The sequence below is a fragment of the Pseudomonas sp. LAIL14HWK12:I10 genome (assembly GCF_900184205.1).
GTDB lineage: Bacteria > Pseudomonadota > Gammaproteobacteria > Pseudomonadales > Pseudomonadaceae > Aquipseudomonas > Aquipseudomonas kermanshahensis.
In genome coordinates this window covers 658,021-712,367 of sequence record NZ_FXWU01000002.1, presented here as the reverse complement: position 1 = coordinate 712,367, position 54,347 = coordinate 658,021, and the positions used below count along the sequence as shown (strand labels likewise).

General features: G+C 62.0%; 35 protein-coding genes and 4 pseudogenes (1 of these 39 running past the window's edge). 24 read left to right on the top strand and 15 right to left on the bottom strand.

The window, feature by feature from the left end:
- Window positions 1–612: transposase (locus tag QOS90_RS07110; protein ID WP_283600544.1), on the top strand; the 612-nt coding region annotated here is incomplete at its 5' end.
- A 294-nt stretch (window positions 613–906) separates the two neighbouring features.
- Here the strand turns inward: QOS90_RS07110 and QOS90_RS07105 are convergent.
- The 6 genes from QOS90_RS07105 to gnd all read right to left on the bottom strand — a co-directional run bounded on the left by QOS90_RS07105 (window position 907) and on the right by gnd (window position 6,770).
- On the bottom strand, window positions 907–1,302 hold the full coding sequence (locus QOS90_RS07105) for a DUF4440 domain-containing protein (protein ID WP_027592762.1): 396 nt from the start codon (window positions 1,300–1,302) through the stop codon (window positions 907–909).
- Between the two features lie 2 nt (window positions 1,303–1,304).
- Complete coding sequence (locus QOS90_RS07100; RefSeq protein ID WP_027592763.1) at window positions 1,305–1,925, bottom strand: TetR/AcrR family transcriptional regulator; 621 nt, start codon at window positions 1,923–1,925, stop codon at window positions 1,305–1,307.
- A complete protein-coding gene (locus QOS90_RS07095; protein ID WP_027592764.1) occupies window positions 1,925–2,281 on the bottom strand; it encodes a VOC family protein in 357 nt (118 codons plus the stop codon). Before QOS90_RS07095 ends, QOS90_RS07100 begins: the two co-directional genes overlap by 1 nt.
- Window positions 2,282–2,340: 59 nt before the next feature.
- Window positions 2,341–4,137, bottom strand: coding sequence for a glycoside hydrolase family 15 protein (locus QOS90_RS07090; protein WP_085272617.1), 1,797 nt, complete (start codon window positions 4,135–4,137; stop codon window positions 2,341–2,343).
- 147 nt (window positions 4,138–4,284) lie between these two features.
- Window positions 4,285–5,790: a glucose-6-phosphate dehydrogenase gene (zwf, locus tag QOS90_RS07085; RefSeq protein WP_027592766.1), complete on the bottom strand. Its 1,506-nt coding sequence runs from the start codon at window positions 5,788–5,790 to the stop codon at window positions 4,285–4,287.
- Entirely contained in the window at window positions 5,787–6,770 is a 984-nt protein-coding gene (gene gnd, locus QOS90_RS07080; RefSeq protein WP_085272616.1) for a phosphogluconate dehydrogenase (NAD(+)-dependent, decarboxylating), read from the bottom strand. The genes zwf and gnd overlap by 4 nt, the downstream gene beginning before the upstream one ends.
- A gap of 201 nt (window positions 6,771–6,971) precedes the next feature.
- Between gnd and QOS90_RS07075 the strand changes: the two genes are divergently transcribed.
- From QOS90_RS07075 to QOS90_RS07030, 10 genes are all read left to right on the top strand, one after another.
- Window positions 6,972–7,139, top strand: coding sequence for a DUF6026 family protein (locus QOS90_RS07075; protein ID WP_177323874.1), 168 nt, complete (start codon window positions 6,972–6,974; stop codon window positions 7,137–7,139).
- Between the two features lie 94 nt (window positions 7,140–7,233).
- Complete coding sequence (locus tag QOS90_RS07070; protein ID WP_081717453.1) at window positions 7,234–7,707, top strand: SgcJ/EcaC family oxidoreductase; 474 nt, start codon at window positions 7,234–7,236, stop codon at window positions 7,705–7,707.
- Between the two features lie 511 nt (window positions 7,708–8,218).
- The gene (gene glgA, locus QOS90_RS07065; protein WP_027592769.1) at window positions 8,219–9,778 is read left to right on the top strand and encodes a glycogen synthase GlgA; all 1,560 of its coding nucleotides are present in this window, start codon (window positions 8,219–8,221) and stop codon (window positions 9,776–9,778) included.
- A gap of 14 nt (window positions 9,779–9,792) precedes the next feature.
- Complete coding sequence (treZ, locus tag QOS90_RS07060; protein ID WP_085272615.1) at window positions 9,793–11,535, top strand: malto-oligosyltrehalose trehalohydrolase; 1,743 nt, start codon at window positions 9,793–9,795, stop codon at window positions 11,533–11,535.
- Window positions 11,532–13,601: a 4-alpha-glucanotransferase gene (gene malQ, locus QOS90_RS07055; RefSeq protein ID WP_085272614.1), complete on the top strand. Its 2,070-nt coding sequence runs from the start codon at window positions 11,532–11,534 to the stop codon at window positions 13,599–13,601. The genes treZ and malQ overlap by 4 nt, the downstream gene beginning before the upstream one ends.
- Window positions 13,598–16,372, top strand: a complete 2,775-nt coding sequence (locus QOS90_RS07050) for a malto-oligosyltrehalose synthase (RefSeq protein WP_085272613.1) — start codon at window positions 13,598–13,600, stop codon at window positions 16,370–16,372. The genes malQ and QOS90_RS07050 overlap by 4 nt, the downstream gene beginning before the upstream one ends.
- A 14-nt stretch (window positions 16,373–16,386) precedes the next feature.
- Window positions 16,387–16,653, top strand: coding sequence for a DUF2934 domain-containing protein (locus QOS90_RS07045; RefSeq protein ID WP_027592773.1), 267 nt, complete (start codon window positions 16,387–16,389; stop codon window positions 16,651–16,653).
- 159 nt (window positions 16,654–16,812) lie between these two features.
- Window positions 16,813–18,966: a glycogen debranching protein GlgX gene (gene glgX, locus QOS90_RS07040; protein WP_085272612.1), complete on the top strand. Its 2,154-nt coding sequence runs from the start codon at window positions 16,813–16,815 to the stop codon at window positions 18,964–18,966.
- A 64-nt stretch (window positions 18,967–19,030) separates the two neighbouring features.
- The gene (locus tag QOS90_RS07035; protein ID WP_085272611.1) at window positions 19,031–19,825 is read left to right on the top strand and encodes an endonuclease/exonuclease/phosphatase family protein; all 795 of its coding nucleotides are present in this window, start codon (window positions 19,031–19,033) and stop codon (window positions 19,823–19,825) included.
- Between the two features lie 317 nt (window positions 19,826–20,142).
- A complete protein-coding gene (locus QOS90_RS07030; RefSeq protein ID WP_085272610.1) occupies window positions 20,143–21,219 on the top strand; it encodes an autotransporter domain-containing protein in 1,077 nt (358 codons plus the stop codon).
- 128 nt (window positions 21,220–21,347) lie between these two features.
- On the opposite strand, the gene glgB is transcribed toward QOS90_RS07030, so the two are convergent.
- The 3 genes from glgB to QOS90_RS07015 form a co-directional block, all read right to left on the bottom strand.
- Window positions 21,348–23,558: a 1,4-alpha-glucan branching protein GlgB gene (gene glgB / locus QOS90_RS07025; RefSeq protein WP_085272609.1), complete on the bottom strand. Its 2,211-nt coding sequence runs from the start codon at window positions 23,556–23,558 to the stop codon at window positions 21,348–21,350.
- Entirely contained in the window at window positions 23,559–26,876 is a 3,318-nt protein-coding gene (gene treS, locus QOS90_RS07020) for a maltose alpha-D-glucosyltransferase (RefSeq protein ID WP_085272608.1), read from the bottom strand. It lies immediately after the preceding gene.
- A 212-nt stretch (window positions 26,877–27,088) separates the two neighbouring features.
- Entirely contained in the window at window positions 27,089–29,107 is a 2,019-nt protein-coding gene (locus QOS90_RS07015) for an alpha-1,4-glucan--maltose-1-phosphate maltosyltransferase (protein ID WP_085272607.1), read from the bottom strand.
- A gap of 141 nt (window positions 29,108–29,248) precedes the next feature.
- On the opposite strand from QOS90_RS07015, the gene QOS90_RS07010 reads away from it, so the two are divergent.
- From QOS90_RS07010 to QOS90_RS06995, 4 genes are all read left to right on the top strand, one after another.
- The gene (locus QOS90_RS07010; RefSeq protein ID WP_003251307.1) at window positions 29,249–29,410 is read left to right on the top strand and encodes a hypothetical protein; all 162 of its coding nucleotides are present in this window, start codon (window positions 29,249–29,251) and stop codon (window positions 29,408–29,410) included.
- Window positions 29,411–29,507: 97 nt separating this feature from the next.
- Window positions 29,508–29,717 (top strand): hypothetical protein, encoded by a 210-nt coding sequence (locus QOS90_RS07005; RefSeq protein WP_256214928.1) that lies wholly within the window; start codon window positions 29,508–29,510, stop codon window positions 29,715–29,717.
- Window positions 29,718–29,860: 143 nt separating this feature from the next.
- The gene (locus QOS90_RS07000; protein WP_085272606.1) at window positions 29,861–38,638 is read left to right on the top strand and encodes a Tc toxin subunit A-related protein; all 8,778 of its coding nucleotides are present in this window, start codon (window positions 29,861–29,863) and stop codon (window positions 38,636–38,638) included.
- A gap of 70 nt (window positions 38,639–38,708) precedes the next feature.
- Window positions 38,709–38,939 (top strand): hypothetical protein, encoded by a 231-nt coding sequence (locus tag QOS90_RS06995; RefSeq protein ID WP_027592782.1) that lies wholly within the window; start codon window positions 38,709–38,711, stop codon window positions 38,937–38,939.
- A gap of 123 nt (window positions 38,940–39,062) precedes the next feature.
- On the opposite strand, the gene QOS90_RS06990 is transcribed toward QOS90_RS06995, so the two are convergent.
- On the bottom strand, window positions 39,063–40,739 hold the full coding sequence (locus QOS90_RS06990) for an AMP-binding protein (RefSeq protein ID WP_085272605.1): 1,677 nt from the start codon (window positions 40,737–40,739) through the stop codon (window positions 39,063–39,065).
- Between the two features lie 325 nt (window positions 40,740–41,064).
- On the opposite strand from QOS90_RS06990, the gene QOS90_RS06985 reads away from it, so the two are divergent.
- From QOS90_RS06985 to QOS90_RS06970, 4 genes are read left to right on the top strand one after another with little or no spacing between them, the layout of a single operon-like run.
- A complete protein-coding gene (locus QOS90_RS06985) occupies window positions 41,065–42,228 on the top strand; it encodes an isovaleryl-CoA dehydrogenase (protein ID WP_027592784.1) in 1,164 nt (387 codons plus the stop codon).
- A gap of 19 nt (window positions 42,229–42,247) precedes the next feature.
- Complete coding sequence (locus QOS90_RS06980; RefSeq protein WP_027592785.1) at window positions 42,248–43,855, top strand: carboxyl transferase domain-containing protein; 1,608 nt, start codon at window positions 42,248–42,250, stop codon at window positions 43,853–43,855.
- Between the two features lie 3 nt (window positions 43,856–43,858).
- Entirely contained in the window at window positions 43,859–44,674 is an 816-nt protein-coding gene (locus QOS90_RS06975; protein WP_027592786.1) for a gamma-carboxygeranoyl-CoA hydratase, read from the top strand.
- Window positions 44,671–46,623, top strand: coding sequence for an acetyl/propionyl/methylcrotonyl-CoA carboxylase subunit alpha (locus QOS90_RS06970; protein WP_027592787.1), 1,953 nt, complete (start codon window positions 44,671–44,673; stop codon window positions 46,621–46,623). Before QOS90_RS06975 ends, QOS90_RS06970 begins: the two co-directional genes overlap by 4 nt.
- A 192-nt stretch (window positions 46,624–46,815) precedes the next feature.
- Here the strand turns inward: QOS90_RS06970 and QOS90_RS06965 are convergent, their stop codons facing one another.
- Complete coding sequence (locus QOS90_RS06965) at window positions 46,816–47,514, bottom strand: LexA family transcriptional regulator (RefSeq protein WP_033693983.1); 699 nt, start codon at window positions 47,512–47,514, stop codon at window positions 46,816–46,818.
- Between the two features lie 88 nt (window positions 47,515–47,602).
- On the opposite strand from QOS90_RS06965, the gene QOS90_RS06960 reads away from it, so the two are divergent.
- Both QOS90_RS06960 and QOS90_RS06955 read left to right on the top strand, forming a co-directional pair.
- Window positions 47,603–47,914: a DUF6124 family protein gene (locus tag QOS90_RS06960; protein WP_027592789.1), complete on the top strand. Its 312-nt coding sequence runs from the start codon at window positions 47,603–47,605 to the stop codon at window positions 47,912–47,914.
- A gap of 435 nt (window positions 47,915–48,349) precedes the next feature.
- A complete protein-coding gene (locus QOS90_RS06955) occupies window positions 48,350–48,865 on the top strand; it encodes a DUF4880 domain-containing protein (protein WP_027592790.1) in 516 nt (171 codons plus the stop codon).
- A gap of 241 nt (window positions 48,866–49,106) precedes the next feature.
- Here QOS90_RS06955 and QOS90_RS06945 read toward each other — a convergent pair.
- Window positions 49,107–50,318 (bottom strand): annotated as a pseudogene (locus tag QOS90_RS06945) (type VI secretion IcmF C-terminal domain-containing protein); the annotation flags it as partial.
- A 70-nt stretch (window positions 50,319–50,388) separates the two neighbouring features.
- Here QOS90_RS06945 and tssG point away from each other — a divergent pair.
- A pseudogene (tssG, locus tag QOS90_RS06940) lies at window positions 50,389–51,126 on the top strand (type VI secretion system baseplate subunit TssG); the annotation flags it as partial.
- A 441-nt stretch (window positions 51,127–51,567) separates the two neighbouring features.
- Here tssG and QOS90_RS06935 read toward each other — a convergent pair.
- Window positions 51,568–52,032 (bottom strand): annotated as a pseudogene (locus tag QOS90_RS06935) (transposase family protein); the annotation flags it as partial.
- Between the two features lie 414 nt (window positions 52,033–52,446).
- On the opposite strand from QOS90_RS06935, the gene QOS90_RS27570 reads away from it, so the two are divergent.
- Window positions 52,447–52,908: an autoinducer binding domain-containing protein gene (locus QOS90_RS27570; RefSeq protein ID WP_085272602.1), complete on the top strand. Its 462-nt coding sequence runs from the start codon at window positions 52,447–52,449 to the stop codon at window positions 52,906–52,908.
- A gap of 710 nt (window positions 52,909–53,618) precedes the next feature.
- Here QOS90_RS27570 and QOS90_RS06925 read toward each other — a convergent pair.
- The gene (locus tag QOS90_RS06925; protein WP_256577360.1) at window positions 53,619–53,798 is read right to left on the bottom strand and encodes a DUF3438 family protein; all 180 of its coding nucleotides are present in this window, start codon (window positions 53,796–53,798) and stop codon (window positions 53,619–53,621) included.
- Here QOS90_RS06925 and QOS90_RS06920 point away from each other — a divergent pair.
- Window positions 53,778–54,176: a DUF3438 family protein gene (locus QOS90_RS06920; RefSeq protein ID WP_256577359.1), complete on the top strand. Its 399-nt coding sequence runs from the start codon at window positions 53,778–53,780 to the stop codon at window positions 54,174–54,176. The two genes, QOS90_RS06925 and QOS90_RS06920, sit on opposite strands and share 21 nt — an antisense overlap.
- Here QOS90_RS06920 and QOS90_RS06915 read toward each other — a convergent pair.
- A pseudogene (locus tag QOS90_RS06915) lies at window positions 54,087–54,347 on the bottom strand (Arm DNA-binding domain-containing protein) (its annotated part continues 108 nt past the right edge of the window); the annotation flags it as partial. The gene QOS90_RS06920 and the pseudogene QOS90_RS06915 sit on opposite strands and share 90 nt — an antisense overlap.

The window sequence follows — 54,347 nt, the reverse complement described above, 5'->3', positions numbered from 1 at the left end:
CTTCGTCCTTGGAGCCCGCCTCCAGCCGTCTACGGCAAGCTGCAGAGCCTCCTCCGCCGCAGAGCCGCACTGGTGTCTGCTCGCACCGCTATGACTCAGAGCTGGGCTAATGAAACCCTCTTAAAGGCGGCCTTCGAAGCTTTCGTAACATCAATAGATCGATTGGATCTGCTGATGCAAAAGAAGATGAAAGAAGTGCTCCGAGAGGCCGGACTGCATGAGCAAGTTGCTCGTTGTCAGGCAGTAGAGGGGATAGGTTTCCTTACAGCCACGGCATTGGTAATGGCTTTTGTCAGAGGCGAATTCAAAAACAGTGATGCATACATTGCGTTTCTTGGAATGGATCTGCGAGTGAGTGACTCTGGGCAGAAAACAGGACGACGCCGACTGACAAAACGGGGTTGCTCAGAAATCCGTCGCTTACTGCACAACGCAGCGATGGCCGCTAGCAAGTCTACGGCCTGGAAAGGCATCTATGAACAACACCGCAACAGCGGCAAGGCAACGACCCAGGCCCTCGTGATCCTGGCAAGAAAGCTTGCTCGCGTAGCATTCGCCCTGATGAAAAATCAGGACGAATATGTCACCAAAGCGAGCAAACCGGCTTGCTGAAAACCATAGAATCTCCCACAGGATACTTGCCAGCCTGAGAAGGCACGCAAAACCTGTGGGAGCAACTGTCTTGTAATGCTTGTTCCGGCCGCATCGCTGGCAAGCCAGCTCCCACAGGTGCGGCGCTAGCCTTGGAGGCTACACAGTTCAGGTGAGAGCAACTGTCTTGTGGTGCTTGTTCTGGCCTCATCGCTGGCAAGCCAGCTCCCACAGGTGCGGCGCTAGCTTTGGAGGCTACACAGTTCGGGTGGGAGCTGGCTTGCCTGCGATGGGCTGCACAGCAGCCCCCGACAATCAAACCACCGCCGTCTCATGCAGGTACACCCACACCACCCGCTGCTCGCCACACTCAACAATCGCCAACGAATACCGCGCAGTCTCCTGCCCCTGCAACCGGTGGGTCTCCTTGTAGCGCACCGCCACACTTGCCCCCGCCTGCCAGACTACCTGCACGTCACTGACATCGATTTCTAGCCCTGGCCGAGCGCCGCCCCCCCGCTCGAACAACTGCCCCACCTGCTGGCGATCAACAATCGCGCCCGCCGTGGTGACCATACTGAAGTTGTCGGCAAACACCGCCATCAACTCGCTGCGAAGCGCCTCGGTCTGCGCAGCGGGCCGGGTGAATACGGCATGGATCAAATCATGTACATCGTGGATGCTGCGTACAGCCCGTTCACTCAAGCTCATAGTCAAGGTTCCAACCCAATGCCGCGCAGGATGACACTGGTCACCGTCTGCACCGCGTTTTCAAACGCCCTGTCCGACAACGCCTCGCCGCCATTGAGCAACGCCACCTGATAACCGAAGTCCGCATAGTGCTGGGTCGATGCCCAGATCATGTACAGCAGTGCAGACGGCTCCACCGGCAGGATGCGCCCTTCTTCCACCCAACGGCGGATCTTGGCCTCCTTCAGCTTTGCCCACGGCACGAGGCTTTCATCCAGGCTCACGCCCAGCACAGGCGCCCCGTGCAGCATTTCTTCAGCCCAGATCTTGGAACCCAGCGAGCGCGAGCGCGAGTGGCCCATCTTGGCCCGGATGTAACTGGTGAGCACCACCCGCGGGTCATCGAAATTTTCGAAGCACAACGCGTCCTGTTTCCACACGTCCAGCAGGTCCTGCAGCACCGCGCGGAACAGTTCGTCCTTGGTGCTGAAGTAGTAATGCAGGTTAGAGCGCGGCAGCTCAGCTTGCTCGGCGATATCACCCATAGAGGTAGCGCCGTAGCCTTTTTCGGCGAACACCTTTTCCGCCGCCTGAAGAATTTTCTCGATATTGCGCCGACGGATCTCGATCTTGTGGTTGGCCATTAAGGTTGGGCCGTCCACACCGCCAGTTCATAGCCGTCCGGGTCCACGAAATGGAACCGGCGCCCCCCCGGGAACGCAAACGTCGCCCGGCTGATCACCGCCCCCGCCGCCACGATCCGCTGCTGCGTTGCCTGCAGATCGTCCGCATACAGGATGACCAGCGGGCCACCCAGGCGCACCGGCTCACCCGTGGTAAAGCCCCCGGTCAGGCGACCATCGCTGAACTCCGTGTAACTGGGCCCGTAATCGGTGAAACGCCAGCCGAACACGCTGCCGTAAAAAGCCTTGCTCCGTGCGATATCGCCGACGTTGAATTCGATGTTGTCGATCTGCCGATCGTGGCCACGAACGCTCATGCGTGCTCCTTGCCGATGGGGATGCTCCAGTCTACTGCAGTCGTTGCACATCCGCCGACCTATCCACACCGCGCCCGGTCCCGCGCCGGGCACTGCGCACGGTGCAGGTTCAGTGCCGTGTTGATGATGCCGATATGGCTGAACGCCTGTGGGAAGTTGCCCAGCATTCGCTTGCCGGCCGGGTCGTACTGCTCCGCCAGCAAACCCAGGTCGTTGCACAGGCCGCTCAGCCGTTCGTACAAGGCTTGCGCCTGCGTTTGCCGGCCCAGCAGGACATAGACGTCGGCGAGCCAGAACGAACACACCAGGAAGGTGCCCTCGCCCGGGGTCAGGCCATCGCTGCAGCTGTCGGTGTCATAGCGCAACAGCAAGCCATTTTTCAGCAGACGCTGCTCGATTTCCTGCAGGGTACGCAGAAAACGAGGGTCATCCGCTGGCAAAAAACCGGTCAACGCGATGTGCAGCAGGCTGGCGTCCAACTCGCTGGCGCCATAGGCCTGCACGAAATATGTGCCGCTGGGGTCCAGCCCGTTCTCACACACTTCCCGATGGATCTCATCCGCCACCTGGCGGTAATGCCGCCCGCGCGCGCGGTCTTCTTCGGTGGTGTCGGCCAACCCTGCGGCGCGGTCGAATGCCACCCAGGCCATCACCTTGGAGTGCACGAAATGCTGCCTGCCGCCGCGCACTTCCCAGATACCTTCATCGGGCTCGCGCCAGATGCGCTCGACATACGGCAGGATCAACCGGGCAATCGCGGCGCTGCGTGGGTGGCGGGGCAAACCGCCTTTGATTGCCTGGCTCATGGCATCGGCCAGTTCGCCGTAGATATCCAGCTGCCGCTGCCCCGACGCCGCGTTGCCCACCCGCACCGGCTGCGAGTGCTCGTAACCGGCCAACCACGGCAAGGTGTATTCCTGCAGGTCGCGCTCGCCGGCCAGGCCATACATGATCTGCATCTGCTCGGGGTTGCCGGCGACCGAACGCAGCAGCCATTCACGCCAGGCCTGGGCTTCGTCGAAGTAGCCAAGGTTCATGAACGCCAACAAGGTCATGGTGGCGTCGCGCAGCCAGCAGAAGCGGTAGTCCCAGTTGCGTTCACCGCCGATACGTTCGGGCAGCGACGTGGTAACCGCGGCAACGATCCCGCCGGTGGGCGCGTAGGTCATCGCCTTGAGCGTGAGCAGCGAACGACGCACCCGGGCGGTATAGGGGCCGACCTCCGGGCAGCGGGCGGCAAAGGCCTGCCATTGGTCGATGGTTTGCCCCAGCGCGGTGTCGACATCGCAATCGGGCTGAACAGGCAGGTGCGAGGGCTGGTGGCGCAGGCTGAAGACCTGGCGTTCACCGGCACGCACGCGAAAACGTGCAACGGTGTGGTGGTCGCGGGCATGCGGGGGCACGGTGCTGCTGAGGATCAACCGGTCTGGGCCGGCGACGGCGCTGAGGGTCAAGGGGTCGAGCCGTTCCACCCACGGCACGCTGCGGCCGTAGTCGAAACGCATCACCAGGTCCATTTCGAAGTTGGTTTCGCCAGCAAGCCCCTCGACGATGCGGATGACCGAGTTGACCTCGCCCAAAGGCATCAAGTCCAGCACGCGGGCCCGGCCTGAGGCGGTGACCCATGTGGTTTCCAGCACCAGGGTGTCGTCCAGGTATTGCCGGCTGGTGTGTTCGACCGGGTCGCAGGGGGCCAGGCGCCAACGGCCGTTTTCATCGTTGCCCAACAGCGCTGCGAATACCGCCGGGGCGTCGAAGCGCGGCAGGCACAGCCAGTCGAGCGAGCCATCCCGGCTGACCAGGGCGGCACTGCGGCAATTGCCGAGCAGAGCGTAGTCTTCGATAGCTGCGGGCATTGGATCTCCTTCAATTGAGCCGGGGCTGTTGCCTGTACTGGCCTCTTCGCGGGCAAGCCCGCTCCTACAGGTTCTGCACAGTGCTCAAGACTGTGGGAGCGGGCTTGCCCGCGAAGAGGCCGGCACAGGCAACACCGCTTGATCAGGTCACCCCAGGCGGTGCCATTCTCGCTTGTCCCGGGTCAGCAGCTCATTGCCTGCCTCGGGCCCATCCTCACCCGCCGGGTATTCATGCACCTCCCCTTCCTTGGCCCAGGCATCGAGAAACGGCTGTACCGCGCGCCACCCGTTCTCGATGTTGTCGGCGCGCTGGAACAAGGTCTGATCGCCGGTCAGGCAGTCGTAGATCAGCGTCTCGTAGCCCGTCGCCGGGGTCATCTTGAAGAAGTCTTTGTAGGCAAAACCCAGCTCGACATTCTCCATCACCAGCTCCGGCCCTGGGCGCTTGGCCTGCAAGTCGAACCACATGCCCTCATTGGGCTGGATCTGGATTTTCAGGTAGTTGGGCTTGGGCCGCTCCAGCTCCGATTCGCGAAACTGTGCATACGGCGCAGGCTTGAAGCAGATGGCGATCTCGGTGTCGCGTACGCTCATGCGCTTGCCGGTACGCAGGTAGAACGGCACGCCGGCCCAGCGCCAGTTGTCGATCATCACCTTCAACGCTACGTAGGTTTCGGTCTGGCTGTTTTCCGCTACGTTGGCCTCCTGGCGGTAACCGGCCAAGCGCTTGCGCCCCTGCTTGCCAGCGCTGTACTGACCGCGCACGGAGTTCTTCAGCGCCATCTTCGTCGACCACGGGCGAATGGCACCGATCACCTTGGCCTTTTCACCACGCACCGCATCGGCGCCAAAGGCGGCCGGTGGCTCCATGGCGACCATCGCCAACAGCTGGAACAAGTGGTTGGGGACCATGTCGCGCAGGGCCCCGGTGTTGTCATAGAACGCACCCCGGGTCTCGACGCCAACGGTCTCGGCGGCGGTGATTTGCACATGATCGATGTAGTGGTTGTTCCAGAACGACTCGAACAGGCCGTTGGAGAAGCGGCTGACCAGGATGTTCTGCACCGTCTCTTTACCCAGGTAATGGTCGATGCGGTAGATCTGCCGCTCGCCCATCACCTTCAGCAAACAGGCATTGAGTGCCTCGGCGCTAGCAAGGTCGGTCCCGAAAGGCTTCTCCACCACGACCCGACGGAAGCCCCCGCCGGACTCATCGAGCAAGCCGGCCTGGCCCAGGCGTTGGGCCACTTCGGGGAAGAAGCGTGGCGATGTCGCCAAGTAGAAAATCGCGTTGCCATGCCGGGTCGCGTCGATGCGCTTGGCGATGGCCTGGTAAGTGGCCGGGTCCAGAAAGTCGCCGGTCTGGTAGTCGAGCTGTTTGGCCAGGCGCGCCCAGAGCTTTTCGTCCAGGCACTTGGCGCCTCCCTCACTGCCCTTGTCCCGCTCCAGCATGAACGCGTGCAGGCGGTCGGCGAACGCTTCGGCAGTGGCCGCATTGTGGTCGACGCCGACAATGCGCAGGTTGCGGTCCAGCAACCCGTCGCGGCTAAGGTTGTACAGCGCCGGCATCAGCAGGCGCTTGACCAGGTCGCCATTGGCGCCAAACAGGAACAAGGTACAAGGCGGTGCAGCAGGGATCGTCTGTTTAGTCATTCGCCTTTATTCTCGACATGGCCACCGAAGCCCAGGCGCATGGCCGAGAGGATCTTGTCACCGTAAGTACCCTGCTGCTGGCGCGAGCGGAAGCGGGCGAACAGCGCGCTGGACAGCACTGGCACTGGCACGGCTTGCTCAACGGCGGCGTCGATGGTCCAGCGGCCTTCGCCACTGTCCGACACCGAACCACTGAACTGCGCCAACTGCGGGTCAGCCACCAAGGCGTCGGCGGTGAGGTCGAGCAGCCACGAGGTCACCACACTGCCACGACGCCAGACTTCAGCGATTTCGGCCACGTTGAGGTCGAAACGTTGTTCTTCCGGCAGCTCGTTGCCGCCTTTGCTGCGCAGCAAATCGAAGCCTTCGGCGTAGGCCTGCATCAGGCCGTATTCGATGCCGTTGTGGACCATTTTCACGTAGTGACCGGCGCCGGGCGGGCCGGCGTGAATGTAGCCATGCTCGGCGCGCTGGTGCTCGCCTTCGCGGCCATGGGTGCGTGGGATGTCGCCAACGCCGGGTGCCAACGCCTTGAACAGCGGCTCCAGGCGTTCAAACACGTCCTTTTCGCCACCGATCATCATGCAGTAGCCACGGTCCAGCCCCCACACACCACCTGAGGTACCGACGTCCAGGTAATGCAGGCCACGTTTGGCCAGTTCGCCCGCACGGCGCATGTCGTCTTTATAGAAGGTGTTGCCCCCGTCGATGATCGCATCGCCCGGTTCCAGCAGCTCGGCCAGTTGGGCGATGGTCTGCTCGGTAGGCTCCCCGGCCGGCAGCATCACCCACACCGCGCGCGGTGCCTTGAGTTTCTGTACCAGTGCACCGAGGTCGTGCGCACCTTGGGCTCCCTCGCCCTCCAGCCCCACAACGGCGTCACGGTTGCGGTCGTGCACCACGGTGCGGTGGCCGGCGCGCATCAGGCGCCTTGCAATATTGCCGCCCATGCGGCCCAGCCCGACGATTCCCAGTTGCATGAGCCGATGCTCCCCTTGCGAAATAGATGACGACTACAGTTCAGCGTTTCAGATTAGTCCAGCGTACCGCCGAAGGGTTCAGCGACGAACGGCAAGACCACGATAAACAAAAAAGTTCCCACGGGCGGTGAAAGAATTCAGAATGCGCCCCGCATGAAGCGACTACGCTTGAAAATGTCTCCACCAATTGCGAGGTGTGCAATGGGTACTTTGATGCCAGCGACTCCCATCCAGACACTCTACGTCTCAGTGCGCCGTGATGAACTGGCCCGCCTGAAGCAAGAACGCGATCAGCTGCAACAACGTGTCGCGCAACTCAGCCAAATGCTGGAACAAGCCAATATTGGCGAAAAATCCGTCAGCCGCTGACGAACTTTCTACTCGTTGACGGGGGCACGCCCTCCTTACCGTAGCATCCGCCGCAGGCCCGCTCCGGAGCCTGCATCCGCCGATGGATACGCGTATGTCCCCCGTTGCCTATTTGCTCCCTGCCGCCCTGCTCATCGCCTGCCTGCCGGCGCAGGCGAGCACGCCACAAACAAACCCGCCACAACAATGCCAGACGCTGACTGAGGCCGAGTCCCGCGCCTTGTTCGAGCAATGGAATGCCAGCCTGCAGACTGGCGATGCGGCGGCCGTCGCCAAACTGTACAGCGACGATGCGGTATTGCTGCCCACGGTGTCGAAGGTGCCTCGGCTGACCCCCGACGAGCGAATCGACTACTTTCAGCACTTTCTTGCTGATCGGCCAAGTGGCACGCTGGACACGCTTCACCTGACCCCTGGCTGCAACAAGATGACCCTGGCAGGGCTGTATACCTTCGACTTTGCCGCCAACGGCAAGCAGGTACCCGCGCGCTACACCTTCACCTACCGCTGGGACGGGCAGGCCTGGCTGATCAGCCACCACCATTCCTCACTGTTGCCACAAAGCTGAGGTCGCCTTAGCAAGACACCTGCAAATTGCGTGTTTTACCCGCCCCATAAGAGGGCGAGAAAACACGCGCGCGCCCCATGACGACGCGCCGCCCTTCCCGCCTGCCCCACCCTCGATCACCCCTGTTCACATCCAGTCACATTCGCCAACGTTTGCGTCTAAATCAGCCATAACGAAAGTGACCAGTGGGTCACCTTTTTTACTTCTTCTCTCCTACACTCAGCTTTCGGCCCGCCATTTGCTCAGAGGAAGAGTGACGTAGAAAAGTCGAACTTTCACAAACGGCGGTGGGTCAGCAATTAAGTAGGGCACGTGCAAAGGGGGCTTCCCCAGCCAGGGCCCGCCAACCCCAATCAGTCCAATCGCCGTCGGCCGGAATGCTGATCGCGTTGAGCCTGTGCGCACGACTCAGGGGCATGGATAGCACTACACAGTTTTGTATTAGAGAGAACCAACACGAGATAACACCACGGGTGCCAGCACCCGGCCAAGCATAGGGACGGAGAGAAGTATGATCAGTGCCGCTGTCGAGCCTCACGTAGATTCATTCAACCCGGACAACCGCGAGCCGCTTACCCCGGATTTCGCCACGACAGGCAAGGCACCCGGCGCCCAGCGCCAGCACAACCCGAACAAACGCAAGATTCTGTTCGTCACCTCGGAGATCGCCGACCTGGTCAAGACCGGCGGCCTGGGCGATGTCTCCGCCGCCCTGCCCCGCGCCTTGGCGCATTTGCATGATGTACGGGTACTGATCCCCGGCTACCGCCAGGTGATGGAAAGCGACAACCCGATTCACATTGTCGGCGAACTGGGCGGCCATGCGGCGCTGCCGCCGTGCAAGATCGGGCGTATGGACCTGGCTGACGGTCTGGTCATCTATGTGTTGATCTGCCCTGAGTTGTACCAGCGTGATGGCACTCCCTATGGTGCCAACAATGGTCGCGACTGGCCCGATAACCACATCCGCTTCGCCCGCCTGGGCCTGGCTGCCGCCGAAATTGCCGCAGGCGAAGGCATGATCCACTGGAAGCCCGAAGTGGTGCACGCCCACGACTGGCCTGCCGGCCTGGCCCCGGCCTACATGCATTGGCGCGGGCTGAACACGCCGACGTTGTTCACCATTCACAACCTGGCCTACCAGGGCGTCTATAGCCGTGGCTGCAGCCCGGAACTGGCGATCCCCGAGCATGCCATGCAGCAAGAAGGCATGGAGTTCTACGGCAAGTTGTCGTTCCTCAAGGCGGGCCTGGCCTACTCCAGCCACATCACCACGGTCAGCGCCACCTATGCCCGGGAAATCACCACGCCGGAGTTTGGCTGCGGCCTGGATGGTTTCCTCTCGGCCAAGGCCCAGCAAGGCCTGCTAGGTGGCATCCCCAACGGCATCGACGAAAGCTGGGATTCGGCCACCGACAAACACCTGCAACACAACTTCAGCATCAACGACTGGGCCGGCAAGGCGCGTAACGCCGAAGCGGTGCGCCAGTTGTTCGAGCTGGAACCTTCCGAAGGGCCGTTGTTTGCCGTGGTCTCGCGCCTGGTCTACCAGAAAGGCCTGGACCTGACCCTGGGCGTGGCCGACTACATCGTCGAGCAAGGCGGGCAGATCGCGATCATCGGCCGTGGCGAGCCGGAAGAAGAACAGGCCATGCGCGAACTGGCGCTGCGTCACCCAGGCCGCATCGGCGTGCGCATCGGCTTCAACGAAACCGATGCCCGGCGCATGTTCGCCGGCAGTGACTTCCTGCTGATGCCCTCGCGCTATGAGCCATGCGGCCTCAGCCAGATGTACGCACAGCGCTTCGGGTCGCTGCCGGTGGCGCGTAATACCGGTGGCCTGGCCGACACCATCGAGTGCGGTGTCACCGGCTTCCTGTTCAACGAATCGACCGTCGAGAGCTACCGCGAGGCGCTCAGCCGCGCCTTCTATGTCTACGGCAAGAAAGACCTGCTCAACGCCATGCGCTGCCTGTCGATGACCCAGCCGTTCAACTGGTGCCAGGCGGTGGAACCCTACGCCCGCCTTTACGAGGACTTGGTCAAGCAGGCACAGGTCAGCCATTACTGAGCGGAGAACCGAAGATGCACAGGCATGGCGCACACTTGCTGGACGCCACGTCGGCGCGCTTCGCCCTCTGGGCGCCGGATGCGCGCAGCGTGAGCGTGGAACTGGAGCAGCAGCCTGCTGTAGCACTGCTGCCCGACAATGATGGCTGGTACACGGGGGTTGCCCCGTGTCAGGCCGGTGATCGGTATCGTTACCGGGTGGACGGCACATTGCTGGTCGCCGACCCCGCGTCGCGCTACCAGCCTGAAGGGGTGAAAGGGCCCAGTGAGGTGGTGGATGTTGCCAGCTATGCCTGGCAACACCCTTGGCAGGGCCGGCCGTGGCATGAGGCGGTCATCCAGGAATTGCACGTCGGCGTGCTGGACGGCTACACCGGGGTTGCCCGGCAGTTGCCGCGCCTGGCCGAAATCGGCATCAGCGCCATCGAGCTGATGCCGTTGGGGCAGTTCCCAGGCGAACGCAATTGGGGTTACGACGGCGTGCTGCCGTTCGCGCCACAAAACACTTACGGCACCCCGCAGCAACTGTGCGCGCTGGTCGACCAGGCGCACGGCGAAGGGTTGATGGTGTTGGTGGACGTGGTCTACAACCACTTTGGCCCGGATGGTAATTACCTGCACCAGTACGCCAGCCCGTTCTTTCGCGAAGACCGGCAAACGCCCTGGGGCGCGGCGATCGACTTCCGCCGCGCAGAAGTGCGCGAGTTTTTCATCCAGAACGCCTTGATGTGGCTGTGCGACTACCGCTGCGACGGCCTGCGCCTGGATGCGGTGCATGCCATCGACCAGCCGGACTTTCTGGTCGAGCTGGCGCAACGGGTGCGTGCTGCCGTGGCGCCCGGCCGGCATATCTGGCTGGTGCTGGAGAACGAGCACAACCAGGCCTTTTTGCTGGAGCAGGGTTTCGATGCCCAGTGGAACGACGATGGCCACAACGCCCTGCACGTGCTGCTGACCGGCGAAACCGAAGGCTACTACGCCGACTATAAACACCGCCCCATCGACCAGTTGGCCCGCTGCCTGTCGGAAGGCTTCGTGTTCCAGGGCCAGGCCAACCGCCATGGCACACCGCGTGGCGAGCCAAGCGGGCATCTCGAGCCCAGTTCATTCGTGCTGTTCTTGCAAAACCACGACCAAATCGGCAATCGCGCACTGGGTGAGCGCCTGACCCGCCTCTGCCCGCCGCAGGCTTTGCGGGCAGCCACCGGCCTGTTGCTGCTGGCGCCGATGATCCCGTTGTTGTTCATGGGCGAGGAGGATGGCAGTTGCAGCCCGTTCCTGTTCTTTACCGACTTCCATGACGAATTGGCCGATGCGGTGCGCGAAGGCCGGCGGGGCGAGTTTGCCCACTTCGCCGCGTTCGCCGACCCCGAGCAGCGTGAACGCATCCCCGACCCCAATGCCGCACAGACCTTTGCCTCGTCACGGCCGCAAAACAAGGACGTCATTGCCGGTTGGCATGGCCTCTATCATCAGTTGCTCGACTTGCGCCGCCGCCACGTCATCCCGCACTTGCCGGGCAGCCGCGCGCTGGGCGCTGACGTGCACGGCGACAAAGCGCTGACCGCACGTTGGCAGTTAGGCGACGGCAACACCTTGCGCATTGACCTCAACCTATCCGCAAGCCCCCAAGCCGTCGCGCTGCCGCCCGCCGAAAGCCGGCTGTTCGACAGCAGTGACACCCGCCACCCCGATACGTCCCTGGCCGCGTACAGCTGCGTGGTCAGCCTGCTTCCCACTGGCCAGGAGCGCCCATGAGCGAAACCGCCCTGCACCGTTTGGCGGCCCGCGTCGGGCTTAGCCGCGACTGGATCGATGCCAATGCCCGGCCGCAGCAAGTCAGCGATGACGTACTGCGCAATGTCCTCGAAGGCCTCGGCCACCCCGCCGCTGACGAAAACGCCATCCAAGCCAGCCTGCGCGCCGTAGAGGCCGCCGAAGACAGCGAACACCTGCCGCCCTTGTTGACCGTCGAGCTTGGCCAACCCCTGGCGCTGGGCCGCTACTTCAGCGCCAACAGCACCGTGCGTTGCACCTTGGAAGACAACAGCCAGCGCACCCTCACCCTGGACAACCAGGGGCGCCTGCCTGCCGAGCTGCCCCTCGGCTACCACGCACTGGAAATCGACGGCCGCACCTGCACCGTGGCCGTGGCGCCTTCACGCTGCTACAGCCTGGCCGACAGCGTGGCGCAACCGCCCCCACGCTGTTGGGGCCTGGCCGTGCAACTGTACAGCCTGCGGCGCACTGGCGATGGTGGCTATGGCGACTGCCTGGCACTGGAACAACTGGCGCGCACCGCCGCCGAGCGCGGCGCCGATGCCTTGGCGATCAGCCCGATTCACGCGCTGTCGGCCATCGACCAGGAGCACTACAGCCCCTACTCGCCCTCCAGCCGCCTGTTGCTCAATACCCTCTATGCCAGCCCGGCCGCGCTGTTCGGCGAGCGCGCCGTGCGCATGGCGATCGAAGCCTGCGGCTTGGAACAGGTGCTCGAAGACCTCGAGCAGCAGCCGCTGGTCGACTGGCCCCGCGCCGCTGCTGCTCGCCTGCGCCTGCTCGAAGCCCTGTACCAGGACTTCAGCCAGGGCGACCACCCGCTGCGCAAGGACTTCGACAGCTACCGCACGGCCGCTGGCCAAGCCCTGGAACACCATTGCCGCTTCGAAGTGTTGCAAGCGCAAGCGGTGGAGCATGGCCTGGGTGCTGACTGGCGCAATTGGCCCCGCGCCTGGCACGACCCCTACCACCCCGAAGTCGAGGCCTTTGCCAACGCCTACCCGGCCAAGGTCGAGTTCCACGCCTTTTGCCAGTGGCTGACCGAACGTAGCCTGCAACGCGCCCAGGAGGCCGCACGTGGCAATGGCATGACCATTGGCCTGATCGCCGACCTGGCGGTAGGTGCCGACGGCGCCGGCAGCCAGGCCTGGAGCCGCCAGGACGAGTTGCTGGCCAACCTCAAGGTCGGCGCGCCGCCCGACATTCTCAACCGTTCGGGGCAGGACTGGGGCATTTGCGCGTTCTCGCCCGAAGGCCTTAAACGCAACGGCTACCGCGCGTTCATCGAGATGCTGCGGGCCAACCTCGCCCACGCCGGCGGCCTGCGCATCGACCACGTCATGGGCCTGCGCCGGCTGTGGTTGATCCCGCGTGGCGCCAAACCCAGCGAAGGCGCTTACCTGAACTACCCGCTCGACGACCTGCTGCGCCTGTTGGCGCTGGAATCGGTTCGGCACCAGGCGGTCATCCTCGGCGAAGACCTCGGCACCGTGCCCGATGGCCTGCGCGAACAGCTGGCCGACAAGGCCGTGCTGGGCATGCGCGTGCTGCCTTTCGAACAGACCCAACCTGGCCACTTCAAGCCCATTCTCGACTGGCCCGACAGCGCCCTGGCCACCACCGGCACCCATGACCTGGCGCCGCTGGCCGGCTGGCTGGAAAACCACGACATCGACTGGTTCCATCGCCTGCACTTGATCGATGCCGCCACCGAACTGCAGTGGCGTCACGACCGCCAAAAAGAACACAACGGCCTGCGCCGTACCCTGGAGACCAACTACGGCCCGCTACCCGATAACGACGCGGTGATCGACGCCGCCATCCGCTACGTCGGCCACACCCGCGCCCCGCTGGTGCTGGTGCCCCTCGAAGACCTGCTGGGCTGCGACGAGCAACCCAACCTGCCTGGCACCACTGCAGGCCACCCCAACTGGCGCCGGCGCTTTGCCCTGCCGGTGCGCGAACTGCTCGACGACGAAGACGCCGCACGGCGCCTGGAACTGCTGGCCCAGGCCCGCGAACAAGCCTGGGAGCGTGACCGATGAAACCCCTGACCGCGACCTTACGCCTGCAATTTCACAGCGACTTCACCCTCGACCACGCGGTGCCGCTGGTGTCGTACTTCGCCCAGTTGGGCATCAGCCACCTGTATGCCTCGCCGATCCTCAAAGCCCGCGCCGGCTCACGCCATGGCTACGACGTGGTCGACCCGACCCAGGTCCACCCGGAGCTCGGCGGCGAGGCGGCGCTGCAGCGCCTGGTCGCTGCCCTGCGCCAGCACGGCATGGGGCTGATCCTCGACACCGTGTCCAACCACATGGCCGTGGGCGGTGCCGACAACCCCTGGTGGCAAAGCCTGCTGGCCTGGGGCCGGCGCAGCCCATATGCGGAGTTTTTCGACATTCAGTGGCACTCCAGCGACCCGCTGCTGGCCGGCCAGTTACTGCTGCCCTTCCTCGGCAGCGACTACGGCGCAGCCTTGAAGCAAGGCGAGATCCCGCTGACCTTCGACAAGCAGCACGGCGTGCTGGAAGTTGCCCATTACGACCATCGTTTCCCGATCTGCCCAATCGACTATGGCTGGATCCTTGCGCAAAGCCCTGAGCCCGCCTTGCAGGCGTTGGCCGCGCATTTCACCGCGCTGAGCGACAGTGCCCAACCGCTGAACGATGCCCTGCCCTTGCAGGCTGAGCTGGCACGCCTGGTAAACGACGGCGCCGACCTCGAATCGGCCCTGATCGCGTTCGATAGCCGCAGCGAAGCAGGCCTCAAACGCCTGCACCTGCTGCTTGAACGCCAGACCTATCGCCTGGCCAGCTGGCGCACCGCCGCCGACGACATCAACTGGCGGCGCTTCTTTGACATCAACGAGCTGGGCGGCCTGCGGGTCGAGCGCGCAGCAGTGTTCGAGGCCACCCACGCCAAGCTGTTCGAGCTGATCGAGCGCGGCCTGGTGGATGGCCTGCGCATCGACCATATCGACGGCCTAGCCGACCCCCGCGGCTATTGCCGCAAACTGCGCCGCCGGGTCGACAGCCTGTTAGCGCGGCGGCCGCTGAACGCGGCGCTGGAACACTTCCCTCTCTACGTGGAAAAAATCCTCGGCGCCGACGAGCACCTGCACCAGGACTGGCTTACCGACGGCACCACCGGCTACGAGTTCATGAACCAGGTCTCGCTGTTGCAACACGACCCGGCCGGCGAGGCGCCGTTAACCGAATTGTGGGCCAACGTCAGCGAGCGCCCAGACTTCCCCGAGGAAGTGCGCCTGGCACGCCACCTGGTGCTCAATGCCAGCCTGGCCGGTGACTGCGAATCGGTGGCCCAGGCCTTGCTGCAGGTGGCCCGCGACGACCTGATGACCCGCGACCTGACCCTAGGCGCAATCCGCCGGGCGTTGCAGGCGCTGGTCGCGCACTACCCGGTGTACCGCACCTACTTCAACGCCTGCGGCCGCCCTGCAGAAGATGAAGCCTTCTTCCAGCAAGCCTTGGCCAATGCCCGCCAAGACCTCAGCGAAGCGGACTGGCCGCTGCTCGAACAGCTCGAACAATGGCTCGGTGGCCAGCCCTGGCGCCGCCTGCCACCGGGCCGGCCACGCAAGCACTTGCGCCATGCCTGTGTGCGCTTCCAGCAACTGACCGCGCCCAGCGCCGCCAAGGCCGTGGAAGACACCGCGTTCTACCGCAGCGCCCGGTTGCTGTCGCGCAACGATGTGGGCTTCGAGGCCGAGCGTTTCAGCGCAGGCAGCGAAGTGTTCCATAACGAAGCCCAGCGGCGCCTGCGCGACTTCCCCGACAGCCTGTTGGCCACCGCCACCCACGACCACAAGCGCGGCGAAGACACTCGCGCCCGCCTGGCCGTGCTCAGCGAACGCGGCCCGTGGCTGGCCAGCCGGGTGGAGCATTGGCGCGAGTTGGCGGCGCCGCTGCGGGCGCAACTGGATGACGGCCTGGCCCCCAGCCCTGGCGATGAGCTGATGCTGCTGCAGACGTTGCTGGGCAGTTGGCCGCTAAACCTGGACCCGCACGATGACGGCGCCCTGCGCCAGTACGCCGAGCGCCTGCGGCAATGGCAACAGAAGGCCCTGCGTGAAGCCAAGTTGCGCAGCAGCTGGAATGCCCCGAACGAGGCCTACGAGGCCGCCTGCGCCAGCTACATCGACGGCCTGCTGCTGGATGACGAGAACCAGCAGTTGCGCAAGTCCGTGGCCGATGCCGCCCAGCTCATCGCCTGCCCTGGCGCACTCAATGGGTTGGTCCAGACGCTGTTGCGCATGACCGTGCCCGGCGTGCCCGACCTGTACCAGGGTAACGAATACTGGGACTTCAGCCTGGTCGACCCGGACAACCGCCGCCCCGTCGATTACGCGCTCAGGCGCCGCACCCTGGACGACGCCACTACCCCCGCCGAGTTGCTAGCGCACTGGCGCGACGGCCGCATCAAGCAGGCCTTGATCGCGCGGGTGCTGGACTGCCGCCAGGCGCATGCCGAGCTGTTCCGGCGTGGCGCCTACCTGCCGCTGAACGTGCAGGGTCGGCATGCCGACAAGGTGCTGGCCTTTGCCCGCCTGGGTGACGACGAACGCGCCATTGTCATTGCGCCACGCCTGGCCAGCAGCCTGCTCGGCGGCGCCCCTACACCGTTGATCCCGGCCCATAACTGGGACGATACCCGGCTGATACTGCCGTTTGCCTTGTCGCCTGCCAACTCGACGGGACTTTTCTCCAGTGCTGCGGTCAGCCCTACAAAGGAGCTGCTGTTGAGCGCCGTACTGTCGGAATTTCCGGTCAATGTGTTGATACAACAATCTTGAGCATCAGGAGCGTCATGATGAGTGTCGATGAGAAACGTATCCGTGAATTTGCCTACCAGATCTGGGAATCGGAAGGTAAGCCTGTGGGTGAGGAGGAACGCCACTGGGAGATGGCGCGCAAGCTTGCCGAAGCTGAAGCACTTGCCCCCAAGGCAGCACCGCGCAAGAAAGCCGCGGCCAAGCCGAAGGCCCCCGCCGAGCCCAAGGTGGCCGCGTTGCCTGGGGTAAAACCAGCCGCTGCGAAAAAGCCCAGATCGGTGAAAAAGCCCTCTGCCGGTTAAACCTGCACCGGCCTCTTCGCGGGTAAACCCGCTCCCACAGGACCATAACAGCCTGATGTGTAGTGGTGGTCCTGTGGGAGCGGGCTTGCCCGCGAAGAGGCCAGCACAGAACCATACAGAACCAAAGCCCCCTTCCACCACGGTCACTCGAGGACTGCCATGAGCCCCCGTACCCCGAAGAAAACCCGCTCGGTCGCCCCCTCGCGCATTCGCGAAGGCATGCCCTTCCCCCTTGGCGCCACCTGGGACGGGCTTGGGGTCAACTTCGCCCTGTTCTCGGCCAACGCCACCAAGGTCGAGCTGTGCCTGTTCGACTCCACCGGCGAGCAGGAAATCGAACGCATCGAGCTGCCGGAATACACCGACGAGATCTACCACGGCTACCTGCCCGACGCGCACCCGGGGCTGGTCTACGGCTACCGCGTCTACGGCCCTTACGAGCCCGAGAACGGCCACCGTTTCAACCCCAACAAGCTGCTGATCGACCCGTACGCCAAACAACTGGTCGGCAGCCTGAAATGGTCCGAGGCGCTGTTCGGCTACACCATCGGCCACCCCGACGGCGACCTGTCGTTCGATGAACGCGACAGCGCGCCCTTCGTGCCCAAATGCAAAGTCATCGACCCGGCCTTCACCTGGGGCCGCGATCAGCGCGTGCAGGTGCCGTGGGAGCGCACCATCCTCTACGAAGCCCACACCCGCGGCATCAGCATGCGCCACCCGGCGGTGCCGGAAGAACTGCGCGGCACCTTCGCTGGCCTGGCCAACGACGAGCTGCTCAAGCACATCAAAGAGCTGGGCGTTTCCAGTATCGAGCTGCTGCCGATCCATGCCTTCGTCAACGACCAGCACCTGCTGGACAAAGGCCTGAACAATTACTGGGGCTACAACAGCATCGCCTTCTTCGCACCACACCCCCGTTACCTCGCTAGCGGCAAGATCGCCGAGTTCAAGGAGATGGTCGCGCACCTGCATGACGCCGGGTTGGAGGTGATCCTGGATGTGGTCTACAACCACACCGCCGAGGGCAACGAGCGTGGCCCGACGCTGTCCATGCGCGGCATCGACAACGCCTCCTACTACCGGCTGATGCCCGACGACAAGCGTTACTACATCAACGACTCCGGCACCGGCAATACCCTCGACCTGAGCCACCCGTGCGTGCTGCAGCTGGTCACCGACTCGCTGCGCTACTGGGCCGGCGAGATGCATGTGGATGGCTTCCGCTTCGACCTGGCCACCATCCTCGGCCGCTACCACGACGGCTATAGCGAACGCCACGGCTTCCTCGTCGCGTGCCGCCAGGACCCGATGCTGAGCCAGGTCAAACTGATTGCCGAACCTTGGGACTGCGGCCCTGGCGGCTATCAGGTGGGTAACTTCGCGCCGGGCTGGGCAGAGTGGAACGACCGCTTCCGCGACACCGTGCGGGCATTCTGGAAAGGTGACGAAGGCCAGTTGGCCGACTTCGCCTCGCGCATGACCGCGTCAGGGGACATGTTCAACAACCGTGGTCGGCGCCCCTATGCCTCGGTCAATTTCGTCACCGCCCACGATGGCTTCACCTTGCGCGACCTGGTGTCGTACAACGGCAAGCACAACGAGGACAACGACGAGAATAACCAGGACGGCACCGACAACAACCTGTCCTGGAACTGCGGCGCCGAAGGGCCTACCGAAGACCCTGAAATCAACGCCCTGCGCATGCGCCAGATGCGCAACTTCTTTGCCACCCTGCTGTTCGCCCAGGGCACGCCGATGATTGTCGCTGGCGACGAGTTCAGCCGCACCCAGCATGGCAACAACAACGCCTATTGCCAGGACAGCGAGATCGGCTGGGTCAACTGGGACCTGGACGAAGACGGCACCGCGCTGCTGGCCTTCGTCAAGCGCCTGACCCGGCTGCGCCTGGCCTACCCGGTGCTGCGCCGCTCACGCTTTTTGGTCGGCGATTACAACGAGGCGATCGGGGTCAAGGATGTCACCTGGCTGGCGCCGGATGGCAGCGAGATGAGCGTCGAGCAGTGGGAAGACCCCCATGGCCGCTGCCTGGGCATGCTGATCGACGGGCGTGCACAGGTCAGCGGCATCGCCCGGCCCGGCGCCGAGGCGACGGTGCTGCTGATCGTCAATGCCCACCACGATACCGTGCCGTTCCAGCTGCCGGCGGTGCCCGAAGGGGACTACTGGAGCTGCCTGGTCGACACGGATCGGCCAGAGCTGCGCAAGGGGCAGCACTTGCAGTTCGAGAGTACCTTCGAGGTGAAGGGGCGCTCGATGCTGTTGATGGTGTTGCAGCACGAGGAAGAGTGAACCCACCTACCCCAGGCAGGTCCTAGCATTAAACCGCCCCGATGATGACCTTGTGGGAGCCCCTGTGAAGCTCGAAGCCAGCAGCCCCGGTTTCGCCACTGTTGACCAGGCCCCAGCCGTGCACCGGCTGAGGGTGCTGACGGTCAACACCCACAAGGGCTTCACGGCCTTCAACCGGCGCTTCATCCTGCCGGAACTGCGCGAAGCGGTGCGCAGTACCCAGGCCGATATCGTGTTCTTGCAGGAGGTGCTCGGCAGCCACGATCGCCACGCCGCGCGCTACCCCGGCTGGCCGCAGACGTCCCAGTACGAATTTCTCGCTGACAGCATGTGGAGCGACTTCGCCTACGGCCGCAACGCCGTATACCCCGACGGCCACCACGGCAACGCCCTGCTGTCGAAATACCCGATCATCGAGCACCGCAACCTCGACGTGTCGATCACCGGCCCCGAGCGCCGCGGCTTGCTGCATTGCGTGCTCGATGTGCCTGGCCCGCATCAGGTGCATGCCATCTGCGTGCACTTGTCGCTGCTGGAGAGCCATCGCCAACAGCAACTGCAGTTGCTGCGCAGGCTGCTCGAGTCTCTGCCCGAAGGTGCACCCGTTATCATCGCTGGCGACTTCAACGACTGGAAGCTGCGCGGCAATCGCACCCTAGGCCTGCGCAACGACCTGCACGAAGCGTTCGAACGCCACCACGGCCACCTCGCACGTACCTACCCGGCGCGTATGCCGCTGCTGCGCCTGGACCGCATCTACCTGCGCAACGCGCAAAGCCATGCGCCGCAGATTCTGGGGCACAAACCTTGGACGCACCTCTCCGACCATCTGCCGCTGTCGGTCGAGGTCAAGCTGTAGCAATCATTCTTCATAGCCAGGCAGCGGCAAATAGCGAACCTTGCTATACCCGACTATTTAACTCAACAAATCAGCCACTTGAACCAAATCATGTGCAATGAACACAACCTTCACGCTTTCTTGACGCAAGCCGCTCCCTCTCCTTAGCTGAACATTATCTAGTTGTAAAGATCTCGCGCCGGGCCTCTAGCTCGCGCCTTCGTGCGCGTTTGCGAAAGCAGGCGTGCTGGTTTGGGTCGCCCACTGTTTTTGCCGTACAGCTCGTGACAACAGGCCAGGTCCTTGGGCTGTACCACAAAAATAAACGGAGATCCGCCATGAAAAGAACCTCGAATCCCTTGCGCTTCGACAGCATTTTCTACGCGGTTTCCACGTCGCTGCTTCTGGCAACCCCAGTGGAAACTTTCGCATTCGAACTGCAGGACGACCCAACCTCCCCCAGCTTCCTGCAGCAACCGGCGATGCCGCAGCTATCGCTCGACCCGGTCAGCGCCAGCGGCGTGAGCCTCGGCACATTGAACGCGTTTTCGGAGAAAATGACCGAACGCCACGGGCAGGCGGCACCGGACCTGGTCGCCAGCCAGTGGTCGCAGTTTTTCCCGGGTGCCACGCGCACCGGTGCACAACCGCCTGACCAGCTCGAAGCCCCCAGCCAGCAACTGCTGGTTGGCCCAGACCTGTTCCTGCGCGAGACCGGCGCAGGCAATGTGCACCGCGCGGGGATTTTTGTCGGCCACAACAACCTGCAAAGCAGCTTCAACGGTATTCGCCCGCTGCTGGGCGACAAGCAACGCAATGCGGTGAACCTGAGTGGCGAGAGCCTGGGGGTGTACTGGAGCATGACCCATGAACGGGGTTGGCACCTGGATGCCGTGGCCATGGGTTCGCGCATCGACATCAATGGCCGTGGCGAAAGCGGCCAGCGCCTGGACGACAGCGGCCATGCCATGACCTTCTCCCTGGAAGGCGGCTTCCCGATCGGCTTGGGCGGCGGTTGGGTGATCGAGCCACAGGCGCAGTTGATCAACCAACAGTTTTTCCCCGGCAGCCGCGTGCAGGAAGAGACGCTGCAGGCGTTCGACAGCCAGCCCAGCTGGAGCGGCCGGGTCGGTGCCAAATTGTCCGGGCGCTACGAAGTGCGCGGCATGCCCATTGAACCCTATGTACGCACCAACGTCTGGTATGACTTCAGCAATGCTGAAGAGGTGAAGCTGGACCAGGTCGACAAGATCTCCAGCTCGCGGTACTCGACCACTGTGGAATTAGGGTTGGGCCTGGTGGCCCGGGTGACGCCGAATGTGGCGCTGTTCGTGAGTGCGGATTACAGCAGCGATGTGGATGACAATGACCTCAATGGGCTGATCGGCAGCCTTGGGGTGCGGATGCGGTGGTGAAGGCTTAATGCGGCGGTGCCCTCTTCGCGGGTAAACCCGCTCCCACAGGTATATCACTGGTCCTGAGGGCAGTGAAGTACCTGTGGGAGCGGGTTTACCCGCGAAGAGGCCGTATCAGGCAAACCCTATCAGGCAGGCTTGAGGATCAACACGCCCAGCGGCGGCAAGTTGAGCGCCAGCGACAACGGCTGCCCATGGCTGGTGACGGCTTCGCTTACCACCGCCCCCAGGTTACCCACGTTGGACCCGGCATACAGTTCGGCATCGCTGTTGAGCAGCTCTTCCCAACGCTCGCCAAACGGCACGCCAATGCGATACCCCTCGCGCGGCACCGGGGTGAAGTTGGCCACCACCAGCAACGGCTCGCCATTGCTGCTCCAGCGCAGCCAGGCATACACGCTGTTTTGCGCGTCATCACCGATCAGCCACTGGAAGCCCTGGGGCTGGCAGTCCTGCTCATGCAGCGCAGGCACCTCGCGGTACAGGCGGTTAAGGTCGCCGACCAGGCGCTGCACGCCCTTGTGCTCAGGGTACTGCAGCAGGTACCAGTCCAGCTCGCTGTCGTGGTTCCACTCGCGCCACTGGCCAAATTCACAGCCCATGAACAACAGCTTCTTGCCCGGGTGCGCCCACATGAACGTGAGGTAGGCACGCAGGTTGGCGAACTTCTGCCAGCGGTCGCCTGGCATCTTGTCGATCAGCGAGTGCTTGCCGTGCACCACCTCATCGTGGGAAATCGGCAGGATGAAGTGCTCGGAATAGGCATAGATCAGCCCGAAACTCATCTCGTTGTGATGATAAGTGCGGTGAATCGGGTCGTTCTGGATGTAGTGCAAAGTGTCGTGCATCCAGCCCATGTTCCACTTGTAGGCAAAGCCCAGGCCGCCCTGCTGGATCGGCTGGCTGACGCCGGGCCAGGCGGTGGACTCCTCAGCGATGATCAACGCGCCTGGGGCTTCGTGCGCCGCGACGCCATTGAGGTGGCGGATGAAATCGATGGCCTCCAGGTTCTCGCGCCCACCATGGCGGTTAGGCACCCATTCGCCGGCCTTGCGCGAGTAGTCGCGGTACAGCATCGACGCCACCGCATCGACACGCAGGCCGTCGATGTGGAACTGCTTGAGCCAGAGCAATGCCGAGGCCAGCATGAAGCCACGCACCTCGTTGCGCCCAAGGTTGTAGATCAGCGTGTTCCAGTCCTGGTGGTAGCCCTCCAGGGGGTTTTCGTATTCGTACAGGGCCGTGCCGTCGAAGCGTGCCAGGCCGTGCTCGTCGGTTGGGAAATGCGCCGGTACCCAATCGAGGATCACGCCGATACCGCCTTGGTGGCAGGCATCGATGAAGGCGGCGAAGTCTTCGGCACTGCCGTAGCGTGAGGTGGGCGCGAACATCGACAGGGGCTGATAGCCCCAGGAGCCGCCGAACGGGTGCTCCATGATCGGCATCAGTTCGATGTGGGTAAAGCCCAGCGCCTGTACATAGGGCACCAGGCGTTCGGCCAGCTCGCGCCAGTTGTAGTAACGCGCCACCTCGCCGAGGTCATCCAGCTCGCACTGCCACGAGCCGACATGCAATTCGTAGATCGACAGGGGCGCGTTGTAGGCGTGACGTTGTGCACGCTGCGCCATCCAGTCGTGGTCTTGCCAGGGGTGGCTGAGCGCACCGGCGACCTTCGACGCGGTGCTCGGCGGCAGCTCGGTGGCGCGGGCCAGCGGGTCGGCTTTCAGGGGCAGCACGCCCTCTTTGCCCAACACCTCGAACTTGTAGGTTTCACCCACGCCAAGCCGCGGCACGAACAGCTCCCACACCCCGGCGCTGTGGCGCAGGCGCATGGGGTGGCGGCGGCCATCCCAATTGTTGAAGTCACCCACCACCGACACCCGCCGCGCATTCGGCGCCCACACCGAGAAGCACACGCCGTCGATGCCATCGGCCTGCATCGGCTGGGCACCAAAGCGCCCGGACAGGTCGCGGTGGTTGCCTTCGGCGAACAGGTAAAGGTCCATGTCACCCAACTGCGGGCCAAAGCTGTACGGGTCTTCGGTCACCTGCTCACCACCGGCCCAGCCGATTTGCAACAGGTAGGGCTGTGCTTCATCAAGGTGCGCGGTAAACAGGCCAGGCAAGCTGGCCTGCACCATTTCGGCGAGCACGCGGCCGTCGTGGCGCGACAGCACGCGCGCATTCAGGGCATTAGGCAGGAAGGCGCGGACCCACTGCCCGCCGGCGCCGTCGCCATGGGGGCCAAGTACCGCAAATGGATCGGCGTGCTCGGCGCGGGCCAGGGCGTCGAGGTCCCGTTGCCGAAGACCGCCGGTATCACGCGTGTTTGCATTCATCTATGACTCTCCCCAGGTACTGATCAGTCCATGCAAGCCATGCAAAGGCACGGCCAGCCAATTCGGTCGATTTTCAGCTTCGTATGTAATTTCGTACGCGGCCTTTTCCAGGCAGAACAATTCCAGCGCGGCGCGCTCGCCTTCGGCCTGTTGCCAGGCGTGGGGCATGGCAGCGGTAGCCAAGCCATAAGCCTCGACAAACGCATGGCGGGATTGGTGCAGGTAGTGCCTGGCAACCCGTTGCCGAGCCTTGCGCGCCGGGTCGGAAAGGTCCACCGCAGAGGCGTTGCGCAGAATCATCGCAGCAGCATAGTCGAAGGATCGCAGCACGCCGCTGACATCTTTGTAGGGGCTGTGACGCGCCCGGCGTTCTTCCAGTGGGCGCGCCGGTTCGCCCTCGAAATCGATCAGGTAAGCATCGCCCTGCACCACCAGTACCTGGCCCAGGTGCAGGTCGCCATGCACGCGCATCAACAGGCCGCCTTGGGCCTGGCGTGCGAGGTTGTCGATGTGCTGGGTCAGGCCGTCGCGCTGTTGCTGCAGGTCGTCGACCAACGCCTGGCTGTCGCTGTCCAGGCTGTCGCGGTGCTGGGCCAGCAGGTCGAGGGCGTGGGTCAGCTCGGCAGTGATCTGGGTGCTCCAGCGCTCGCTGTCCTGGGCATCGCTTGTGCGCGGCTGAAAGGCCGCATCTTCGGTTGGCGCTGCCAACAACACGTGCATCTCGCCCAGACGCTGGCCCAACAAGGCAGCAAAGCCATCGAGTTCGGCCAAAGCATCGGTGTGGGCTTCGCTGGCAGAACTGGTCGGTTCCATCTCGTCGCGGATGGCCCGTTCCAGGGTGTTCTGGGTCCAGGCCCAGGCATCGCCCTGATTGCTCAGGTAGCCCTGGGCGATCATCAACAGGTGCGGGGTGGCGTGCTCGTCCACACGGCAGACCCACCCCAGCAACGGCGAAATATTGGTAAAGCCCGCCGCAGTCAGGTAGGCGCTCATCTCAAGTTCTGGATGAATGCCTGGGTTGACCCGGCGAATCAGCTTGAGCACCACCCGATCGGCAACCACCACCGAGCTGTTGGACTGCTCGGCGCTAAGGTAGCGCACAGGGCTCTCTTCGGTGAGCCCCAGCTTGGCAAGCTGTTCAGTGCACTCGAAACGCAGCTCGCCCAGGCCATTGCCGCAGGGCAGCCGGTGGCGTTCCTGGCAGGCCCGCAGTACAGCGCGGATGAATGGTTCAAGGACGAAGGCGTCGGTGATCAAACCAACCTGTCGGCCACGGCGCACGCGCGACAATGCCAACTGCTGAGGCAAGGCACTGTTGATCTGCTCTTCGGGCAACAGGCCGAACGGCAGTTGGTAGTGGTTGGCGACGCCATCGCTGAGCACTTCCAGTTCGCCGAGCAATACCGGCGTGGTGGCCGTGCCAAAACGCACGCCATAACGCAGGCGAACCTGGTCGATCGGCCCTTCCTTGCCGGCGAACCAGCGCCGTTTCGGCAGGTATTGCGGCAGGATCGAGCCTTCTAACATCTCGCTGGAAGGCGCCTCGAGCAGCTCTTCCAGGCGCTTGCGCAGCACCAGTGTGGTCAATTCGGGTAACCCCTCGGTGGCCTGGATATGCCAGCTGGGCATGCGGTCGTGCGACGCCAGCAGGAACCAGTAAAAAGCATAGGGCGGCAATGTCAGCAAAAACGGCAGCTGGCCGATCGGGGGAAAGGCGCTGCCGCCCAGCATCTCCACCGGTACTTTATCGGCGTATTGCGACAGCTCGAGTTCTGCGGCCTGGGCGGCGCGGGACACGTTGGCCACGCAAAGAATCACTTCGCTGTTGCCCTCTTGGTCGGTGTACTCGCGGATGTACGCGAGGATGCGCCGGTTGCTCGGCGTGAGCATGCGGATGCTGCCACGGCCAAACGCCTTCTGCTGGTTGCGCACCGCCAGCAGGCGGCGGTTCCAGTTGAGCAGCGAATGCGGGTCGTGGGACTGGGCCTCGACGTTGACCGTCTGGTAGCCGTACAGCGGGTCCATGATCGGTGGCAGCACCAGACGCTGCGGGTCGGCGCGAGAGAACCCGCCGTTGCGGTCCGGCGACCATTGCATGGGGGTGCGCACGCCGTCGCGGTCGCCCAGGTAGATGTTATCGCCCATGCCCAGTTCATCACCGTAGTACAAGGTCGGTGTGCCCGGCATCGACAGCAGCAGGCTGGTCAGCAGTTCGATGCGCCGTCGGTCACGTTGCAACAGCGGCGCCAGGCGGCGGCGGATGCCAAGGTTGATGCGGGCGCGGCGGTCTTCGGCGTAGTAGTTCCACAGGTAGTCGCGTTCGCGGTCGGTGACCATCTCCAGGGTCAGCTCATCGTGGTTGCGCAGGAAAATCGCCCACTGGCTGTTGGCGGGGATTTCCGGGGTTTGGCGCAGGATGTCGGTGATCGGGAAGCGGTCCTCCATGGCCAGGGCCATGTACATGCGCGGCATCAGCGGGAAGTGAAAGGCCATGTGGCATTCGTCGCCATCGCCCTCGCCAAAGTACGGGCGGGTGTCTTCGGGCCATTGATTGGCTTCGGCCAGCAGCATGCGGTCGGGGTAGTTGGCGTCGATCTCGGCACGGATCGCCTTGAGCACCCGGTGGGTCTCGGGGAGGTTTTCGTTGTGGGTGCCGTCGCGCTCGATCAGGTAGGGGATGGCGTCCAGGCGCAGGCCGTCAACGCCCAGGTCGAGCCAGAAGCGCATCACCCCGATCACCGCCTTCAGCACCTGCGGGTTGTCGAAGTTCAGGTCTGGCTGGTGCGAATAGAAGCGGTGCCAGAAGTACTGGCCGGCGACAGGGTCCCAGGTCCAGTTGGACTTCTCGGTGTCGAGGAAGATGATGCGCGTGCCGTCGTACTTCTGGTCGTCATCCGACCACACGTAGAAGTCGCGTGCCTTGCTGCCCCGCTTGGCCAGGCGGGCGCGCTGGAACCACGGGTGCTGGTCGGAGGTGTGGTTGATGACCAGTTCGGTGATCACCCGCAGGCCGCGCTTGTGCGCCTCGGCGATGAAGCGCCGGGCATCGGCCATGCTGCCGTAGTCGGGGTGCACGGCTTTGTATTCGGCGATGTCGTAGCCGTCATCGCGCCGTGGCGAGGGGTAGAACGGCAGCAGCCAGAGCGTGTTGACGCCCAGTTCGGCGATGTAGTCGAGCTTGCTGATCAAGCCTGCGAAATCGCCGATGCCGTCGTTGTTGGCGTCGAAGAACGACTTGATGTGCAGCTGATAAATCACCGCGTCCTTGTACCACAGCGGGTCATCGATGAAGGCTGCTGGTCGGGAACGCTTGGCCATGGGTGACTCCTTTCAATTCTGCGGATGCGCGCTACCTGGTTTTAGGGCTGCTGCGCAGCCCATCGCCGGCAAGCCAGCTCCCACAGGTTTTGTGCTGGTTTCACAGGCAGCACCGGGCCTGTCATTTGTCTGCAAAGCTTGCAGCCGACGCCGGCCCCTGTGGGAGCCGGCTTGCCGGCGATGGGCCGCACAGCGGCCCCCGGTTTGAAGACCTAACGGGCCTTTTCAATTCGCCAGATACCAAACGGCTGATGCCAGGGCTCGATGCGCATCCATTGGGTCTTGCCATGCCAGGTCCAGCGGTGGCCGTTCATCAGGTCTTCACCAACAGTGTCGGCGTTGTCGTCCAGGCCCAACTCCCACAGCGGCAGCTCGAAGCTGGCTTCCTGGGCGTTGTGCGGGTCGAGGCTGATCGCCACCAAAATGAAGTTGTCGCGCTCGGGCGTACGCTTGGCGAAGTACAGGATGTTGTCGTTCCAGCAATTGAAAAACGCCACCCCAAGGTGAGTCTGCAAGGCGCGGTTCTGCCGGCGAATGCGGTTGAGCTGGGCGATTTCGGCAATGATGTTGCCGGGTTGGGTGAAATCACGCGGGCGGATTTCGTACTTCTCCGAGTCCAGGTATTCCTCTTTGCCGGGCAGCGGCGTGGCTTCGCACAGCTCGAAGCCCGAATACATACCCCACAACCCCGAGCCCATGGTCGCCAAGGCCGCGCGAATAAGAAAACCCGCCCGCCCCGAGGTGTGCAGGAAAAACGGGTTGATGTCCGGCGTGTTGACGAAGAAATTGGGCCGGTAGCACAGGCTCCACGGCGGCTGGTTGAGCTCTTCGTAAAACTCGCGCAGCTCCTGCTTGCTGTTGCGCCAGGTGAAATAGGTGTAGCTCTGGGTGTAACCGACCTTGCCCAAGCGCGCCATCATCGCCGGCTTGGTGAAGGCCTCGGCCAGAAAAATCACGTCCGGGTGCTGGCTGCGCACATTGGCGATCAACCATTGCCAGAACGGCAACGGTTTGGTGTGCGGGTTGTCGACGCGGAAGGTCTTCACGCCCTCCTCGACCCAACCAACCACTACGTCGCGCAGCGCTAACCACAGCGAAGGCACGGCCTCTGGGGCATAGAAGTCGACGTTGACGATGTCCTGGTATTTTTTCGGCGGGTTTTCCGCATAGCGGATGGTGCCGTCGGGGCGCCAACTGAACCAGCCGGGGTGTTCTTTCAGCCAAGGGTGGTCTTGCGAGCACTGGATGGCGAAGTCCAGGGCGATTTCCAGGCCATGCTCTGCGGCGGCGGCCACCAGGCGGCGGAAGTCTTCGCGGCTGCCCAGTTCCGGGTGAATGGCGTCGTGCCCACCTTCCGGGCTGCCGATGGCGTAAGGGCTGCCTGGGTCATTGGGCTCTGCCTGCAAGGCATTGTTGCGGCCCTTGCGGTGTTTTTTGCCAATCGGGTGAATGGGCGGGAAGTACAGCACGTCAAAGCCCATGTCGCGGATCATCGGCAGGCGTTCGTGCACGTCGTTGAAGGTGCCATGGCGCTCGGGGCTGTCGGTGATCGAGCGTGGGAACAATTCATACCAGCTGGCGAACTGCGCCGCCGGGCGGTCGACGTCGACCGGGAATTCGCTGCTGCGCGTAAGGTAGCTGCGGTGCTCGGCTTCGGTCATCAGCCGTGTGGCTTCGGGGCCCAGCAACAGCGCCACCTGGTCATCCTCGGGCAGTGTCGGCAGCCGCGCCTGCAAGGCTTCGATCTGTTCACGCAAGAAGCCCTCGCTGCGCTCTGCGCCTTTGCCCAGCAGAAGACGGCCTTCCTCAAGCTCCAGCTTGACCTCGACGCCAGCGTGGTACTTCTTCTCCAGGTCGTGGCAATAGGTGGCGAACGGGTCGATCCAAGCCTCGATGCTGAACAGGTGCGGGCCCAGCTCGGTTGGGGTGAACTCGCCCAGCCACAGGTCATTGCCGGGCGAATGCATAGGCACGCAGTGCCAGCGTCGGCTGTGGGCCTGGCGCCAGTTGAGCATCACAGCGAGGCGGTCATGGCCGTCGCTGTAAACCTTGCTGCTGACCGCGACCACCTGGCCGCTGATGGCCTTGGTGGCGAACGTGCCGCCGTCGAGCGCAGGTTGCGTGCTTTCGATCACGATACGCGGCGCCAACAGCGCCTGGGCCAGGCTGATGGCCTGGTCTGGGTGATCGTTCGCCATGGGCACGCTTTCGAAGGGCTCGTTTCGTGACATCGGACCTTGCTCCCTTAGGCTGGTGGCGGTAAGGGTTCAGAGCCGGGCGCGGGCGTAGGGGTTCAAATAAATTGAGCGAACGGCTGCCCCTGACAGTCAGAGCCTGCAGCACCTCTTCATTCACCCACGCGAGGTCAGGCCATGAACATTCCCATTCCACCGGAAACCCCCGATCCGAACATCGACGACCCCAGCTTGCCGCCACCCGTGCCGGAGGAGGACCCGGACGAGCTGCCGATCAAGCCGACCGTGCCGCCAACGGTGGGCGACCCGCCGAGCCAGGAGCCACCGGTGAAGGCTTAAGGGTAGACCACCGCTACTGATATTTTTGCCAGTAGCGGTGTCTGCCGGTTGTGCTGATGATGAGTTCTCCTTACTGCGGGCAGGAGAACTCATCATTGTGGACATCACACGGCATGTAATCGACTGTTTCCAGAATGCTGGTGTGGTCGATCCCGACAAGGGCACTCGCCTTGCGCACCTGGACAAGGACAAGTGTGAATTCGCGTTAATGTGGCTGGAGATATGCCACGGTATCCCTCTGGATCGCGATTACCGCACGCTAGGCGAGCTGGCCGAGGCGCTTGACGAGGCGATAAGGTTTCGCTGACACAGCCGGCTTATCAATGATTCCCCCTCTACGACCCACCCAACACCTGTCATTTTTGCTAGGTGTGCACGTTCTGCTCTCCCTATAGGCTTTGATCACTGGCCCTAGCCTGGGCCGCCGACCGCAGCGCAAGGGAGCTGGGTATGAACGACCTCACCACCGCGAACAGTAACGACACGCCCGCCGAGCGCTCGGACGCCGCCACCTACATGAACCTGTTTCCCGATACCCGGGAACGCTGCGCCCCAGCCTCGCCATGGGCAGACAATGAGCGGCCAGCCTACTTGGTCCATCTCAAGGGCCTGATAGAAGAACTGCAAAAAAAGGCAAAGGTCGCCGAGCCGGTGACGCTGCAGACTCGCCGCCCAGACCTGCTGCAACTCAAGCTGAGTAACAGGAACATCCGCAAAAGCCTGGCGAAGATCGACATCGTACTCGAGGTGCTCGAACGGCATGCGGGGGTGGCGCGCAAAGGCTTGCCAAGCGCTGGAGCCGAGGGCGTGTACAAGGGTAATGTTCCCTTCCACAACGCCTGGGAAGCGATCAAGGCCACCCTGGCCATGAAGCAGCTGCCCCTGTGGGACCTGCTGTACAGCGTGAACATGGGTATGCCCGCCTTCAGCTTCGATGCTGCAACGCTTAACGCCCAGCACAACGCCACGCTGCTGAGCAGCGGTTTCTCGCCGCAATTGCGGACCCTGCTGCTGCAGCCCGCCAGCGCGGCGAAGGACTTCTACAAGACGCAGTTCCACATCCCCGCCACGGGCCCGAAAGGCAACCTCGATACCACCTACCAACTGACCCGGGCACTGGGCCTGACACGCAGGGAGCTGCGCCGTCTGCTGGCCGTGAGTGCCCTCGGCAAACATAACACCTCGGTGACCCGCAGCCCTTACGTCATCAGCCAAACGGTGGCCGAGGCTTCGAGCAAAGCCTACGGCGCAGCGTTCATCAACGGTGGAGGCACCCCTCTGTATCTGGTGGAAGCCGGCGGGACCCAGAAGGCCGATGCGCCATCAAGCGGTGCAAAAAAAAACACCAAGAAGACCATCGCGATCGCTGGGATCAGCACCCAGCATATCGATCGCCTGCAACGCATCCTGCGCCTGCAGCGCGCACTTGGCCTGGCCCCCGACGAGGCCGATGCCCTGGTCATCGCGGCCTTGCGCGCCGAACGCCAACGCCCCGCCCAGTACCAGCTGACTGCCAGCACCCTGCGCGCAATGGGCCTGTTCCGCCATCTGCAACAAAAGTACCAGGTACAGCCGCTGCAGTTCGCAGCACTGCTGCACGAAATCCCCTGCTATGGCACCGAGCATCAGTTGTCGTTCTACGACAGCGTGTTCGCGCCCCGGCACGATAGCGAAGGGCAAAAACTGGCGGACGTCCTGGTGCTCGATGACCAGCCGTTCGACCCCACCACGGATGAGGGTGCCTTGACCGTCAAGCGCCTGGGGTTGGCGCTGCGAGTCGACCCCCTCGTGCTGCGCGCCATCCTCGACACCGTCACGACAGAACAAGAGCTGGACAAACCACAGCGCTCGCTTGCGGTGGTGTCGGCCTGCTACCGCCTGGCCACGCTCACGCGCCTGTTCGGCACCTCGCAGCTGGACGGCTGGATCGTCCTGAAGCTATTGATGAAGCAGTCCCCGGTTTACCAGCAGCAACTGGCCGGCCGCCCGAGCCTGGGGGCACAGCCGCAACCCTTGCAGGACGCGAAAAAGGTCGAGCTGTTCACCCAGCTGGTCGAGCAACTGCGGGCCCATGCACCCGCATACCGGCCCAGCGCGGGACTACCAGGCGGGCCAGACGATCCATCCGAAGCGCAGGATGTCGACGCACACTTCACTCAGTTGATCGCGTTGAACGACGCCGAAAAGGTGCAAATCTTCAACCGGGTCACGGCCCGGCTGAACCTGCTGGCGGACCTGCCCCTACCCGATCTCGTCGACGTGCTCGCCGACAAGCTGAACCACCTGGATGACACCACCAAGGTCGAGCTTGTCGCGCACGTCGCAGGCGCCTTGAAGTTACCACCAGCGCAGGCAGCGCTGGCTGGAAACGGGCAGGCTGCCAACGCACTAGCCCTGCGTTTGAGCGCACTGCCGCAGGACGCCAAGGCGAGCATCGCGAGCATCGCCAGCGCCGCCGTCGTTGTCACGCAACCGCAAGCGGACATTGTCGATGCCATCGCCGGGGTGATGGCAACGATGGAGTGGCTTGCCCAACAGAACGTCAACCCGCTGGACATGGCAGTGCTCCTCCACGACGGGCCACTGGAAGAGCCTAGGTTGAAAACCCTGTTCGACCTGTACGCGCCCATGGAGAAACCAGCCCTGGGCAAGACCGAGCTGCGCCAGGCCCTGAGCAACGCGCTAGGCCTGCCAAGCAAGGACCACCTGCTGCCACTGCTGCACTGGGTCGCAGTCGATGAAGACGTATTGGTAAACCGCATCGATGCCGTTCACCAAGAAGTGCAGAAGTCAAAAGGCAAACGCCAACCGCTCGAGTGTTTTACCGCAGACGACCGGGCGCAGTGGTTGACGTTGCAGCGCTACAGCCGCGCGGTCAGCCTGTTCGGCATCGGGCATGCCGCCCTTGACCAGATCATGCCGCACCACTTCAACCTCGGCGCCATCCCTCGCCCGCTCGATCTCACCACCCTGCACCAGCTTGGTGGCTACACGACACTGCTGGGCGGGCTGGCCACCGACAAGCACGAGCCGGACTTGTTGCGTTACCTCGAGCACGTGCGAACCCCGCTCGACGCCCCAGGCGAGGCCAAGGCCTGGGCCGACCTGGAAGCACTGCTAGGGCACGACCAGGGTGGCCTGGCCAAGCTCGGCATCCCTCTGCCCACCACGCTGCACGCCTTAGCCCGCGTACTGCAATTGACACAGCAAGCGAGCCGGCAAGGCTTGTCGGTGGATGGCTTGCTGGTCATCGGCGCACTCACCGCGTCGACCGATGACAACGCCTTCGAACAGGCGGCCATCGCGCTGCGCCAAAGCTGCTCCAGCCAGCAATGCCAGGCGTTGGATGCCCAGCTCAAGCTGGCCTGGCGCGATGCGCTGATGCAATGGATGCTGGTGCACTGGGCCGCCCCGCACAAGGACCTGAAGCGGATCAAAAGCCCTGAAGCCCTGGCCGATTACCTGCTGATCGACCTGCAGGTCTCTCACGAACCTCTTACCACCCGGGTGCTCTCGGCCATCGCCAGCCTGCAGCGCTACCTGCAGCAGATCCACTCACGCCTGGAGGACGGCTATGGCGACAAGGCAATCCCCCAGGCCATGCGCGACGAGTGGGATGATTTTTCTTGCAGTTTCGAGCGCTGGAAGCTGCGCAAAGATGCCCAGAACGAACCCCAGAACTTCATCGACCCCTCGCGCCGCGCGCGCACGAGCAGCGCCTTCGCCGAGCTTGAAACCCAGCTGGCCCAAGGTAAGTGCACACCGGCCGAAGTCCAGACCGCCCTGCTCGGCTACCTGAGTACCTTCGAGCACATCAGCAATATCCAGCCGCTTTCGGCGTACGCCAGCGGTATTGATCCTCTGAGCGATACCTACCACTTCATCGGCAAGAGCAATGTCGAGCCACCCGAGTACTACTGGCGCACGCTGGACATGAAACAACGCGACGCCGACAACGCACCGAGCATGCTGGCTTGGGGGGAGTGGCAGGAGATCACGCTGGCAATGAGTGGCGAGATGGTCAAGGGGCCATTGCTGGTGGACGAGGATATCAATAATAAAATCAACAAAAAGAGGGAGGAGTCTCCAACTGAAAAGAAAACCGCTGAGACCCTTGCAAAGGAACTTCTGGAGCTGGAAAAAAAAGCAGATGACGAACGCACGGAAGTCGACCTGATCCGTCCGGTCATCATCGCCGGCCGCCGGTATGTGGTGTGGGTCGAGCGTGACATTGCAGCAATTCCCATGGGACCGGACAAAAAAACGAGCGAGTACCATGCGCTGCGGGTGTGCTTTGCCTTCCAGCAGATCGACGGGAACTGGAGCCCGGCCAATGTGTTGATACGGCTGGATGGGCATGATGCGGCAGGACATTTTGATGAAGGTAAAGATAAAAAAGGCACTCAGAATAAATTCTTGAAGACCAAGAAGTTCCAGGCGGGTTTGATGGTGATGGTGAATCAACTGGGGGGGCGCGAAAATGACCCTTGGTTGATGGTGATGTTGTTCGATGTGGAGAAGGTCAAGGATTCGGAGGGCAACGTCAATACCAGCACCTGGGAGCGTGACAACGAATATTTCCTGATTGGCAAGGATCTCCTACTGCTCGACACCAAGACATTGGATGAGGACGATTCGAAAGGCAGGCCCATTGAGAAAAGACTGGTGAAAAACTGGATAACCCTTTTCCGTGACCCGCGCACGGTGCAGCATCCCTATATTGGGCCTCGACAGACCATAGAGGACCAAAAAAGCAAGCCGAAATGGAAAGGCATAGTGGGAACCCTTAATGTCAACGACATTATTAGTTTCAAAGCCCCCATCGAATTCGGCGAGCTCAATCCTAACAAAAAAAACAGAATAAACGAAAAAAAATACACAATCAGAATACCAATAACCTCCAAGTCCATTAGTTCGACTCAATACCCAGAGATCGCCTTGATACATGATAAACTCGGGGCTATTGGCACATTAAAAATCCTAGAGGCCATAGCTTTATACGCAACGACCATAACCGAGACATACCACATCCACAAAACCGAAACAACCATAACGAACGAACTTGTCCAGAGTGTTATAATCACCACATATAGGATGAGCGACGACGAGAGTCCCGTAACGATATCCATCCCTCTATTTGACTCCAAATTCGACTCACACAACAAGCCCATACAGACCTTGCACACCAGCTCAAATTCCCACATCTCCTTTGACCGCTTAAACCCCAGCGAAGCTTACAAGGATTGTATTTTAGGCATAACCACAAGACACGAAAACCTCGATGAAACCTATGACATTAAACTTCAACACAAGAATCTGACCCCTGCATTCCCAACGCTTACAGCCACGGCATCGCCAACAACCGAAACCCTAGCTAACCTCAAACAACCTTTATCTATCGCAGACTCAAACACTCTCAAAGAATACAGTCTAACAGACCTAGAATCTGCCTTAACCAGCCCCACTCACTTGGACAATCTAAGCATAATAAAGCGCTCCATTTTGAGCGTCCGCTACACTTCAAACCCTGATTCCGAGGGCCCGCCCCAAGATGTTTCGAATCACTCTGCTGACAGGATTTCGGTCCATGCGGCCATCACGCGCGCGCAGCATGCAGGCCAGCTCAAGGCGGTCAGCGCGTACATCGCAATGGAAAAGTCCGCCATCCTGGCTGAAGTAAACGCGCCCCTTGACCCGTCCCTGCTGCAGCTTCTGGACTCGCTCATTCGCCTTCGGCACTTTCAACCTGAGGCCTGTGTTCGCATCCTGCTCCGTTTCGGCCCCGAGCATCCACCGGTCTTCACCGATGAAGTCTCCCTCGATGGCCAGAGCACGATTGCTTTTCAGCTCCCCATCAGCCGTGATCGGGCCATCTCAAGCTATTCATTTGACTTTGAGCTCTACTATCTTGCTAACCATTTGAAAACGACCCTGACTTACAAGCTGGTGGACGACGCCGACGATGCCGTGGACAGCGTACACATCAGACGTAACGCCGAGCAGGCCCTCTACCTGGATTTGTCCGAAGTCAATCAAGCGAACCCTGATAACGCCCTATCCGTCGATTACCTACGCCTGAACACCCTGTTCGGCAAGCGCCTGGTCGCTGAGGCCACGCAGTCGGTCCAGCAGGTGCTGTCCTGGCCGACCCAGCACCTGCCCGAACCGCGCCTGGAACCTGGGGGCAGCAGCAGTACCGTCGACTTCCGCGGTGCCAATGGTATGTATTTCTGGGAACTGTTCTTCCATGCCCCGCTGCTGATTGCCTGGCTGCTACGTCAAAACCGCGACTACCGGGGTGCCTGGCAGTGGAGCACCGGCCACCTGTTCGACCCCTACCGTACCTGGAGAACGGACCAGAACACCCCACAGTACTGGTTGAGCAAGCCGATCCGAGATGGCCATGGCGCCTATCGAAAAAACACGAAAACCGACGATCCCGACCTGATCGCCTATGCCGAGCCCGAGCGCTACCGCAAAGCGCTACACCTGTTCGTGGTGGAAAACTGGCAACGCGAGGGCGACGAACTGTACCGCCAGCTCACCCTGGCCACGCTGGAGGCCGCCGCGCAATGCTACGACAAGGCCCTGCGCCTGATCGGCCTGTTGCCCGAGCACCTGTCGAGCGCCCCGGCCGATGCGCCAACGCTGGCACAAGCCACCCCGGACCGGTTCACCCCGCCGCTGAACAACAAACTGGTTGAACTGCGCAACCTGCTGCGCAACCGCCTGTTCAACCTGCGCCACGGCCTGAGCCTAGACGGCAAGCCCGTGCCGATCATGCTCGACCCCGACTTCCTGGAGCGCCTCGCCCAGGGCCACACCAGCGCCAGCGAGGGTCCGGTAGCCAGGCTCACGCCCCTGCAGGTGCCACCTTGCCGTTATGACGAGGCGCGCACATTCGCCCGGGAGGCCGTGGAACAGCTGATCGGCATGGGGCAGACCCTGCTGGGCTATTACCAGACCGAAGCCACCCAGCAGCTTGAATTGCTCAGCAAGCGCAACCTGATCAAACTGCTGGACTTCCCTTACCAGCTTCAGCAACAGGCGCTGGAGTTGGCCAAACGCGAGCGTGAGACGTTACTCAGCAGCAAAGCGATGGTGCAGCAACGTCTGGATTACTACCAGGAACTGAACGACGTCGGGGTTAAAAGCCTGGAGGAGTCTGCGCTCTCGCATTGGACCGATTCATATAACACCCGCATAGCCGCAGCTCCGTTCTATTACCTTACTTTCGCTCTGTCTTTTTTACCCACTATCGGTGGGGCTGCAGTGGGTGGTTTTTCACCTGAAGAGGCACCCGAGGCGATCGCCAACCTACTCGAATCAGTATCAGAACTACTGGAAACGAAGGGTAACACCTTCGACAAGAGGGCTGAATTTCAACTCCGTGCCAAACAATGGCAGTACGAAGCCGGGCAAGCCACCCTCGAACTCACCGTCCTCGACAAACAACTGCGCGAAAGGGACGTGCAGCTCAAGGCCGCCCGCATTGCCCTGCAAGAAGCCCACGCCACCCGCGCAGCCCACCAGGCCGAATATGAGGTGATGACCTCGGTGTTCCCCAGCCGCACCACCTACCTGTGGCTGATCGGCCGGCTCTCGCAGATTTACGCCACCGCCTACGATGCCACGCTGTCACTGTGCCTGATGGCCGAGTCTTGCCTGCAGTATGAGCTGGGTGATTTCACGAGCACCTGGATCAAACCTGGCGCCTGGCTGGATAACTGGCGCGGCATGCTAGCCGGCGAGGCCCTGGCGCGGGACCTGATGCTGATGGACCTGTCGGCCATCCGCGAAAACCATCGGACACTGGACATTCATGCAGAGCTCTCCCTTGTCAATGACCTTGGGCTTACCAAAAAACAACTGCATCAGCAACTGCTTAAAGAAATCCCGATTCAGTTCAGCCTTGCCCCCCACCACTTCGATAAGCATTTCCCCGGCCATTACATGCGCAGGATCGAGCGCATCTTTCTCACGTTCACATACAGTCCGAAGACTAAACCTACCTCTCCCTCGGGCATGCTCTATCAGACCGCTAACAGGGTGTTGCTAAAGGATGATTCCGGCGGCGCTAACTACCTTTACGGCGTCGAAGGTGGCAACCTAGATAACATAAAGCTAAATCTGAGACCCGGCCAGAAGATTGCCATCTGGTCACATAAAGAGACCTTCCCCAACTATGACCTGCAACCCTCGATCCCCGATAAGTCTCGCTACCAGCCATTCGAAGGTACAGGATTGCTTTCCAGCTGGAGGCTCGAATTTCCGCGTGGCGCAAAAAATAATTCCAGTTTATTTGTGGGTGACACTTGTACGCTCGAGGATATTAATGTGCATATCATCTACTCAGCGCTGGACGGCTCGGCCGACTTTCGTAAGCATGTAAAAACTTTACTGCAGAAAACCGGTGTTAATGTCGTCGCCCCCCCCGCGCCGACTAAGAATCCATCGGGAACGACTAAAAATCCATCTGGAACGACTGAGAATCCATCTGGAACGACTGAGAATCCACCTGGAACGACTGAGAATCCACCTGGAACGACTGAGAATCCACCTGGAACGACTGAGAATCCATCTGGAACGACTGAGAATCCACCTGGAACACCTGACAACGGACAAAAGGCGAGCGATGACGCAGTCAATGCAAGCCTGGCTGCGCAGGGTCTTGAAATCCAGCGCCGAGCTAGCGCCTTGGCCGAGGCCATGACGGCTGATCTGGAGGCTGCTGCGTGGAGTCAGGCCGCGCAGGACGACGCCAACGCCGATGCACTCAAAGCCACCGAAGCTGCAGACCAACTGACGACGGCCAATACGGCGGTAACCGAAGCCCAAACCGCAGCCAGCAAAGCCAAGGCTGCCAGAGAAAAGGCCGACAACGCAACAACAGCGGATGACGCAGAAAAAGCGGCGAATAAAGCCAAAAGCGCGGCCGACGAGGCGAAAGCCGCAGCGAAGAAAGCCGCCGCCGCCCGCACGGCAGCCGAAGACGCTGACAGGCTTAAAAAAGATCAAGAGGCTGAACTGATCACCAAGAAAATTGCATACCTGGAAAAAAATATGAACAAGGAAATCAGAATCACCCGATGGACAGGGAACGGCAACGCCTATTACGACCGTGGCACCCTGATCAATATCGACAAAAAAAATAATAGATTCACATTAAAAAGCGAGGTTTATGACGAAAGCTACACATTCCCCATAACAGACGCGCCAGTTAATTAAGAACCCATCACGCTCAACGGCCCCAGACCGTAAATAGGCTATGCATTTAAACCAACACGAGGACACAACAATGAGCACAGAAAAAACAACACTTGAGGCATTCAAGATATTCTTAGACAATCAGCTAGACTACACAGGCGAAATCGACGAGAACACATCACTCTTGGACATTAACGGAGATGGTAAACGCTGGATCAAAGCCCTGCTTAGTGAGTTCGACGAGCTCGAAATTTCCATTAGCGATCTGTCCAAACTTGGGACCGTTGGTGAATTGCTGAATAAGATAAACGGGACTGAATAGCCCCCGTGCACCAGGCTGCGCACACACTGAGTGGTGTCTCAGTGTGTACGCAGCCTGGTGCACGGAGGGTCAGCGTCGGTTCATGTTCGCATTAGCTGTTATGAACAAGAAGGTTACTTTGAATCAACAGGTCCTGTTGATTTCCGAAACACTGATCTCCCGCATCCTGAACTTCTGCACCTTCCCTGTCACCGTCATCGGGAACTCGTCAACAAAGCGGATATGCCGCGGCACCTTGTAGTGCGCGATGCGTGCCTTGCACCAGCTCTGCAGCTCATCGACCGTGGCGCTGTGCCCGGGGTGCAGTTTGATCCAGGCCACGATTTCTTCGCCGTAACGGTTGCACGGGATGCCGATCACCTGGGCATCCGCGATTGCCGGGTGGGTATAGAAAAACTCCTCCAGCTCGCGCGGATAGATGTTCTCGCCGCCGCGGATGATCATGTCCTTGTTGCGCCCGACGATACGCACATACCCCTGTTCGTCCATGACCGCCAAGTCGCCCGAGTGCATCCAGCCGGCTGGGTCGATGGCATCCGCCGTGGCCTGCGGGTTGTCCCAATACCCGAGCATCACGCTGTAGCCCCGCGTGCACAGCTCGCCGATTTCGCCCCTGGCAACAATGCAGCCGTCGGCGTCCACCAGCTTGTTCTCCAACTGCGGCTGGGTGCGCCCGACCGTGGCCACACGCAGCTCAAGCTCGTCGTCCGGGCCGGTTTGCAGGGACACCGGGCTGGTCTCGGTCATGCCATAGGCAATTTGCACTTCAGCCATGTGCATCTGGTCGATTACCCGGCGCATCACTTCGATCGGGCAGGTGGCACCGGCCATGATGCCGCTGCGCAGGCTCGAGAGGTCCATGGCCTGACGGGCCGGGTGGTCGAGCATGGCGATGAACATGGTGGGCACGCCATAGAGGATGCTGGCGCGTTCTTCGGCCACGGCGCGCAGGGTGAGTTCGGCGTCGAAGGCGTCGTTGGGGTAGACCATGGTGCTGCCGTGGGTGATGCAACCGAGGTTGGCCATGACCATGCCGAAGCAGTGGTACAGCGGCACCGGGATGACCATGCGGTCGGCCGAGGTCAGGCCCAGGCTTTCGCCGACCATCAAGCCATTGTTGAGGATGTTGTAGTGGCTGAGCGTGGCGCCCTTGGGCGCGCCGGTGGTGCCGGAGGTGTACTGGATGTTCACCGGTTGGTCGAACTGCAGGCTCTGCTGCCGGGCCGTGAAGGCCTCGAGCGTGGTCTGCCCTGCCCGCTCGGCCAGCGCTTGCCAGGGCAAGAAGCCCTGCGGCGGTTGGGCAGCCAGGCTGATCACCCCGCGCAGCTCGGGCAGGCGTTCACTGGCCAATTCACCGGGGGCAACGCTGGCCAGCTCCGGCACCAGGCCCTGGACCATGGCGTGGTAATCCGACGTCTTGAAGGAATCGGCGCACACTAGCCAGCGGCAGCCAGACTGGCGCAGCACGTATTCCAGCTCGCCGACGCGATACGCCGGGTTGATGTTGACCAGGATCGCGCCAACCTTGGCGCTGGCCAGCTGCAGGATGCACCACTGGGCGCAGTTGGGCGACCAGATGCCCACGCGGTCGCCGGTGTTCACGCCCAGGGCCATCAAGGCGCGGGCGTGCACATCGACCTGTTCGGCCAACTGCCGCCAGCTGTAGCGCAGGCCCTGGTGGCGCGCCACCAACGCTTCGCCATCGGCGCAGCGGACCACGGTGGCATCGAAGGCCTGGCCGATGGTTTGGGTCAGCAAAGGCCGGTCCTGGCGACCGCGGGTATAGCTCGGTTGACTCATGGGTGTCCCTTCTTGTGGTTGTTCTGGGCACGACTGAAGCAAGCGGGAGATACTCTGGCGCAGATTTACGTTTACGTAAAGGTGATGAGGCGATTGACAGTGACTGAAGGCAGGTTTACGTTAACGTAAAGGTGATGAACGACACCGCATCTATCGACCTAAGCCGAACTCTGTGGGAGCGGGCTTGCCCCGCGAAAGCGATCATCCAGGCAATGACGGTGGCCCTGCTGACGCATTCGCGGGGCAAGCCCGCTCCCACAGGGGTCGGCGGCGAATCCATGAGCTACGGTGTTATCCAATTTCAAGAACAAGAAGGTGCCCCCGCATGCATTACCCCTCCCTGAACTTCGCCCTGGGCGAAACCATCGACATGCTCCGCGACCAGGTCAGCACCTTCGTCGCCGCCGAACTGGCGCCGCGCGCCGCACAGATCGACCACGACAACCTGTTCCCCGCCGACATGTGGCGCAAGTTCGGTGACATGGGCCTGCTGGGCATCACCGTGTCGGAAGAGTACGGCGGCGCCGGCCTGGGCTACCTGGCCCACGTGGTGTCGATGGAAGAAATCAGCCGCGCCTCGGCCTCGGTCGCCCTGTCCTACGGCGCCCACTCCAACCTCTGCGTCAACCAGATCAACCGCAACGGCACCCATGAGCAAAAGCTCAAGTACCTGCCCAAGCTGATCAGCGGCGAGCACATCGGCGCCCTGGCCATGAGCGAACCTAACGCCGGCTCCGACGTGGTGTCGATGAAGCTGCGCGCCGAAAAACGCGGCGACCGCTACGTGCTCAACGGCAGCAAGACCTGGATCACCAACGGCCCCGACGCCAACACCTACGTGATCTATGCCAAGACCGACCTGGACAAGGGCGCACACGGCATTACCGCGTTCATCGTCGAACGCGACTGGAAAGGCTTCAGCCGCAGCAACAAGTTCGACAAGCTGGGCATGCGTGGCTCCAACACCTGCGAGCTGTTCTTCGATGACGTCGAAGTACCGGAAGAAAACATCCTCGGCCAACTCAACGGCGGCGTGCGCGTGCTGATGAGCGGCCTGGACTACGAGCGCGTGGTGCTGTCCGGCGGCCCGACCGGCATCATGCAAAGCTGCATGGACCTGGTGGTGCCCTACATCCATGACCGCAAGCAGTTTGGCCAAAGCATCGGCGAATTCCAGCTGATCCAAGGCAAGATCGCCGACATGTACACCCAGCTCAACGCCAGCCGCGCCTACCTGTACGCGGTGGCCCAGGCCTGCGACCGCGGCGAGACCACCCGCAAGGACGCCGCCGGGGTCATCCTGTACACCGCCGAACGCGCCACGCAAATGGCCCTGGAAGCGATCCAGATTCTGGGCGGCAACGGCTACATCAACGAGTTCCCGGCGGGCCGCCTGCTGCGCGACGCCAAACTGTACGAAATCGGCGCTGGCACCAGCGAAATCCGCCGGATGTTGATCGGCCGCGAATTGTTCAACGAAACCCGCTGAGCACAAGGGACGGGCGCACATGGCTACCTTGCATACCCAGATCAACCCGCGTTCGGCGGAATTCGCCGGCAACAGCGCGGCCATGCTCGAACAGGTCCAGGCCCTGCGTGGCCTGCTCGCGCACATTGCGCAGGGCGGCGGCCCCAAGGCCCAGGAACGGCACACCTCACGCGGCAAACTGCTGCCGCGTGAACGCATCGACCGCCTGCTGGACGCAGGCTCCCCCTTCCTTGAAATCGGCCAGCTGGCGGCCCACGAGGTGTATGGCGAAGACGTGCCGGCCGCCGGCGTGATTGCTGGCATTGGCCGGGTAGAAGGCGTGGAATGCATGATCGTGGCCAACGACGCCACGGTCAAAGGCGGCTCGTACTACCCGCTGACCGTCAAAAAGCACCTGCGCGCGCAGACCATCGCCCTGCAAAACCGCCTGCCGTGCATCTACCTGGTGGACTCCGGCGGCGCCAACCTGCCCCGCCAGGACGAAGTGTTCCCCGACCGCGAGCACTTCGGGCGCATTTTCTTCAACCAGGCCAACATGAGCGCGCTGGGCATCCCGCAGCTCGCCGTGGTCATGGGCTCGTGCACCGCCGGTGGCGCCTATGTGCCCGCCATGGCCGACGAAGCGATCATGGTGCGCCAGCAGGCCACTATCTTCCTGGCTGGCCCGCCGCTGGTAAAGGCCGCGACCGGTGAAGTGGTGAGTGCCGAAGACCTCGGCGGCGCCGACGTGCACTGCCGCATCAGCGGCGTGGCCGACCACTACGCCGACAATGACGAACACGCCCTGGCCCTGGCCCGGCGCAGCGTGGCCAACCTCAACTGGCACAAGCTGGGCAAACTGCAGTGCCAGGCGCCCATCGCCCCGCTGTACGCTGCCGATGAGCTGTACGGCGTGGTGCCGGCCGACGCCAAGCAACCGTTCGATGTGCGCGAGGTCATCGCCCGCCTGGTCGATGGCTCGGTGTTCGACGAGTTCAAGGCACTGTTCGGCACCACCTTGGTGTGCGGCTTCGCCCACCTGCACGGCTACCCGATCGCGATCCTGGCCAACAACGGCATTCTGTTTGCCGAAGCCGCGCAAAAAGGCGCGCACTTCATCGAGCTGGCTTGCCAGCGCGGCATCCCGCTGCTGTTCCTGCAGAACATCACCGGCTTCATGGTCGGCAAAAAGTACGAAGAAGGCGGCATCGCCAAGCACGGCGCCAAGCTGGTAACCGCAGTGGCCTGTGCCCAGGTGCCGAAGTTCACCGTGATCATCGGTGGCAGCTTCGGTGCCGGCAACTATGGCATGTGCGGCCGCGCTTACGACCCCCGCTTCCTGTGGATGTGGCCCAACGCACGCATCGGCGTGATGGGTGCCGAACAAGCCGCTGGCGTGCTGGCCCAGGTCAAGCGCGAACAAAGCGAGCGCAGCGGTCAGCCGTTCAGCGCCGAAGACGAAGCCAAGCTCAAGCAGCCGATCCTCGACCAGTACGAACACCAGGGCCACCCCTACTACTCCAGCGCCCGGCTGTGGGACGACGGCGTTATCGACCCGGCGCAAACCCGCGACGTGCTCGGCCTGGCGTTGTCTGCTGCGCTGAACGCCCCGATCGAACAGAGCCGCTTCGGCATTTTCCGGATGTGACCCATGAACGATTTCAGCACCCTAGAAGTGGTCAAGGACCCTCGCGGCTTCGCCACCCTGTGGCTCAGCCGCGAAGACAAGAACAACGCCTTCAACGCACAGATGATCCGCGAACTGATCGTCGCCCTCGGCCAGATCGCCGAAGACAGCAGCCTGCGTTTTCTGCTGCTGCGTGGCCGTGGCCGGCACTTCAGCGCCGGCGCCGACCTGGCCTGGATGCAGCAGTCTGCGCAATTGGACTTCAACACCAACCTCGATGACGCCCACGAGCTCGGCGAGCTGATGTACGCCCTGCACCGGCTCAAGGCGCCGACCCTGGCCGTGGTGCAAGGCGCGGCCTTTGGCGGCGCCCTGGGCCTGATCAGTTGCTGCGACATGGCCATCGGCGCCGAAGACGCCCAACTGTGCCTGTCGGAAGTGCGCATCGGCCTGGCCCCGGCCGTGATCAGCCCATTCGTGGTCAAGGCCATCGGCGAACGCGCTACCCGCCGCTACGCCCTCACCGCCGAGCGCTTCAGCGGCGTGCGGGCCCGTGAACTGGGCCTGCTGGCCGAGGTGTACCCCGCCCACGAGCTGGATGCCCACGTCGAGGCCTGGGTCGCCAACCTGCTGCTCAACAGCCCGCAAGCCCTGCGCGCCAGCAAAGACCTGCTACGCGAGGTCGACGACGGCGAGCTGAGCCCTGCCCTGCGCCGCTACTGCGAAAACACCATCGCCCGCATCCGCGTCAGCGCCGAAGGCCAGGAGGGCCTACGCGCCTTCCTCGAAAAGCGCCGCCCTGCCTGGCAAACCGACGACAACAAGGAGCCGCGCCCATGAGCCGCACCCCGTTGACCACCCTGCTGGTCGCCAACCGCGGTGAAATCGCCTGCCGGGTGATGCGCACCGCCAAGGCCATGGGCCTGACCACCGTCGCCGTGCACAGCGCCACCGACCGTGACGCCCGGCACAGCCGCGAGGCCGATATCCGCGTCGACCTCGGCGGCACCAAGGCCGCCGAAAGCTACCTGCAGGTCGACAAACTGCTGGCCGCCGCCAAAGCCAGCGGCGCCCAGGCCATCCACCCGGGCTATGGCTTTCTTTCAGAAAACGCTGGCTTTGCCCGCGCCATCGAACACGCCGGGCTGATCTTCCTCGGCCCACCGGCCAGCGCCATCGACGCGATGGGCAGCAAGTCAGCGGCCAAAGCACTGATGGAAGCTGCCGGCGTGCCCCTGGTACCGGGCTACCATGGCGAAGCTCAAGATTTGGAAACCTTCCGCGCCGCCGCCGAGCGCATCGGCTACCCGGTACTGCTGAAGGCCAGCGCCGGTGGAGGTGGCAAGGGCATGAAAGTGGTCGAGGACGAAAGCCAACTGGCCGACGCCCTGGCCTCGGCGCAGCGCGAGGCGCAATCGTCGTTCGGCGATGCCCGCATGCTGGTTGAAAAGTACGTACTCAAGCCCCGCCACGTAGAAATCCAGGTGTTCGCCGACCAGCACGGCAACTGCCTGTACCTCAACGAACGAGACTGCTCGATCCAGCGCCGCCACCAGAAGGTGGTCGAAGAAGCCCCCGCCCCCGGCTTGTCGCCCGAGCTGCGCCGGGCCATGGGCGAGGCCGCAGTGCGCGCCGCCCAAGCCATCGGCTATGTGGGTGCAGGCACGGTGGAATTCCTGCTCGATGCCCGTGGCGAATTCTTCTTCATGGAGATGAACACCCGCCTGCAGGTCGAGCACCCGGTCACCGAAGCCATCACCGGCCTCGACCTGGTGGCCTGGCAGATCCGCGTGGCCTGTGGCGAGGCGTTGCCGATCACGCAGGACCAGGTACCGCTGATTGGCCACGCCATCGAGGTGCGCCTGTATGCCGAGGACCCAGCCAACGAATTTCTGCCGGCCACTGGCACGCTGACGCTGTACCGCGAGTCGGCGCCGGGCGAAGGGCGCCGGGTCGACAGCGGGGTCAGCGAGGGGGACGTGGTGTCGCCGTTTTACGACCCGATGCTGGGCAAGCTGATTGCCTGGGGTGAAGACCGTGAGCAGGCACGCCTGCGCCTGCTGGCGATGCTCGATGAGTTTGCCATCGGCGGGCTGAAGACCAACATCGCCTTCCTGCGGCGCATCCTCGCGCACCCAGCGTTTGCCGACGCCGAGCTCGACACCGGGTTTATCCCACGTCACCAGGACGTTCTGCTGCCCGCCCCCCAAGCGCTGCCAGCGCCCTTCTGGGAAGCCGCCGCAGAAGCCTGGCTGCAAGGCCAGGCCGGCCAGCAACGGGACGACGACAAACGCTCGCCGTGGGCTGAACGCACTGGCCTGCGCCTGGGCTTGCCCGCGCGCAGCAGCCTGCACCTGACCAGCGCCGGGCAAGACCAGGCGGTGGCACTGGAACGTAGCGCGACATCCACCTGGCAACTCAACGGCGAGCAACTGGTACACGACCAGGCGGGCTTGCGCCGCCAGCACCTGGCGATACGCCGCGGAGCCACGTTGTACCTGCGCTGGGAAGGTGAAATGCATGCCATCGAAGCCTTCGACCCCATCGCCGAAGCCGAGGCCAGCCACAGCCACCAAGGCGGCCTGGGCGCGCCCATGAACGGCAGCATCGTGCGGGTATTGGTCGAGCCAGGCCAGGTGGTAGAAGCCGGCACAGCGCTGGTGGTGCTGGAGGCCATGAAGATGGAGCACAGCATTCGTGCGCCGCATGCCGGCACGGTGAAGGCGCTGTTCTGCCAGGAAGGGGATATGGTCAGCGAAGGGACCGTGCTGGTCGAGCTGGTGGAGTGAACCAAGGGGCCGCGCGCCCATGCCACAGGAATAATTGGCCCGAAACACCTGTAGGAGCAGCCTTGTGCTGCGACGCGCCGCGCGGGCGGCGCTCGATCTCACAGGCGCCACGACAACCCAGCCGTGCATCCAATAGCGGCCTTGCCTGGGCGCCGGGCCGTTCGGAAAGGGCTGCAAAGCAGCCCCAGTACGCTAGAAGCTGCCATGCACCCGCACAACCACCCCCAAAAACTCACAGCCGTCTTCGCATAACAGCGTTGGGTAATTGCTGTTCAAGGCCTTCAGATACCGCTGCCCACCTTCCTCAGCCAGCTCACGAAAAATCGCCGGTTTGCCCGGCTGCCGAGCGATAACCAAACGCCCCGGCTCAACCTCCACCCCAGGGTCCACCAGCATCCGCATCCCCTGCGGCACACTGCGGCCACTGGCGGCGCTCATCGCTTCATTCTCAACGGTCAGCCAGAACGCCTTGCCCTTGGCCAGGTAGTCCGTCTGCTCGAATACGCTCGCCTCTGCCCCCTCTAGCTCATCCCAGCCCAGCACCGGGTAGCGGAAGCACACGATGTATTGCATGAGGTCCAGGTCATCGTCGGTGTCATCCATGTCATAGCTGCCGCGGTCCTCGCCTACCTGGCCCACAATGCGCAGTTGCAAGCTGACGTTGTAGTGGGGCATGCCAATCTCGACAAACGTGCGGTTCATCGACTCGATCTTCGGCTGGCGCCGTTTGTTCACCCAATGCCCCACACTGCCTTGAGACACGCCAACGCGTTCGGCTAGCTGTTCTTGGGTGAGCCCAAGCTCCTCCATCCGGTCACGGACGAGGGCAATCCATTTATCCATATTCATCGCTGGCACGATACGGACTGCCTTCAAGCGCTCAATAAACATCCTGTATTATTTATCAGAAAGCATGAAAATACTTAAGGTATTAGTATCGACCTGAACCTTTTCCCTATTGGCATTTGCAGGTATCAGGATGAAACCACCGAAAAACGAAGAAACAGATCTCGACAGCGAAGCGGCCCGCCGCGCCCTCGACTACTACCTCAACCCCAACCCACCACGCCCCACCATCGAGAACAAAATCTGGACGCTGCACGAAGGCGTAACCGGTGACCAAGCCCAGGAGCACGCCATCGCCCTGCTCCGCTGCGCCGCCGCCACCGCACAAGAAACCGCCGTGCACCAGCACGGTACGCAGCGCGAGCTGACCTTCGCCTTGATGCACATGATGGACATGGCACGCGCACTGCTGGAGCACAAACGCACCGTGCAGACGGGTCTGTAGGTAAAAAGGAAGGGAGAGACGTGATGGCCGTGTAACGGCAATGGCCCCGATTGCCGGGACAAGGAAGCGCATCGGTAAAACTTTCTTACCGAATTAGCGAAATATCATTTGACTGGCAAATGATAACGATTATTATTGCACTCAGCTGATCGCGAGATCTGCTGGATAACCTGGAGCTTAGGTCGCTCTCAGATTATCTCCTCATCAGGCTAATCACGGTTTTTGACCCGGCTTTTTGCCGGGTCTTTTTTTTTGGCTCTTCAGGCTAATGAAGATCGTGAATGGCCGGCATGATAGCAAAAGTGTGTCAGACCGTGAACGCTCATTACAAAACTTTGCGGAATCAGCACTTGAGAATCAATCTCGTTTCAACTACGCTGATTACGCATCAAGGAAGATGCCCCCATCCCTCCCCCATTGAGCAAGGAGCTGTCCATGACCCGTCTGCTGCTGCCCCTTGAGCACGAATCCCCTGCCGCCGCGCCCGATGCCGACAATGAACTGTTGCACGGCTTGAAACGGCTGCCTCGGCGTGTCCAGCAAGTGTTCCTGCTCAACCGCCTCGACCAACTGGACTTTGCCAGCATTGCTGCCCGGCTCGATTTGCCCTTGGCAAGCATCGAGCGGCATATGGACCAGGCACTGCAAGCAGGCCGCTCCCGCCGCGATGTGTTGGCGAGTGTTGCCGGGCAATGGTATGTGCGGTTGCAAAGCCCCCAGGTGACGGCCTGCGAGCGAATCGACTTTCGCCGTTGGCTGGATGCGGACCAGGCGAACTTACAGGCGTTTCACGATACGGAGCTGCGCTGGCGCAGCCTGCTGGCGCCAGCACGGCAGCTGGGCCATGACGGTTGGTACCGGCAAGGCCGGGCGGCACTGTCGTTGGGCGGGTGTTCGATTGCGGTTGGGCTGGGTGTTGCGGCGTTGGTGCTGTTTGGCTTTTGGGCCTGATGACGCTACGACATTCACATTCACTGGCTCGCGCTAACTCAGGCTACGAAGTGCAGCACCACCGCGCCCGCCCGAGGAATACCGAGCGCTGGACACCAAATAGCCTTGCGTTCAGGCCGACCAGAAAGTCTGTAGCGCCCCAGCACAGGGCCGCTACGACACCCATCAATATGTCCATGATCAATTCCTTTTTAGTTCTTATTGTCGAATTGCCTCTCGCTCCGTAAAGCGTGGGCTAGCACTACAGGACCGTAGGTACTTCGGCCACTCCCCCCCTTGACGCTGACTGCTCAAGCAAACCTCGCGGTAAGGTGAAACCTTTGAAGGGCTGCTGGGTGATGGGGTTGAATGCTTTTTCAGCGTTCAGGCGATAACGCATCACGCCGTCTCCCGTTCTAAAGCTCAAGTCCACACTGGTGGCTGTACGGCCATTTAGCGAACCTCGGCTGAGCAGGCGGAACATTGACCAAGGGCCGCGATACTCCAAACTGCTGCTATTGCCGTTCTGTCGGAGCAAGGTGAGGTTGCTGCGCACTTGCTGCCCCAGGGTATTGGGCCAGACAACGCCGACAATCTGGGTGGGGCCATGCGTGTAGGAAATCAGCTGGCCATCCAAATCCAGCAAGCTGGTGCGCTGGTTCGCACTCAGCCCCAAGGGCTCGATACTGAACTGCACGCTCAGGTTGCCGCGCTGATCGAAGAAGGTTTCGCGAATGCGATCCGCCAGTTCCAACTGCTCGATCACATCGCTGCGGATTAAGGACTGCCCCTGTCGACTGGCCTGCAAGGCTTCGAGATTGTCCTTGAGGAAGACTTTGAGGTATTGGTCATGAAACTGCTGCAGGCGCCCTTTCGGCCCGAAGAACGCCTCGAAGTCATCCAAAGAAGCATCGGGCGCTCGCACCACGAAGGGGTAACGCCCTGCCAAGCGCTGCTGGAAGAAGCTGTACACCTCGGCATCCCAACGTCGTTCCAGCTCACGGAGCGCTTCAACGTTCAGCACTCGCGCTGTCTGGTCCGCAACTTTCTTGACCTGTTGATTGATCGGTTCCGGCAAACCGGTAGCGACCCGCTGCAACGTGCCAATCGGGTCGTGCCCGGTCATGGAGAAACGTTGAAGCACGGCGTGCAACGCGGCTTTGCCGCGCTCAGGGCTGTCTTGCACGGCCTTGGCGTACTCATGAACAGCGGCAATGGCAGCGACCGTTTCATCGTAGTAGCTCGGCTTTTCTCCCGTTGCCTGCAGCATGGTATTCAGGCCAGCGAACGCACGCTGGATGGCCACGGCTTGTAGCTGCTCGGGCTTGCTGTTGGTAGGCCGCGGGCCAGTTGTCTCGTCGGGCACCTCGATAGCCAACGAAGAAGACAGCGAAGTATTGTCTTTCACTGTTTCCAGCAATCTGTGCAGCGGCGCCGCAGGACCAGTCAGCTGCTCCAGAATATCGACACCATGCCCTGTACGCCAGCATCAATTCCTTCCATCAACTGGAAGTGATCAATATCACCAACAACGAGCACTACACATGGCCAATCCAGACCGGCAAACAACCGCTGATCTAGCCGACAAGCTGCTCGCCGACGCGCACCGCTACAACTACTTCCAGTTGCTGGAGCGCTTGCATGGCTTGCACGGAGATGACCTGGAGCCCCGTTGGCCAAACGAGGCCACCCGGCGGCGTGTGCGGCTGGCCTGCGACCCGCGGCTGACCTTTCCGGTCTCGGATGTCTACAAAGCCGAGCGTATGCCCGATGAGGAGCAACGCTACCGTGTCTGCACCACCTTCATGGGCTTGCACGGCACAGATTCGCCTTTGCCCACCTATTACCTGGAACAGGTGGCTTACGAGCATGCGCAGGGTATCGGTGTGCGTCCGGCCTTTTTCGACTTCTTCAACCACTACCTGCTGAGCCTGTTGCATCGCGGTTGGCGCAAGTACCGCTACTACATCCGTTTTCAGCCAGGCGCCAAAGATGGATTCTCACAGTACGTCTTTGCCCTGCTCGGGCTGAATGACAAGCAGCTGCGAGGTGACACGGCACTGCCCTGGAGCCGGCTGCTCAGCTTTGCTGGGGTAATCGCCAGCCGCAGCCGCGCGCCCGGCACCGTCGCCGGCATCATTGGCCATTGCTTCGACCTGAAGCATGTGCAAATCCGCGAATTTGAAACGCGCTCGGTGCCCACCACAGGGAGGCAGCTTGTCAGCCTTGGGCGTAGCAATGGCCAGTTAGGGAGTACGTTCACCGTCGGTTACCGAGGACGATGGTTCACGGGAAGTGGTCACCTACGACTGGCCGACTTACTCTTCGTTACCTCGCGTCGTTCTGCAAACCTTGGTCCCTGGTGGCCAACAACCGATTACCCACCACGCCTGGGCCTGGGAAGGTGAAGAGCGAATCACCGCAGCCACTCGCTACGCACACGCGCCAGTCGGCAGCGACCTGGAACAGATCCCATCCACCCGCTGGGAGTGGTCTCACAGCGCTGAAGGTGCGACGCAACTTGCGCGCCTGATCGAGAAGGTCCCTGGCGAGCAGCAGCGCATCACGCGCCATGTCTATCAGACCGACAACGCCGTGCCCGAGCCACTGCGCCAGGCAAGGTGAAAACAGCCGAGAAAGCGGAGTTTACGGGTTGTAAATGAGCATTCCGAGGCTGTTTTAAACGCAGCATCACCGACTATCAAGGTTTTTCGTACAGAGCCTTCAATCGCCACGAACAGGTGCTGCTTACCGCTTTCAAGACGTAACTCCGAGCTATCGATGTGCAGATAGCCCATCTCCGTTTTGTCGAATTTTCCGCGCTTGGTTGCGGTACCGCTTTGGGGCGCTTGGTTGATTCCGTGACGCACCAGACAGCGGTATAAAGCGCTGCGGCTTAGCTGTGGGAAGTAATCAAGGAGGTGGCCCAGCATGTCGTCTGGGGGCATCATCGTACGCTGCCGGAACTCGACCGCCATCGCCTCTTCAGCGGTTGTCAGCTTGGTACTGCATGACTTGGCAGGTCCCATCCGAGCATCCTGCGTGGTGGTTCGTGATCGCCATTTGATAACCGTCTTCACGTTCAATCGGTAGCGGGCGGCGAGCTTTCGATTCGACTCTTTCAACACTTGGAGTTCGGCTCGGACTCGCGGCGTCGTTCGGGCTGAGCCATGGACACGTCCTTCCAAAATGTATCCTCCTCATGAGGCGTTAAGGATGCACCATGACTCTCTGGAACTGAACACCTAGGGATGGTCTGAAGTTGCCATGTATTTTTGGCTGACTTCAGCCCCCGCCGGTTTTGAAAGCGGCGAATGGATCAAAAAACGATCAGGTCACCCGCTCATTTCTGTGTTTTTAACCGCCACGAGCACCTCGCGGCAGCCATATCCCGCATTACAGGGGCCCCTCTCCCGTATTGCTCAGTAAGTGTCGGGTGCCATCCACAGGTTCGACGGCGCAAACAGTGCCACCAGCACACATTTTGTTTATTTCTTTCGACGTAATGCCAGGCTATAGTTGACTGATTCGGTCGGTATTTGAAGTAGCTGCAATTTGGAGCCAATCCTCCGACCTTAAGAGCGATCCTACAGGGAGGTGTGATGCTCAACAGAACAGCACAAGACTGGGAGCGTTTGCGAGCGCTGCCCGCCTTGCTCAAGGTACTCCCTGCCCTCGCCGATGAACTGGGCTTCCATTTCTACAGTTTCAGCTACTTCTGCCCTGACTACGAGGTTCACGCGGGCAACCTTCCATCGGATGGAGAGCGGCTTGTCCAGACTGCTTTGGACCTCAGTCCTTCTTATCGTCAACACGCGACTGTTCCCGTGCGCTGGACCGAGGATGCCTTCCTGAAACAGCCTCAGTTGTGGAAGGTAGCGCAGAAGCTTGGACTGCGCCACGGGTTGATCCAACCCTTGCACGATGGCGTTAGGCAAAGCAGCCTGGCGCTGTTGCGGCCAGATGTGTGTCTTTCGGCACAAGAGCTCTACCAGCAAGCGGGACATATCAGGTGGCTGATTGAACGCCTGCACTTGGCGGCAACTCAAGGGGAGCAGCGCTAAGGTACGCTCACGAGCCTTATGGACCTTCGTGCGCAGTGTAACGTCGAGCGGTGAGTAGTCGATCCAATGTGTCGTGTACGCAACAAACCAGGTGCGCTTAAGCAACCAACACGCGCTTGCAAGCGTTAGCAACCCGACGGGAACCGCAAACACATTCAGTGCAGTGGCAATCAACGCAGTCACCGACCGATCTGCCACCTGAGGGATAGCCCAGTCTGCCAGGGCCAACACCAGGCAACCGAACACGCGATCGCCCAAGGTCTGCATGAATGCCTTCCGCGCTTGCCGTCGCTCCAAATGGTATTGATACCAGCCCAGCAAGAACTCGCTGCTTTCCTGAAGAGCCAGCTCCAATAGATCGTGCTCAGCCACATGCCCTAACGGGCGCCCCCGACGCTCACCTGTACTCCGCCACGCAGCGGGCAGCAGCGCAATGACATCCCAGCCGAGTCGGCGCACGAGCCCGCCCATGAACGGCAGGACCAGCGAGACGAATACTGCGTATCCCGCGAGGCTCATCGCCCAGAATGCCAACCCTTCGCTGCTCAGCGGCCAGATCGCTGAGCCCTGTTGCGACCACAACAGCCGTGCGACATCACAAAACAATACGCCACCGCAAAGCGTGAGCGCCCATCTCACTTCAGGGCCCAACCGCGAGCCATGCATGCTGTAAGTCATTCGCGACACCCTGCCCCTCTGTCAGTTTGGTTTCACTGCGACCCTACCTTCGCGGGGATCTTCAGGGTTTGCGTTGTGTCCGGTTTTTTGGCTCGCAAGTAGACTGCACCGCCTGTGCTTTGGACTCGCAATGATCCGTCGAGTCCGGACGGCGTACGCACGCGTACATCGCGATCCTCGCACCGACTCGGGTGCAGTTGCAGGACATTCAAACGGGTGAGCTGATTCTGCTCGACGTATCTGCCGCACAGGCCACGAAGGAAAGTGCGGCGCTGGAGCCCATGAAAATCATCAGTACCTCGGCTGGCACCGCGAAACAGGAAAGCTCCGTTCAGACGACTGCAACGCCGGTCCCCGTCGCACTGACCCGCTACGCCGCCCAGAATTTGTATGCCCGCTTGTGGGTAGCCGATTTCATGCAGGGCCGTGGACAGTGTTCCACGCATGCCGTGCCCGGTCAGCAGACCGAAATAGCCCATACGGCGCAAGGCAATCTGGTCCAGCGTGCTTTGCCGCCCCTTCTTGAGCACGCGGCCGCGATGCGCGAACCAAAGGTCGTACATCGCCTGAAAGGTGTTCTGCTCGGCTAGGCTCTGCGTGTGGCGCTGGTGCCGTCGATGGACGCGGGGGTTGGTGCCCTCAGCGATCAGTCGCCGCGCCTCATCGCGCAGTGACCGCGCCTGGCGCAGGCCCACCTCGGGATAGGTGCCGAGGGACATGCGTTTCTGCTTGCCAGCCCATGAATAGCGAAAGTGCCACGA

Coding starts and splice junctions, on each gene's coding strand:
- QOS90_RS07105 (WP_027592762.1), bottom strand. CDS start 1,302: ATGAGCTTGAGTGAACGGGCTGTACGCAGCATCCACGATGTACATGAT.
- QOS90_RS07100 (WP_027592763.1), bottom strand. CDS start 1,925: ATGGCCAACCACAAGATCGAGATCCGTCGGCGCAATATCGAGAAAATT.
- QOS90_RS07095 (WP_027592764.1), bottom strand. CDS start 2,281: ATGAGCGTTCGTGGCCACGATCGGCAGATCGACAACATCGAATTCAAC.
- QOS90_RS07090 (WP_085272617.1), bottom strand. CDS start 4,137: ATGCCCGCAGCTATCGAAGACTACGCTCTGCTCGGCAATTGCCGCAGT.
- zwf (WP_027592766.1), bottom strand. CDS start 5,790: ATGACTAAACAGACGATCCCTGCTGCACCGCCTTGTACCTTGTTCCTG.
- gnd (WP_085272616.1), bottom strand. CDS start 6,770: ATGCAACTGGGAATCGTCGGGCTGGGCCGCATGGGCGGCAATATTGCA.
- QOS90_RS07075 (WP_177323874.1), top strand. CDS start 6,972: ATGGGTACTTTGATGCCAGCGACTCCCATCCAGACACTCTACGTCTCA.
- QOS90_RS07070 (WP_081717453.1), top strand. CDS start 7,234: ATGTCCCCCGTTGCCTATTTGCTCCCTGCCGCCCTGCTCATCGCCTGC.
- glgA (WP_027592769.1), top strand. CDS start 8,219: ATGATCAGTGCCGCTGTCGAGCCTCACGTAGATTCATTCAACCCGGAC.
- treZ (WP_085272615.1), top strand. CDS start 9,793: ATGCACAGGCATGGCGCACACTTGCTGGACGCCACGTCGGCGCGCTTC.
- malQ (WP_085272614.1), top strand. CDS start 11,532: ATGAGCGAAACCGCCCTGCACCGTTTGGCGGCCCGCGTCGGGCTTAGC.
- QOS90_RS07050 (WP_085272613.1), top strand. CDS start 13,598: ATGAAACCCCTGACCGCGACCTTACGCCTGCAATTTCACAGCGACTTC.
- QOS90_RS07045 (WP_027592773.1), top strand. CDS start 16,387: ATGATGAGTGTCGATGAGAAACGTATCCGTGAATTTGCCTACCAGATC.
- glgX (WP_085272612.1), top strand. CDS start 16,813: ATGAGCCCCCGTACCCCGAAGAAAACCCGCTCGGTCGCCCCCTCGCGC.
- QOS90_RS07030 (WP_085272610.1), top strand. CDS start 20,143: ATGAAAAGAACCTCGAATCCCTTGCGCTTCGACAGCATTTTCTACGCG.
- glgB (WP_085272609.1), bottom strand. CDS start 23,558: ATGAATGCAAACACGCGTGATACCGGCGGTCTTCGGCAACGGGACCTC.
- treS (WP_085272608.1), bottom strand. CDS start 26,876: ATGGCCAAGCGTTCCCGACCAGCAGCCTTCATCGATGACCCGCTGTGG.
- QOS90_RS07015 (WP_085272607.1), bottom strand. CDS start 29,107: ATGTCACGAAACGAGCCCTTCGAAAGCGTGCCCATGGCGAACGATCAC.
- QOS90_RS07010 (WP_003251307.1), top strand. CDS start 29,249: ATGAACATTCCCATTCCACCGGAAACCCCCGATCCGAACATCGACGAC.
- QOS90_RS07000 (WP_085272606.1), top strand. CDS start 29,861: ATGAACGACCTCACCACCGCGAACAGTAACGACACGCCCGCCGAGCGC.
- QOS90_RS06995 (WP_027592782.1), top strand. CDS start 38,709: ATGAGCACAGAAAAAACAACACTTGAGGCATTCAAGATATTCTTAGAC.
- QOS90_RS06990 (WP_085272605.1), bottom strand. CDS start 40,739: ATGAGTCAACCGAGCTATACCCGCGGTCGCCAGGACCGGCCTTTGCTG.
- QOS90_RS06985 (WP_027592784.1), top strand. CDS start 41,065: ATGCATTACCCCTCCCTGAACTTCGCCCTGGGCGAAACCATCGACATG.
- QOS90_RS06980 (WP_027592785.1), top strand. CDS start 42,248: ATGGCTACCTTGCATACCCAGATCAACCCGCGTTCGGCGGAATTCGCC.
- QOS90_RS06975 (WP_027592786.1), top strand. CDS start 43,859: ATGAACGATTTCAGCACCCTAGAAGTGGTCAAGGACCCTCGCGGCTTC.
- QOS90_RS06970 (WP_027592787.1), top strand. CDS start 44,671: ATGAGCCGCACCCCGTTGACCACCCTGCTGGTCGCCAACCGCGGTGAA.
- QOS90_RS06965 (WP_033693983.1), bottom strand. CDS start 47,514: ATGTTTATTGAGCGCTTGAAGGCAGTCCGTATCGTGCCAGCGATGAAT.
- QOS90_RS06960 (WP_027592789.1), top strand. CDS start 47,603: ATGAAACCACCGAAAAACGAAGAAACAGATCTCGACAGCGAAGCGGCC.
- QOS90_RS06955 (WP_027592790.1), top strand. CDS start 48,350: ATGACCCGTCTGCTGCTGCCCCTTGAGCACGAATCCCCTGCCGCCGCG.
- QOS90_RS27570 (WP_085272602.1), top strand. CDS start 52,447: ATGCTCAACAGAACAGCACAAGACTGGGAGCGTTTGCGAGCGCTGCCC.